Source organism: Bradyrhizobium sp. SZCCHNRI1009 (assembly GCF_032487575.1).
Classification (GTDB): Bacteria; Pseudomonadota; Alphaproteobacteria; order Rhizobiales; family Xanthobacteraceae; genus Bradyrhizobium.
In genome coordinates this window covers 1-57671 of sequence record NZ_JAUEUL010000031.1, presented here as the reverse complement: position 1 = coordinate 57671, position 57671 = coordinate 1, and the positions used below count along the sequence as shown (strand labels likewise).

Annotated in this window: 47 protein-coding genes (1 of these 47 running past the window's edge); 24 read left to right on the top strand and 23 right to left on the bottom strand. The window is 65.8% G+C overall.

Features of this window, described 5'->3' with window-relative positions; translation table 11 throughout:
* The 4 genes from hpnE to QX010_RS30645 all read right to left on the bottom strand — a co-directional run.
* On the bottom strand, positions 1 to 147 hold the beginning of the coding sequence (gene hpnE / locus QX010_RS30660) for a hydroxysqualene dehydroxylase HpnE (RefSeq protein WP_316183367.1). It extends 1104 nt beyond the left edge of the window; only the first 147 of its 1251 coding nucleotides appear in the window; the start codon lies at positions 145 to 147; the stop codon falls past the left edge of the window.
* Positions 147 to 986 (bottom strand): presqualene diphosphate synthase HpnD, encoded by an 840-nt coding sequence (gene hpnD, locus QX010_RS30655; protein WP_315801263.1) that lies wholly within the window; start codon positions 984 to 986, stop codon positions 147 to 149. Before hpnD ends, hpnE begins: the two co-directional genes overlap by 1 nt.
* Positions 983 to 1861: a squalene synthase HpnC gene (gene hpnC / locus QX010_RS30650; RefSeq protein WP_315801264.1), complete on the bottom strand. Its 879-nt coding sequence runs from the start codon at positions 1859 to 1861 to the stop codon at positions 983 to 985. Before hpnC ends, hpnD begins: the two co-directional genes overlap by 4 nt.
* 225 nt (positions 1862 to 2086) lie before the next feature.
* Positions 2087 to 2323 carry a hypothetical protein gene (locus QX010_RS30645; RefSeq protein ID WP_315801265.1) on the bottom strand — a complete coding sequence of 79 codons (237 nt, stop codon included), beginning with the start codon at positions 2321 to 2323 and terminating at the stop codon, positions 2087 to 2089.
* A gap of 477 nt (positions 2324 to 2800) precedes the next feature.
* Here QX010_RS30645 and QX010_RS30640 point away from each other — a divergent pair, with 477 nt between their 5' ends.
* The gene (locus tag QX010_RS30640; RefSeq protein WP_316183366.1) at positions 2801 to 3295 is read left to right on the top strand and encodes a hypothetical protein; all 495 of its coding nucleotides are present in this window, start codon (positions 2801 to 2803) and stop codon (positions 3293 to 3295) included.
* Between the two features lie 319 nt (positions 3296 to 3614).
* On the opposite strand, the gene QX010_RS30635 is transcribed toward QX010_RS30640, so the two are convergent.
* Together QX010_RS30635 and QX010_RS30630 are read right to left on the bottom strand one after the other, a co-directional pair.
* Positions 3615 to 5972 carry an efflux RND transporter permease subunit gene (locus tag QX010_RS30635; RefSeq protein ID WP_316183365.1) on the bottom strand — a complete coding sequence of 786 codons (2358 nt, stop codon included), beginning with the start codon at positions 5970 to 5972 and terminating at the stop codon, positions 3615 to 3617.
* A gap of 380 nt (positions 5973 to 6352) precedes the next feature.
* Positions 6353 to 7939, bottom strand: a complete 1587-nt coding sequence (locus QX010_RS30630) for a B12-binding domain-containing radical SAM protein (protein ID WP_316183364.1) — start codon at positions 7937 to 7939, stop codon at positions 6353 to 6355.
* 583 nt (positions 7940 to 8522) lie between these two features.
* Here QX010_RS30630 and QX010_RS30625 point away from each other — a divergent pair.
* The 9 genes from QX010_RS30625 to QX010_RS30585 all read left to right on the top strand — a co-directional run bounded on the left by QX010_RS30625 (position 8523) and on the right by QX010_RS30585 (position 19236).
* Positions 8523 to 10259, top strand: a complete 1737-nt coding sequence (locus QX010_RS30625; RefSeq protein WP_316183363.1) for a methyl-accepting chemotaxis protein — start codon at positions 8523 to 8525, stop codon at positions 10257 to 10259.
* Between the two features lie 91 nt (positions 10260 to 10350).
* Entirely contained in the window at positions 10351 to 10971 is a 621-nt protein-coding gene (gene folE / locus QX010_RS30620) for a GTP cyclohydrolase I FolE (protein WP_315714899.1), read from the top strand.
* A 205-nt stretch (positions 10972 to 11176) separates the two neighbouring features.
* A complete protein-coding gene (locus QX010_RS30615; protein WP_315772520.1) occupies positions 11177 to 11722 on the top strand; it encodes a sigma-70 family RNA polymerase sigma factor in 546 nt (181 codons plus the stop codon).
* Complete coding sequence (locus QX010_RS30610; RefSeq protein ID WP_316183362.1) at positions 11719 to 12369, top strand: ChrR family anti-sigma-E factor; 651 nt, start codon at positions 11719 to 11721, stop codon at positions 12367 to 12369. The genes QX010_RS30615 and QX010_RS30610 overlap by 4 nt, the downstream gene beginning before the upstream one ends.
* A gap of 163 nt (positions 12370 to 12532) precedes the next feature.
* On the top strand, positions 12533 to 13123 hold the full coding sequence (locus QX010_RS30605; RefSeq protein ID WP_316183361.1) for an RNA polymerase sigma factor: 591 nt from the start codon (positions 12533 to 12535) through the stop codon (positions 13121 to 13123).
* A 30-nt stretch (positions 13124 to 13153) separates the two neighbouring features.
* Positions 13154 to 14680, top strand: a complete 1527-nt coding sequence (locus tag QX010_RS30600) for a cryptochrome/photolyase family protein (protein WP_316183360.1) — start codon at positions 13154 to 13156, stop codon at positions 14678 to 14680.
* Between the two features lie 115 nt (positions 14681 to 14795).
* Positions 14796 to 16079, top strand: coding sequence for a sodium:proton antiporter NhaD (gene nhaD / locus QX010_RS30595; RefSeq protein WP_316183359.1), 1284 nt, complete (start codon positions 14796 to 14798; stop codon positions 16077 to 16079).
* Positions 16080 to 16088: 9 nt separating this feature from the next.
* Entirely contained in the window at positions 16089 to 18134 is a 2046-nt protein-coding gene (locus QX010_RS30590) for a PQQ-dependent sugar dehydrogenase (RefSeq protein WP_316183358.1), read from the top strand.
* Between the two features lie 199 nt (positions 18135 to 18333).
* Entirely contained in the window at positions 18334 to 19236 is a 903-nt protein-coding gene (locus QX010_RS30585) for an SMP-30/gluconolactonase/LRE family protein (protein ID WP_315801274.1), read from the top strand.
* 342 nt (positions 19237 to 19578) lie between these two features.
* Here QX010_RS30585 and QX010_RS30580 read toward each other — a convergent pair whose 3' ends face one another.
* The 4 genes from QX010_RS30580 to QX010_RS30565 all read right to left on the bottom strand — a co-directional run bounded on the left by QX010_RS30580 (position 19579) and on the right by QX010_RS30565 (position 26810).
* Complete coding sequence (locus QX010_RS30580) at positions 19579 to 19959, bottom strand: hypothetical protein (RefSeq protein ID WP_316183357.1); 381 nt, start codon at positions 19957 to 19959, stop codon at positions 19579 to 19581.
* Positions 19960 to 20058: 99 nt separating this feature from the next.
* Positions 20059 to 20937 (bottom strand): transglutaminase family protein, encoded by an 879-nt coding sequence (locus tag QX010_RS30575; RefSeq protein ID WP_316183356.1) that lies wholly within the window; start codon positions 20935 to 20937, stop codon positions 20059 to 20061.
* Positions 20934 to 23468, bottom strand: a complete 2535-nt coding sequence (locus QX010_RS30570; RefSeq protein WP_316183355.1) for a circularly permuted type 2 ATP-grasp protein — start codon at positions 23466 to 23468, stop codon at positions 20934 to 20936. The genes QX010_RS30575 and QX010_RS30570 overlap by 4 nt, the downstream gene beginning before the upstream one ends.
* Before the next feature lie 30 nt (positions 23469 to 23498).
* Positions 23499 to 26810, bottom strand: coding sequence for a transglutaminase family protein (locus tag QX010_RS30565; protein WP_316183354.1), 3312 nt, complete (start codon positions 26808 to 26810; stop codon positions 23499 to 23501).
* Positions 26811 to 27244: 434 nt separating this feature from the next.
* On the opposite strand from QX010_RS30565, the gene QX010_RS30560 reads away from it, so the two are divergent.
* Entirely contained in the window at positions 27245 to 27442 is a 198-nt protein-coding gene (locus QX010_RS30560) for a hypothetical protein (RefSeq protein ID WP_008964013.1), read from the top strand.
* Between the two features lie 236 nt (positions 27443 to 27678).
* Here QX010_RS30560 and QX010_RS30555 read toward each other — a convergent pair whose 3' ends face one another.
* The 4 genes from QX010_RS30555 to hpaR form a co-directional block, all read right to left on the bottom strand.
* Positions 27679 to 29202 (bottom strand): altronate dehydratase family protein, encoded by a 1524-nt coding sequence (locus QX010_RS30555; protein ID WP_316183353.1) that lies wholly within the window; start codon positions 29200 to 29202, stop codon positions 27679 to 27681.
* Between the two features lie 117 nt (positions 29203 to 29319).
* Positions 29320 to 30099 carry an HpcH/HpaI aldolase family protein gene (locus QX010_RS30550; RefSeq protein ID WP_316183352.1) on the bottom strand — a complete coding sequence of 260 codons (780 nt, stop codon included), beginning with the start codon at positions 30097 to 30099 and terminating at the stop codon, positions 29320 to 29322.
* A gap of 131 nt (positions 30100 to 30230) precedes the next feature.
* The gene (locus tag QX010_RS30545) at positions 30231 to 31316 is read right to left on the bottom strand and encodes a malate/lactate/ureidoglycolate dehydrogenase (RefSeq protein WP_316183351.1); all 1086 of its coding nucleotides are present in this window, start codon (positions 31314 to 31316) and stop codon (positions 30231 to 30233) included.
* A 157-nt stretch (positions 31317 to 31473) separates the two neighbouring features.
* The gene (gene hpaR, locus QX010_RS30540) at positions 31474 to 31929 is read right to left on the bottom strand and encodes a homoprotocatechuate degradation operon regulator HpaR (RefSeq protein ID WP_409997893.1); all 456 of its coding nucleotides are present in this window, start codon (positions 31927 to 31929) and stop codon (positions 31474 to 31476) included.
* A gap of 176 nt (positions 31930 to 32105) precedes the next feature.
* On the opposite strand from hpaR, the gene hpaH reads away from it, so the two are divergent.
* Genes hpaH through QX010_RS30515 form a run of 5 tightly spaced genes read left to right on the top strand, consistent with a single transcriptional unit; the run spans position 32106 to position 37398 of the window.
* Entirely contained in the window at positions 32106 to 32912 is an 807-nt protein-coding gene (gene hpaH, locus QX010_RS30535; RefSeq protein WP_315801283.1) for a 2-oxo-hept-4-ene-1,7-dioate hydratase, read from the top strand.
* 24 nt (positions 32913 to 32936) lie between these two features.
* Complete coding sequence (locus QX010_RS30530; RefSeq protein WP_315801284.1) at positions 32937 to 33335, top strand: 5-carboxymethyl-2-hydroxymuconate Delta-isomerase; 399 nt, start codon at positions 32937 to 32939, stop codon at positions 33333 to 33335.
* Positions 33328 to 34866: a 5-carboxymethyl-2-hydroxymuconate semialdehyde dehydrogenase gene (gene hpaE, locus QX010_RS30525; RefSeq protein WP_315801285.1), complete on the top strand. Its 1539-nt coding sequence runs from the start codon at positions 33328 to 33330 to the stop codon at positions 34864 to 34866. The genes QX010_RS30530 and hpaE overlap by 8 nt, the downstream gene beginning before the upstream one ends.
* Positions 34867 to 34878: 12 nt before the next feature.
* Positions 34879 to 35751, top strand: a complete 873-nt coding sequence (locus tag QX010_RS30520) for a fumarylacetoacetate hydrolase family protein (RefSeq protein ID WP_316183350.1) — start codon at positions 34879 to 34881, stop codon at positions 35749 to 35751.
* Between the two features lie 21 nt (positions 35752 to 35772).
* A complete protein-coding gene (locus QX010_RS30515; RefSeq protein ID WP_316183349.1) occupies positions 35773 to 37398 on the top strand; it encodes a thiamine pyrophosphate-dependent enzyme in 1626 nt (541 codons plus the stop codon).
* Positions 37399 to 37432: 34 nt separating this feature from the next.
* Here the strand turns inward: QX010_RS30515 and QX010_RS30510 are convergent, their stop codons facing one another.
* The 3 genes from QX010_RS30510 to QX010_RS30500 all read right to left on the bottom strand — a co-directional run bounded on the left by QX010_RS30510 (position 37433) and on the right by QX010_RS30500 (position 40125).
* Positions 37433 to 38653, bottom strand: coding sequence for an MFS transporter (locus QX010_RS30510; protein WP_316183348.1), 1221 nt, complete (start codon positions 38651 to 38653; stop codon positions 37433 to 37435).
* Between the two features lie 74 nt (positions 38654 to 38727).
* A complete protein-coding gene (gene alkB / locus QX010_RS30505) occupies positions 38728 to 39378 on the bottom strand; it encodes a DNA oxidative demethylase AlkB (protein WP_316183347.1) in 651 nt (216 codons plus the stop codon).
* Between the two features lie 3 nt (positions 39379 to 39381).
* On the bottom strand, positions 39382 to 40125 hold the full coding sequence (locus QX010_RS30500; RefSeq protein ID WP_316183346.1) for a 2OG-Fe(II) oxygenase: 744 nt from the start codon (positions 40123 to 40125) through the stop codon (positions 39382 to 39384).
* A gap of 230 nt (positions 40126 to 40355) precedes the next feature.
* Between QX010_RS30500 and QX010_RS30495 the strand changes: the two genes are divergently transcribed.
* Positions 40356 to 41114: a transglycosylase domain-containing protein gene (locus tag QX010_RS30495; RefSeq protein WP_316183345.1), complete on the top strand. Its 759-nt coding sequence runs from the start codon at positions 40356 to 40358 to the stop codon at positions 41112 to 41114.
* Positions 41115 to 41129: 15 nt separating this feature from the next.
* Here QX010_RS30495 and QX010_RS30490 read toward each other — a convergent pair whose 3' ends face one another.
* Together QX010_RS30490 and QX010_RS30485 are read right to left on the bottom strand one after the other, a co-directional pair.
* Entirely contained in the window at positions 41130 to 42482 is a 1353-nt protein-coding gene (locus QX010_RS30490; RefSeq protein ID WP_316183344.1) for an amidase, read from the bottom strand.
* 6 nt (positions 42483 to 42488) lie between these two features.
* On the bottom strand, positions 42489 to 42812 hold the full coding sequence (locus tag QX010_RS30485; RefSeq protein ID WP_316183343.1) for a hypothetical protein: 324 nt from the start codon (positions 42810 to 42812) through the stop codon (positions 42489 to 42491).
* A 191-nt stretch (positions 42813 to 43003) separates the two neighbouring features.
* Between QX010_RS30485 and QX010_RS30480 the strand changes: the two genes are divergently transcribed.
* The 4 genes from QX010_RS30480 (at position 43004) to QX010_RS30465 (ending at position 46881) form a co-directional block, all read left to right on the top strand.
* Entirely contained in the window at positions 43004 to 43417 is a 414-nt protein-coding gene (locus tag QX010_RS30480; RefSeq protein WP_315801294.1) for a Zn-ribbon domain-containing OB-fold protein, read from the top strand.
* Between the two features lie 4 nt (positions 43418 to 43421).
* Positions 43422 to 44561 (top strand): thiolase C-terminal domain-containing protein, encoded by a 1140-nt coding sequence (locus QX010_RS30475; RefSeq protein ID WP_316183342.1) that lies wholly within the window; start codon positions 43422 to 43424, stop codon positions 44559 to 44561.
* 110 nt (positions 44562 to 44671) lie between these two features.
* Complete coding sequence (locus QX010_RS30470) at positions 44672 to 45586, top strand: SDR family oxidoreductase (RefSeq protein WP_316183341.1); 915 nt, start codon at positions 44672 to 44674, stop codon at positions 45584 to 45586.
* 416 nt (positions 45587 to 46002) lie between these two features.
* Entirely contained in the window at positions 46003 to 46881 is an 879-nt protein-coding gene (locus QX010_RS30465; RefSeq protein WP_315801386.1) for an SMP-30/gluconolactonase/LRE family protein, read from the top strand.
* A gap of 67 nt (positions 46882 to 46948) precedes the next feature.
* Here the strand turns inward: QX010_RS30465 and ppc are convergent, their stop codons facing one another.
* The 3 genes from ppc to QX010_RS30450 form a co-directional block, all read right to left on the bottom strand.
* Positions 46949 to 49732: a phosphoenolpyruvate carboxylase gene (gene ppc / locus QX010_RS30460; protein WP_316183340.1), complete on the bottom strand. Its 2784-nt coding sequence runs from the start codon at positions 49730 to 49732 to the stop codon at positions 46949 to 46951.
* Positions 49733 to 49849: 117 nt separating this feature from the next.
* Positions 49850 to 51394, bottom strand: coding sequence for an acyl-CoA synthetase (locus QX010_RS30455; protein WP_316183339.1), 1545 nt, complete (start codon positions 51392 to 51394; stop codon positions 49850 to 49852).
* Positions 51395 to 51552: 158 nt separating this feature from the next.
* Positions 51553 to 52362 (bottom strand): crotonase/enoyl-CoA hydratase family protein, encoded by an 810-nt coding sequence (locus tag QX010_RS30450; RefSeq protein ID WP_316183338.1) that lies wholly within the window; start codon positions 52360 to 52362, stop codon positions 51553 to 51555.
* Positions 52363 to 52466: 104 nt separating this feature from the next.
* Here QX010_RS30450 and QX010_RS30445 point away from each other — a divergent pair, with 104 nt between their 5' ends.
* Together QX010_RS30445 and QX010_RS30440 are read left to right on the top strand one after the other, a co-directional pair.
* Positions 52467 to 53342 (top strand): SDR family oxidoreductase, encoded by an 876-nt coding sequence (locus QX010_RS30445; RefSeq protein WP_006613814.1) that lies wholly within the window; start codon positions 52467 to 52469, stop codon positions 53340 to 53342.
* Between the two features lie 132 nt (positions 53343 to 53474).
* Positions 53475 to 55055, top strand: coding sequence for a fatty acid--CoA ligase (locus tag QX010_RS30440; protein WP_316183337.1), 1581 nt, complete (start codon positions 53475 to 53477; stop codon positions 55053 to 55055).
* A gap of 189 nt (positions 55056 to 55244) precedes the next feature.
* Here the strand turns inward: QX010_RS30440 and QX010_RS30435 are convergent, their stop codons facing one another.
* Positions 55245 to 56519 carry an acyl-CoA dehydrogenase family protein gene (locus tag QX010_RS30435; protein WP_316183336.1) on the bottom strand — a complete coding sequence of 425 codons (1275 nt, stop codon included), beginning with the start codon at positions 56517 to 56519 and terminating at the stop codon, positions 55245 to 55247.
* Between the two features lie 166 nt (positions 56520 to 56685).
* Here QX010_RS30435 and QX010_RS30430 point away from each other — a divergent pair, with 166 nt between their 5' ends.
* Entirely contained in the window at positions 56686 to 57465 is a 780-nt protein-coding gene (locus QX010_RS30430; RefSeq protein ID WP_316183335.1) for an enoyl-CoA hydratase-related protein, read from the top strand.
* The last annotated feature ends 206 nt before the right edge of the window (positions 57466 to 57671 follow it).

Here is a 57671-nt window from a genome sequence, read left to right as displayed (position 1 = left end):
GGTCGCGGCGTCGTAATAGGACCGGCAGCGGCCGCCGAGCTGCTGCGTGGCCTCGTGGACGTGCACGATGTAGCCCGCGTTGGCGAGCCGCACGCCGGCGGAAAGGCCGGACACGCCGGCGCCGATGATGTGAGCTGTCTTCTGCATCAGATGATTGCGTAACGGAGGATGATGCCGATCTTCGTGAGCTTGCTCACGCGGACGGGCTCGCGCGGCAGCGCGAAGCCGCGTTCGAGCAGGAGGTCGAACACGGCGCGATAATATTTCGACATGATCCGCGGCGCCCGCACGGCGCGCCGACGATTTCGCCGCATGATCTCGTCGGCCTTCTCGAAATGCGTCTTGGCCCTGACCGCTACCGAGTTGCAGACCTTGGGCAGCGCCCGCTCCTGCATCACCTTGACCGGATCGTCGCTGGTGATGCCGGCGAACAGCAGCGCCTCGCGCGGCAGGTAGAGCCGGCCGATGCCGGCATCCTCGTCGATGTCGCGCAGGATGTTGGTGAGCTGCAGCGCGCGGCCGAGATGGTGCGCGAGCAGGATGCCGTCCTCCTCGGGCATGCCGAAGATGCGCACCGAGAGGCGGCCGACCGCGCTCGCCACGCGGTCGCAATAAAGGTCGAGCGTGGCGAGATCGGGCGCGCGGATCTCCGCCGGCACGTCCATCTCCATGCCGTCGATGATGGCGAGGAAGTCCTCGCGCTTCAGTCCGAAGGTCTTCACCGACGCGACATAGTCGCGCAGCCGCGGCGGCGGGTTGCCCTGGTACAGCGCGTCGATGTCGTCGCGCCATTTCTGCAGCGCTGCCAGCCGCTCGGGCCGCGGGCCGTCGGAATCGGCGATGTCGTCGACCTCGCGGCAGAAGCTGTAGACCTGGAACATCGCATCGCGCTGGGCGCGCGGCAGGATGCGCATGGCGGCATAGAACGAGCTGCCGGAGGCCGCCGTGCCGTGATCGACGTTATCCGCGGTCGCCTCGAGGGTCATGCGCCGGCTGCCGATTTGGTCTGGGGATGACGCCCGGCCACGCGGCGGCCGATCTCGCCCATCACCGAGGTGAAGGTGAGACCGAGCATGCCGATGGGCGACAGGTGCACGCGCTCGCTCAGCGGATCGCGCACCTTCAGCAACGCCACGATGCGGTCGGCGAAGGCCTGGATCACGGCGATCTCCAGTCCGAAGCGGAAATCCTTGACGCCGCTGTTGAGGTCCCTGCCCTCCTCGAGCAGCGCCGCATTGCGGACGGCGAGCTTCTGCAGGCAGCTCAAGAGCTGCGGCGACGATTTGGCTGCGCCGAGCATCTCGACCGTGGCGCCGGCTTCGGCCAGCGCGTCACGCGGCAGATAGACGCGGTTGAGCGCCTTGTAGTCCTTGCCGCAGTCCTGCAGGTGGTTGTTGATCTGAAGGCCGGCGCAGATCGCGTCCGAGGCCGGCCAGGTCGCGGTGGACTCGCCGTGCACATCGAGCATGAAGCGGCCGACCGGCATCGCCGAATAGCGGCAGTAGTGGATGACCTCGTCCCAGTTCTCGTAGCGCAGCTTGGTCACGTCCATCCGGAAGGCAACCAGCAGATCGAGCGCGTGCCGGGGCGACATGCCGCGCCCGGCGAGCGCCCGGCGCAGGCTGACGGCGACGTCCTGGGTCTCGCCCGTTCCCGTCAGCTCAGCCTCGAGCAGGTCGAGCAGCCGCAGCTTCTCGTCGCCCGGCAGGCTCGGATGGTCGGCGATGTCGTCGGCGGTGCGCACGAAATTGTAGAAGGCGAGGATCAGCGCCCGATGCTCAGGACGGATGATCCACGACGCCACCGGAAAGTTCTCGTCCCGGTGTGTCTTGCCGGATCGCAAATCGCTCGCGGTGGTCATGGACGAAACAGCTATCAGGTTGAAGGGGCGCTACCGAAAACAATGCCCGCCGCTTCGCTCATGCGAACGGATTGCTCGCCCCCCATATAGGCGAAGATCCCGCCAAAACCAATGCAATCGATGTCGGGCAGCCCATAGAAGCGAACCGCCGTCCTGCCCCGAGGGGGCGGGCCGGCGGTCGTTAACCAAGAGAGTTCGGAAACAACCGTTCCGAACGGCAACCGCTTACTGGTTGTGGGTCTTCAGCACCTGATCGCAGGCCGAGCTGATCTTGGGGCGGTTCTCCTTGAGGCACGCCAGAATCGTGAAGTCACCCTGATCGATGACCGCACGGCAGAACTTCTGAACGTCACGCGTGCAGGCCGCCTGCTCTTCGGGCGTGCCGCCGCGGCCTTGCGCGAACGCACCGGTGGAAACGGACACCGACGACAGCAGGGAAAGTGCCAGGAAAATCTTACGCATCGTGTTCCTTCATTTTGACAGCAGAGGAGACCTCCCGGATCGCCGATGCTGCCCGGGAAACACCTGTTTGGTTTGGCAAGGACCGCAAGCCCCCCAGCGCCGGAGGTACGCTGCCAAATGCGGCCAAATTTGCGCCCTATGATCCCGAGCGGATCAAGCTCGGAGATCACAGCTTTGGCACAAACAAGGCGTTGATACTAGGGCGTTATTCTCGGAACACGTTTTTCGCATTTGGCTGTTGCAAGCATGCCGCGCGGACCGTTAGATGCGGGCGCCGTCGAGGCGGCTTGCGTGCAGCCGTCTTGCGAGGACGACCATTCGGCGCCGACCGGTCGCACGGTATCGGCGGGCATCATGGCATCCGGTCGCAGCGCCCGACCGGCCGTCATTTGAACCTAACCTTCGGCGAGAACACCAAGTGTTCGAAGCGGCGGCATACGCCGACACAGCGGTGTCATTTTGGATGGGAAACTCGATATGAAACTGTTCGGCTCACCTTTCTCTGGGCACGTCGTCAAGGCCGCCGGTCTCGGAGCGGCACTGTTCGTGGCGGCGACCGCAGTTCACGCTCAGTCGGGCCCGTTCGCCGGCTTCGACGGCTCGTGGTCGGGCAACGGCACGGTCGCGCTGTCGGACGGCACCACCGAGCGCATCCGCTGCAAGGCCAGCTACAAGGTGGCCGGCGCCAATCTGAAGCAGAGCCTGCAATGCGCCAGCGACAGCTACAAGTTCCTCCTGTCCAGTGACGTCACCAGCCAGGGCGACCGCATCTCCGGCAACTGGAGCGAATCCAGCCGCAACGTGAACGGCGAGCTGCAGGGCACCGCCGGCAACGGCCAGATCGACGTGTTCGTGCAGGCCGCCGGCTTCGCCGCCAGCATCACCCTGCGGACCAGCGGCAACAAGCAGGTCGTGCAGATCTCCTCCAAGGGCGAGATTCGCGGCGTCAACATCACGATGTCGAAGACCTGATCTTTGGACCGGAGCGCGTCGCGCGCTCACGGGCAGTCGAATGCGCAAACGGCCCTGACAATGTCAGGGCCGTTTTGTTTTGCGGTGCTTCCGCAGCCGTCGGATACGAATGAGACCCACCGTCGTCGTCGCCCGGCTTGCCGCCTTCGCTCACGCTTCGGCACGCCCCCGAGGTGTTTAGCCGCGTCGAAGCCGAAGGCGCAGACAGGACCGGGCGCCCAGTGTTCCAGAGGCTGTCGTAGTTGAACCGATAGGCCACGGCGTACTGGATCACCCGCTTTCGCGGGTATAACGGCCCTGGTTTACGCAACAGCCTGGGCTAGAGCGGCTTGCGCTTGAGCTTCTGCGACAGGTTGATCAGGAACATCGCGGTCGGGCGGAGGATGAAGAGATCGGCGAACAGCGCCGCCACCATCGAGAACGCGCTGAGCCAACCGAACAGCCGCAGCGACGGCAGATCCGAGAACACGGTGACGACCAGGCCGCAGGCCAGCACCACGGTGGTGAGGATCAGCGCCGGTCCGACCAGCACGGTGGCCCGCTCCACAGCGACTGCGGCACTGACGCCGGGCGCGCTCTCCATCCGCAGCCGGTTCAGGAAGTGGATGGTGGCCGACAGGCCGAGGCCAAAGGAGACCGTGAGCGCGACCACGCTGGCGAATTGCAGCCCCTCCCCCATGGCCCACAGCACGGTGCCTGACATCACGACAGGGAAAATGCCGGGCAGGATGCAGGCGAGCATGACGACCCAGGACCGGAAGGCCAGCCCGATGAACATGGCCACCAGCGCGAACTCGATCGTCAGCCCATGGTTGAGCTTTTCGATCATGCCGGCCGAGTTGCGCGCGGCGATGGCGGCGAGACCGGTGACGGCGATTTCATAGCCGGGATGCTTCTTTCTCACCGCGTCGAGCTCGTGGTCGAGCTTGTCGACCACCGGCAGCAGCTGGCTGGAGTCGACATCCGGCACACGGCCGGCGACCACCACCGCATCCTGCTCCTTGTCGATGAAGCGGCGCACCAGATGCTCGGGGATCAGATTGACGTATTCCTGCAGGGTCGCGGTATCCGACGAGCCGGCCTTCTCGGCCAGCCAGCGCCGGAGCGTCTCGACCGACCAGACGTTGCCGACACCCGCGGTCTTCTCGACCGTGGCATGGACGTCGGCGATGGTCTGCAGGGTCTCCGGGGCATAGAGCGAGGCGCCCTTCGGAAACTGGATGAGCACGTTGACCGGATTGGCGCCGGTCAGCTTGGCATCGAGCCGGTTGCTCGCCGCAACCGCCTGCTGCTTGTCCGGCACCTGGTCGGCGAGGCGATAGCGCGGCTCCAGGGTCGAATACACCACCGCGAGCGAGCCGACGAACAGCACCGCGATCAGGCTGAACAGGCCGGGACGGCCGACCATGCGCACCGCGATCCAGTAGCAGAAATTGCGCAGCGCCTGGACGCCGGCGTCGGCGCCCTGGAATTTGACCGCGAACGTCTTCTCGTTGCGGACCAGCAGCACGCCGAACACCGGCACCAGCGACAGCACCGCGACCAGCGCGATGATGGTGGCGGCGAGCCCCGCCTCGCCGAACTTGCGGATCAGGTCGCTGTCGGAGAACTGCAGGGCGATGAAGGAAATGCCGGCGGTGGCGTGGGTCAGGACGCAAGCCGGGCCGACGACCAGCACGGCGTTCTTGAACGCCGTCACCTTGTCCTGCCCCGCGATCAGGCGGTCGCGAGCGGCGAAGGTGAGCTGCATCGAATCGGAGAAGCTGATGACCATGATGAGCGGCGTCATCACGTTCAGGAACATGTTGAGATTGAAATTGGCCCACCCGAGCGCGCCGAGCGCGAGCATGATCGCGATCAGCGGCGGAAACGCCGCCGCGATCATGAACGAGACCTTGCGGAAGAAGATGATGGCGATGACGCAGCCGGCGAGAATGCCGAGAATGTTGTAGGTCAGCCCGTCACGCTCCACCGCGTTGCGGATCTCGAGCTGCATGACCGGCACGCCGGAAAGCTGGACATTCAGGCCGGTGTCGCCGAGGTCCTCCGCCATCAGCTTCCGGATGTCGCCCACCACCTTCCCGAGATCGTTCGAGGCGACCACCTTGGGCTCGAGCGACAGCACGATCAGGGCCAGCGTGCCGTCCTCCGACAACAGCTTGCCACGGATGATCTCGTTGGACTTCACCGTTTCGATGAACTTGTCGTAGGCCTCGCCCTCCGGCAGATCCGACGGAAACAGCGCGGCCGGCAGCTTGCCGGGCGCCGGCGCCTGACGGGCCGAGAACAGCGACACCAGGCCCCGGGTGCCCTCGACCAGTTGCAGGTCGGTCACGAAGTCACGAAGCTTCTCGAGGTTTTGGCGGGCCAGCAGGGTCTTGCCCTCGACCACGACGAGGACGTCGAATTCCTCGGCCGGGAACTTCTTCGTCACCTCCTCGTACTGGTGGAATTCCTTGCTGTCGGAGCGAAACAGCTGGCTGAGCGAATCGTCGATCTGGATGCGCTTGATGCCGAACACCGCCGCCACGATGAGAACGAGCAGGACGACGCAGGAGAAGATCGGCGCCTTGACCGCGAGGAGGCCGAGCCGCTCGATGCCAAAGGCGATGCTGTCGGCCGGCCGGTGCTCGACCTTCTCGACATGGACTTCGTTGTCGTGCCTGACTTCCAGCATGCGGTGTCCAGTGGTTGGGGCGCGGCCCAATTCGGAAGGCCTGAGCGCATAGGGCAGAAATAAGGCCGCTCAGCGAAGCAGAGATGACCGCATTGTGGCCCGCAGCCGAAGCTAATCCTTGAAAACACGTGAAAATTCGTCGAGGCGGTCTAGCAGGGTTCACTCCCCGGCCGCAACCATGCGCGGCCACACAAGACGGCGAGCCGCGACGGCTTCCGATCACGCCACGATTCTGCCGTGCTTGAAAAGAGGTGGACGGCCCCGACGGACGCGGGGCTCGAAACCTGAACGACTCAAGGACCGGTATCCGACTGAGCCGTCCTTGCCGGAGCAGGCCGCGGCGCCGGCGAGCGCCCCGCTGCCCTGCCCCGGCGAGGCCATCACCCCGCAGGAAGGGCGGCCTCGCGCAGCCGGATCGAGTAGTTCGACGCGTTCTGATGCCCGCGCGAGGCGGCGCGCGCAAACATGATGAGGTGATGCGCGATCAGCGTCACGGCGATGAAATTCTCGATCTCGCCGCGCTTGAGCTGGCTCCAGGCAAAGCGCCAGAACGGCCGCTTGTAGTCGCCGAGCACGCCCACCTTCCAGAAGATCTTGCCCATCATGACCAGGCCGCGCCTGACGTTCGGCCAGCTCTTCATCTCGTCGCTGACCGGCACCTCGATGCGGTTGGCGTAGGTGGTGTCGCATTGGTGCTTGTAGCGCGCGAACAGCCGCTCCGGCTCATAGGCCACCTCCATGCAGCGCCGCCACGCCGTGACCACCTCGTCATAGGGCATCAGGAATTTCACGTTGGAGTCGCGACCGTCGTCGTGGACCAGCCTGCCCTCGCGCTCGAGGCGATCCCACAGGGGCGTCTTCGGGAGCGCCTGCAGCAGATTGATCGTGAGCAGCGGGATCCGGCTCTCCTCGACGAACTGCAGCAGCGCGTCCGCGGTCTGCGGCGTGTCGGTGTCCAGCCCCATGATGATACCGGAGACGACCTCCATGCCGTAGCTGTTGATGGTCCTGATCCCCTCCAGGATCGGCACCATCATGTTGTGATCCTTCTGCATGGCCGTCAGCGCATCCGGATCGGGCGTCTCGATGCCGCAGAAGATGGTGATGAAATAGGCCTCGCGCATCTTCTCCAGGATCTCGGGCCGCTTGGCGATGTTGAGCGTGGCCTCGCAGGCGAGCCGCATCACATAGCCGGTGCGCTTCTGCCATTCGATCAGATGCGGCAGCAGCTCCGTCGCGGCTTTGCGGTTGCCGATGAAATTGTCGTCGACGAAATAGACCGAGCCGGTGACGCCGCATTCCCTGAGCTTGTCGAGCTCGGCGATGATCTGCTGCGGCGACTTGATGCGCGGGTTGCGCCCATAGAGGCCGGGGATGTCGCAGAACTCGCATTGATAGGGACAGCCGCTGGAATACTGGATACTGCCGAGAAAGTACTTCTTCACCTCGGCGAGCTCATAGGCCGGCACCGGGAAATCGGTCATCGCCACCCGCTCGCTGGTCCGCAGCACGACCTGCTGCGCAGGCCGTGACGGATCCCGCGCCAGCCGCGCGATCAGCTCGTCGGTCGCATCGCCAAGCTCGCCGACATGCAGATAGTCGAAGCTCGGATAGTAGTCCGGGCAGGCGCTGACCGAAGGGCCGCCGAGCGCGACCGGCAGGTCGAACGCGTGCGCCCGCTGGCAGATGTCGTTCATCTGCTGACGCTGGATGTGCATGCCGCTGACGAACACCGCTTCGGCCCAGGAGAAATCCTCGTCCCGCGCCGGGCGGATGTTCTCGTCGATGAAGCGCACCTGCCAGGAGCTTGGAAGATAGGCCGCGATCAGCAGCAGCCCCTGCGGCGGCATGAAGGCCTGGATGCCGTCGGTGAGCGGATAGGCATGCTCGAAGGTTCCGAACGACGAGGTGTAGCGCGGAAACACACAGAGAATGCGACGTACCGTTTCGATGCCCTCGAATCTCATCGACTGCCCCTCGCGACAACCCGCTAACTGGTTACCTTACGGCCGAAGACAAGGCTTCGCCACCCCTTCCGGAAAAGTTGAGGTGCGATCGAGTTTTCCGCTCCTGTCGCAAGGCGCGACGTCCCCGCCGCGTGCCCGATGCTCACGCTGCCAGGCATGATCAGACGCGACCTGATGAGGCGACCTGATCCAATGTATCGCAATACGGATGGCGGAATGCGACGGGCGATCCAAGGTTCCAATCAGATGGATCATCGATCGGTCGAGCGCGACGACCGCTCCCGCCTGTCTCCGATCGGCGACCAATTGCTGAGCGCGCGTGCGCGCGGTCACTGGTTTGCAATGCATTTGCAAGGGAACGAGGGGCCTCGAAAGGGCGCATGCCCTCCGTAGTCAACCGGACGCCCCGGCGCGCGCCCCTGCTGCGGAGCACCAACTAATCGATTGAAACGCCAAGCAAAGTACGCTGTGGTTGTATAATACTGACGGTGTCCACTTAACGCTTTCTCCATGAAGGTTTTGCATAACTATTAACAATCAAGCGCCTCCTCCGTCGCAGCAAAAACTCGCGGTGTCTCACCTCATGACCTCACGCCCGACGTCAACGAAGACGGCCACGCGCCGATCCATCGCAGTCAAGCTCTATGCAATCTTCGCGTTGTTTGCGCTATTGACCGCCGCAATCACCTGGCTGTCCGACTACAACTCGCGGCGGGCCACGGAGCTCATCAAAGCCATCGAGACGGCCAATCTCGCCGCTCACAACGTTCAGCTGGTCAACGGCCTCGTCTATGCCGTCGTGATGGAGTCGCGTGGCGTCTACATGTCGACAGATCCGGCCGTCGTGAAGCAATACGGCAACGGCTTGCTCAAATTCAACGCCGAGATTCTGAAGGTCGTCGACAAGTGGCAGGCGATCGTACAGGCCGACGACGCCCAGCAATTCGCAACGTTCAAGAAGCGGATCGAGCAATTCGTCGAATTCCGCGCCGAACTGGTCCGCCGCGCCAATGAAATCAGCCCGGCTGCGGGACGCGAGTGGGGCGACAACGACGCCAATCGCTCCGTGCGCAAGGCGCTCAACACGGACCTCGAAGCGCTGTCCAAAGTCTATGTCGAGCGCGGAGGAAAGATCGCCGAGAAAGCGGCGCTGAACAACAAGCTCTCGCTCATGCTGACAGGCCTTGGCGGCTTGATGTTGGTTCTGGTCGCAGCCGGCGTGGTGATCATCGCTCGCTCGATCGCTCGGCCGCTGTCTCAGATCACCGAGACGATCCGCCAGGTCGCCACCGGCGCCGAGAACGTCGAGGTGCCGTATGCCGGGCGCGCCGACGAGGTCGGCGAGCTGGCCCGCGCCATCGGCGTGTTCCAGCAGGCGATGGCCCACAACCGCGACCTCAATGTCCAGGTCTCGCAGGACTCCGAAATCCGCGAAGCCCGGGCCCGCCACATCGAAACCGCGGTCGAGGAATTTCGCACCGCAATCGGCAGCGTGATGCGGACCGTCACCGAGAACGCCGCCGCGATGCGCGCCACCGCCGAGGCGATCACACGGCTGACGGCGGACGCCAACGAGCGCGCGGTCACCGCAGCCGGCGCGACGTCGCAGGCCTCGACCAACGTTTCCGCCGTCGCGAGCGCCGCCGAGGAGTTGTCGACGTCCGTCGAGGAGATCGGCCGGCAGATCCGGCAGTCGGCCGGCGCCGTCGAGCAGACCGGCCAACGCACCGAGAAGTCGGTCACGGAGATCGAGGGCCTTGCCGCCGCCACCCAGCGCATCGACGGCGTATTGACCCTGATCCAGACCATCGCCGAGCAGACCAACCTCCTCGCTCTGAATGCGACCATCGAGGCCGCCCGCGCCGGCGAGGCCGGCCGCGGCTTTGCCGTCGTCGCTCACGAGGTCAAGGCGCTGGCCGGGCAGACGGCCAAGGCGACCGAGGAGATCAGCCAGAACGTCGGCCTGATCCAGGCCTCGACCAAGACCGCGGTCGACGCGGTCCGCGAGATCGGCCAGGCGGTCCGCGGCATCAACGAGATCACCTCGAACATCTCCAATGCCATCCAGCAGCAGGACCAGGCGACGCGGGAGATCTCGACCAACGCGCAGTCGACCGCCCAGGGCAACCAGACGCTGGTCATGAACATCGGCTCGCTCCGCGACGCCATCAGTGAGACCTCGACGGCCGCCGCCTCCGTCCTGTCGGCGTCCGGCGACCTCAACGCGACCGCGCAGACGCTCGCCAACGAGGTCGAGAAGTTCTTTCAGAACCTGCGCTCGGGTCCGTCCGCGGAGATGCGGCTGCGCAAGGCGAGCTGACCGGGGCGAGCCCTCGGTTGCGGAAATCGCCCCCCGCAAGACGTGATCCGTTCCGACACCGGAACCGTTTCTTGGTTTTTGGAGAGCCGTCGTGCGCCAGACAGCCAAGAAACTTCCGTTCGCCTGCGACCCGGTCGCGGTCACCCAGGATGACGTCGAGGACGCCATCCGCACCATCCTGACCTGGATCGGCGAGGATCCGTCACGCGAGGGTCTCTCCGAGACCCCGGCCCGCGTGGCGCGGGCCTACAAGAGCTATTTTTCCGGCTATGAGCAGAACCCCGAGGAGTATCTGCGCAAGACGTTCGAGGAGACGGCCGGCTACGACGAGATGGTGCTGTTGCGGAACATCCCGTTCCAGAGCCATTGCGAGCACCACATGGCGCCCATCATCGGCCGCGCCTGGGTCGGCTACGTGCCGCGCAACCGCGTGGTCGGGATTTCCAAGCTCGCCCGGGTCGTCGAGGCCTATGCCAGCCGGCTGCAGATCCAGGAGCGCATGACCGCCGAGATCGCCAACATCATCGACGAGGTGCTGCAGCCGCAGGGCGTGGCGGTCGTGATCAAGGCAGCCCATCACTGCATCAGCTCGCGCGGCGTCAAGAAGCACGGCGTCGATCTCACCACCAGCCGCATGCTCGGCTGCTTCCGCACCGACCCGATGAGCCGCCAGGAGTTCCTGGCGATGGTCAATTCCGACCTGAAGGATTGAAGGGGCCGGAAAATCCTCCGCCCGCTGTGATCCAGCCGTCCATGTTCCACGTTATCCAGGGTCAAGCAGCGTGCCGGGGACCATGACCACGCGACTGAGAGCGACTGGATTAGCGCAATGGAACGTGGCATCGTCCCGGCATCGATTTGCACGGGCCTTCAGTGCCCGTACCAGGGTGAATGTGAGCAGAGGGCCGAAGGCGACTGTGGACTGGGCTGAATTGATCGGACGCGTCGCCGCGCGCGGCGATCGCGAGGCATTCAAGGCCCTGTTTGCGCATTTTGCGCCCCGCATCAAAGGTTTCCTCATCAAGACCGGCTGCAACGCCGACGACGCTGAGGAAATCGCCCAATCCACCATGGTGGCGGTGTGGACGAAGGCGGGGCAATTCGATCCGTCGACGGCCGGCGCGGCCGCCTGGATCTTCACGATCGCGCGCAACCAGCGGATCGACGCCGCGCGCAAGGCTGCCCGCGACAGCCGGCTGAGCAGAGAAGTGGGGCGGGACGAGGAAGCCGATCCGACGCCCGCGGCCGACCAGATCGTCTCGCGTGTCGAAGATGCCACACGGGTGGCGGCCGCGATCGAAAGATTGTCGGTGGAGCAATCCACCGTGATCCGCCTGTCGTTCGTTGAAGAACGACCGCATTCGGAAATCGCGGCGGTGCTCGGCCTGCCGCTGGGTACGGTAAAGTCACGAATCAGATTGGCGATGAATCGCCTGAGAGACCTGTTGGACGACGCGACATGACGATCAGCCACCACCCGCCGGAAGACCTGCTGGCCGACTTCGCCACTGGTGCGCTCGACGAGGCCGAGCGGCTGGTCGTCGGTGTCCATGTCGCCGATTGCGGCCGATGCCAGCGCTTCGTCCGCGCCATCGAGCAGCTCGCCGGCGCCTCGCTGGATGCGGCCGAGCCGATCGCGACGGGCGCGGATGCGTTCGATGCCGTGATGGCACGCATCGATCGACGCCCGCAGGCGGCGCCACAGGTGAGCGAGGTCGCCGAGCACGATCCCGAGCTCGCCGACCTCCCCGAGATGGTCAGGCGCTGCAAGATCGGCAAGCGCCGGCGCGTGGCACCCGGCATCAGCATGCGCCCGATCCTGCTGCCTGGCACCGGAAAATCCCGCGCCTTTCTTCTGCGCTCGGAGCCCGGCGCACGGATGCTGGAGCATACGCATTCCGGCAATGAGCTGACCTGCGTGCTGAAGGGTAGCTTCAGCCATCTCGGCGGCTATTACGGACCCGGCGACTTCGACTATGGCGACGACGAGGTCGACCATCGTCCGGTGGTCGGTGACGAGGGCCCCTGCCTCTGCCTCGTCGCCATGACCGGCGACCTGCGCATGCACGGCCTGCTCGGCCGCCTGATCAGCCCGTTCGTCCGGCTCTGAGTCTTGCGACGCATCGTTAGCGAGCCGGCGTGACGCGCTCCGGAGGAGCGTGATCGCCTGGATGATTCGCCAGTTGCCTCCACGCGACCTCGGCTGCACGCTGGCGGTGATCCGCATCAGGCTCTGACCCGTTTTCTCTGGAGGAAGCGCATGGAGGAGACAGATGCGATCAGCGAGCGCGGATCAGAAGGCTTACGTCGCGCATCTCAGCGGGCTTCTCGCCCGTGCCGGACGCAACGACGAGCAGGCCTTTGCCGAGCTGCATGCTGCAACGATCGTGAAGATGCGGAAGACCGTGCGCGCTTTGCTGCCGTCCGCGGCAGATATCGACGACATCCTGCAGGACGGCTACCTGAAGGTCTGGCGGCATGCCGCGAGCTTCGACCCGGCGCGCGCCTCGCCCATCACCTGGATGTGCACCATCATGCGCAACACCGCGATCGATGCGCTGCGCGCCACCGGCGTGCCGACCTCGGAGCTCGATGAGGCGCTGGCGATCCCTGATCCCGCCGACAGCGACGACAAGTTCGACTACGCGCTGGCGGAACCGATCGCCCGCGAGGCGCTCGAGCGGCTGCCGGAGGAGCGCCGACGGCTGCTGGCGCTCGCCTATCTCGAGGGCGAAAGCCGGACGCGGCTGTCGGAACGGTTCGGCGTGCCGGTCGGCACCATCAAGACCTGGCTGCATCGCAGCCTGCTCACGGTGCGCAAGGATTGTCTCGGCCAGGCCCACGCGGTTACCGTGGCGGCCTGATCGTCGGCATGGCGCGATGACCAACGTATCATGATCAGGACACGTCCCGTCAGACATCTCGTCGTCGTGCTGGGCGACCAGCTCGATGCGGACTCGGCGGCCTTCGACGGCTTCGACCCGGAGCAGGATGCCGTGCTGCAGATGGAGGTCACCGACGAGGCGAGCTACGTGCCGCAGCACAAGATGCGCATCGCCTATTTCTTCGCGGCGATGCGCTACTTCCGCGCCGATCTCGAGGGCCGCGGCCGTACCGTCCACTATGTCCGGCTCGATGATCCCGCCAACACCGGCACGCTCGACAGCGAGATTGCGCGGCATCAGGCCGCGCTGCAGCCGGCGGCGACGATCGTGCTGGAGCCCGGCGACTTTCGCGTGCGCGAGGGCTTGCGCAAGCTGCCGCAGCGGATCGACATCCGCGCCGACCGCCACTTCCTGTGCACGGCGGACGAGTTCGACGCCTTCACCGAGCGCCATCCCCGGCCGATCATGGAGACGTTCTATCGCGCGATGCGGCGCAAGACCGGCATCCTGATCGACGACAGCGGCCGCCCGGTCGGCGGCAGCTGGAATTTCGACGCTGAGAACCGCAAGGGTTTCGGCAGGAGCCGCCCGCCCATTCCCGTGCCCCGATCCTATGCGCCCGACCCGATCACGCGCGACGTGCTCAAGCTGGTCGCGGCGCGCTTCTCCAACAGTCCCGGCAAGCTCGACCGCTTCGACCTGCCGGTGTCGCGCGTCGACGCGCTGACGGAGCTGTCGGACTTCGTCACCTGGCGCCTGTCTTTGTTCGGCACCTATCAGGACGCGATGCTGAGCGACGAGCCGTTCCTGTATCACTCGCGGCTGTCGGGCGCGCTGAACCTGCACATGCTGAACCCGCGCGAGGTGGTCGCGGCCGCGCTCGAAAGCCGCAACGCGCCGCTGAACGCACTCGAAGGCTTCGTCCGCCAGATCATCGGCTGGCGGGAATTCGTGCGCGGCATCTATTGGCAGCGCATGCCTCACTACGCCGATGAGAACGCGCTCGACGCCAGCCTTCCGATGCCGCGCTTCTACTGGACCGGCGAGACCGAGATGCGCTGCCTGGCGCAGGCGATCGGCCACACCATCGACCATGCCTATGCACATCACATCGAGCGGCTGATGGTGCTCGGCCTGTTCGCGATGCTGCTCGGCGTCCGGCCCTACGACGTGCACCTCTGGCACATGTCGATGTTCCACGACGCCATCGACTGGGTGTCGCTGCCCAACACGCTCGGCATGAGCCAGCATGGCGACGGCGGCGTGGTCGGCACCAAGCCCTATGCGGCCTCGGGCCACTACATCGACCGCATGAGCGACCATTGCCGCAACTGCCGCTACGATCCGAAGCAGGCGACCGGCGACAGGGCCTGCCCGTTCACGACGCTGTATTGGAGCTTCCTCGCCAAGCACCGCCGCCGCTTCGCCAATAATGGTCGCATGCGCAACCAGTACGTCAATCTCGAGCGCCGCAGCGCGGCGGAGATCCGCGCCATTCGCAGCCACGCCGACGCGATCGCGTCAGCCCTGGTGTAATCCGGCGTTCGCCGGTCTGAACAGCGCTCACGGCTTGCTGGCCGGACGCCGATCGGTCATATCTTGGGCAGTTCCATCCCGCCCCTCCGCCGATCAAGCCCGGAATGCCTCACTCATGACCGCTGCCATCGTCGCCGTCTTCACGCTCGCCTATGCCGTGGTGGCGCTGGAGCACCCGTTCCGGATCAACAAGGCGGCCACCGCCCTGGTCGGCGCCGGCCTGATGTGGACCGTCTATGCTGTCATGGGCGGCACGGCTCCGGCGGTCGCGACCGAGCTCAACGAGTCCGTGGCCTCGACCGCCCAGATCATCTTCTTCCTGATCGGCGCGATGACCATCGTCGAGGTGATCGACGCCCATAACGGCTTCGAGGTCGTGACCTCGCTGATCGGCACCCGCAACCAGGTCACGCTGGTCTGGCTGGTCGGCTTCGTCACCTTCTTCCTCAGCGCCATGCTCGACAACCTCACCACCGCGATCGTGATGGTGTCGCTGATGAAGAAGCTGTCCGGCCGCGACGAGGACCGCCTGGTCTTCGCATCGATCATCGTCATCGCCGCCAATGCCGGCGGCGCCTGGTCGGCGATCGGCGACGTCACCACCACCATGCTGTGGATCGGCGGTCAGATCACGCCGCTCGCGATCATGAAGTCGGTCTTCATCCCCTCGCTCCTGAACCTGCTGGTCCCGCTTGCCGTCATCAGCTTCACCCTGCGCGGCAAGCAGCTCGTGCCGCCGGCGAGCGCCGGCCTCGCCTCGATCAGCCCGATCCTGCCGTTCGAGCGCAATTTGATGTTCTTCATGGGCCTCGGCATCCTGGTCGCCGTGCCGGTGTTCAAGGCGGCGACGCACCTGCCGCCGTTCATGGGCATCCTGTTCGGCCTCGGCCTGTTGTGGATGGTCGGCGAGATCGTCCATCGCGAGAAGGCCTTCGAGCAGAAGCAGCGCCTGACCCTGGTGCATGCGCTGACTCGGATCGACATGCCCTCGATCGTGTTCTTCATCGGCATCCTGCTGGCGGTGGCCGCGCTCGAGCACACCCACATCCTGGAGGCGCTGGCGCAATGGCTCGACCGCAGCGTCGGCCGGCTCGACCTGATCGTGATCGTGCTGGGGCTCGCCAGCGCCGTGATCGACAACGTGCCGCTGGTCGCGGCATCGATGGGCATGTACAGCCTGAGCCAGTTTCCGCCGGACAGTTTTCTCTGGGAGTTCGTCGCCTACTGCGCCGGCACCGGGGGCTCGATCCTGATCATCGGCTCGGCGGCCGGCGTCGCCGCGATGGGGCTCGAGAACATCCACTTCTTCTGGTACGTCCGCCGCATCAGCCTGCTCGCGCTGCTCGGCTATTTTGCCGGTGCCGCGGCCTACATCGTCCAGTACAATCTGCTGCACTGAGCGGATCGCATGAGCTGGTCGTGGCGCATTCTGGCAGTCGTCGCGACCCTGCTGCTCGGCGCGGCCGACGGCCGCGCCGACGACGTGACGCTCAAGAGCGGCTACGCGCTTAGCGACAAGAGCTGCGGCGAAGCCCCCCTCGCCTTTCCACGGCTGCGCATCGACATGAAGGCCGGCTTCTGCGCCGGCCTCGTCGCCAGCCGCGACGACGGCCTGAGATTTCCCCGCGGCATCGTGCAGATCCCCGGCCATCGGCAGTTCGTGATCGCGGACATGGGCGGCTGGGGCCATGATGACGGCCGGCTGCTGATCCTCGATCCCGCGGCGCCGGCCGGCCAGCGCCTCCGCGAAGTGATCACGCGGCTATCCTATCCGTTCGGACTTGCGGCCGGCCCTGGCGGCCGCATCTACGCCTCCACCGACACGTCGATCTTCCGCTTCGATCCGCTCGCGGCCGATCCGAGAGCAACGATCGAGACCATCATCCGCGACCTGCCGGGACGCCGCCTCACGCTGCCCGACGGCACCCGCCTGTCGGAAAGTGCGCATCCGCTGAAGGCATTCGCCTTCGACCGTACCGGACGGCTGTTCGTCAATATCGGCGCGCCGAGCGACAACTGCCTGTCGCCGGCGCCGATCACGCAGCCCTGCGCCGCGGGCGAAGGCACTTCTGCGCTGGCCGCGATCTGGCTGTTCACGCCACCGGCCGGCGGCGTCTTTGCGGCGCTGAAGCCCGGCGATCCCTCGCCGCCGCACCAGGTCTACGCGCGCGGCCTGCGCAACTCGATGGCGCTGGCATTGCATCCGCGCTTTCCCGATCCCGGCACCGCCTTCCTGCAGGGCGAGAACGCGCGCGACCTGCAGGACGTGTTCGCACCGAACGAGGAGATCAACGCGATCGAGCAAGGGCGCCACTATGGCTGGCCCTATTGCTACGACCTCGCCACGCCGAGCCCGGAGTTCAGGCGCGTGCTGCAATCCGGAACGCTCAAGAGCTTCTGCACGACAGCCTCGCACTATCAGCAGCCGTGGTCGCTGCTGCCGCCGCATGGTGCACCGCTCGGCATGCTCTACTACACGGGCGATCGTTTCGAGGAGCTGAAAGGCAGGCTGCTGGTCGGCCTGCACGGCTATCGCCCGACCGGCAGCCGCCTGCTCGCCTATGAAGTCGACGAGCACGGCTTTCCCAAGCTGAGCCCGGCGCCGGTGCGCTATCACGTGAGCTGTGCCGCCGAGCCGACGCGCGCCTTCCAGACCGCGTCCGGTCCGGCGCGCGCGGCCGCGTTCGACGAGATCATCGTTGGCTGGCATCGCGTCAACGGCATCCGGCCGCAGGGCGCACCGGTCGGCATGACCGTGGCCGACGACGGCGCGCTCTGGCTGGTCGAGGACAAGAACCAGACCGTGATCCGCATCGACCGCACCGGCGAGGCCGCGCCCGAGCCGCTGCCCTGCGATGTCAGAAGCGATCAGCTGATCGACCGGCTGGCCGCCTTGGTGATGGACAATGGCGCCAGCCGCGCGCGGCTGGCGACGGTGCGCAAGACGCTCGTCGAGAGACATTGCAGCGGCTGCCATTCGGATTTCGGCCTCAAGGCCGGACAATCCGAGCGAGACAAGGACCTCGCGGTGCTGCGCTTCATGCTGGCCCAGGACGGCTGGATCTATCCCGGCGATCCCGAGTCCGGCCGGCTGCGTCAGCGGCTGCGCGGACTGGGCGCCGAGCGGCAGATGCCGCCCGGTGCAGATCTGATCAAGACGGAACCAGGCTATGCGAAGCTGCTTGATGTTGCCGACGACCTCGTCGCGCGCATGGTTCCCGGCACGCGGATGCGCGTCAAGCCCGGCGGACCGCCGCACCGCAAGTTCTTCGCCGCTGATGGCCGCGAATGCGGCGACATTCCGTTCGGCAAGATCGTCGTGGTGACCGAGAGGTCTGCCGTCAATAAGCCCGGCTTCAGCCGTTTCTTCCGGCCGGCCGACACCTATCTCAACGGCGCCTGCACGGACGATGATGGCTATTACATCCAACAGCAGCTTCTGGTGCCGCTCTGACGATGCCGCGATGAATCGTAGGGTGGGCAAAGGCGCAGGGCGACGCTTCCTCCGCCAAAACGCAATCTCGCGCGCGCCGTGCCCGCCGGCCGCGGGCACCTGTCTCCGTGATGGCGGGCACGGCGCGCACGAGAGCGCGTTGTGGCGCGCGCAGTGGCGTATCGCGCCTTTGCCCACCCTACGCATCTCGTGTTGGGCGATGCTCGTCACGCTCGCCCTCGCGACCGTCCCTGCCCTGGCCACCTCGAAACTGTTCGAGAGCGCGCAGCTCACACCTTCCGGCGAATACACCTTCGGCATCGAAGGCCCCGCCGTCGATCGCGACGGCAATCTCTACGTCGTCAATCTCGGCAAGCCCGGCACGATCGGCCGGCTCGCACCTGAGGCGACCACGTCAGAGAAATTCACCGAGCTGCCCGACGGCAGCGTCGGCAATGCGATCCGCATCGACGCCGCCGGCACGATGTTCATCGCCGACTACAAGAAGCACAACATCTTCGCCATCGCACCGGGCGAGACCGCGCCGCATCTCGTCTTCCATGCCGACGACATGAGCCAGCCCAACGACATCACGCTGTCGCGCCACGGCACGATCTATGCGAGCGATCCGAACTGGAAGGCGCGCAGCGGCCGCATCTGGCGGATCGCGAGGGGGCCCAACGGCGCGCTGCAGGGCGAGGCGATGGCGGCACCGCGGGCGATGGGCACCGCCAACGGCATCGATCTGAGCCCTGACGGCCGCACGCTCTATGTTGGCGAATCCAGCAGCGGCGAGATCTGGTCGTATGCGGTCGATGGCGACGCGCTCGCCACGCCCAGACTGATCAGAAGGTTCGAGCCCAACACGATCGACGGCCTGCGTACCGATGCCAGCGGCCGGCTGTTCGTCGCACGCATCCTGAAGGGCAGCATCGCCGTGCTGACGCCCGACGGCCGCGCCATCAGGGAGATCACGCTGCGAGCCAAGGAGCCGACCAACCTCGCCTTCGGCGGCAGCGACGGCAAGACCGTGTTCGTCACCCAGCGTCAGGGCGGCTTCGTCGAGTCCTTTCGCACCGATGTCGAAGGGCGCGAGCATTGCTTGCAGATGCAGACGTGCTGACTGCTCAGCCGGGTGGGACACGACCAGCATCACTCGGACACGCGACACTACTGCAGCATATTCAATGTCTGGCGCTCATGAGAGACCGTGCAACAGATTGGCTGTCGTCCCGGGCAAGCCGTGCCAGCGCGACAGCGTTGGCACGGCGCCGACCCGGGACCCATACTCCGCAGCAGGAGTGATGAGCACGATGTTGCGAGCTGCGTGCCGCCCAATAAAACAGTTGGGGTTATGAGTCCCGGCGTTCGCCGGGACGACACTGGTTGTTGCGCAAGCGCATTCCAACTCACTGGAAACGGAAAGCCCCGCATGCGCGAGGGCCTTCCTGACAACAGCGATCGCTTACCGCCCGTACACCACCGGCGCGCGTTGGACGATCAGCGGCGGCGGCAGGTCGCGCTGCCAGACGCGGCCGTCGTCGAACTGGATGCGCATGCCGTCGGGCGAATAGACCGCGCTTTCGTCACGTGCATCGATCCAGAGCCTGCTGTTCGGCGCATTCCAGTCCGGCCAGGCCTGGAGGGACTCGCCGGTCTCGGTGGTCAGGTTCACGGCATCGCCGTTCTGCGTCACGAAGGCAGGCGCGCCGATCATGCCGTCACGGCACATCTGGATGCAGCGGTAGGTGCCGGTGAGGTTGGCGCTCGGCTGGGCCGAGGCGCTGCCGGCGACGCAGGCGCCGACCAGGCCAATGACGATTGCAGCACGTTTCATGTCGATCACTCCATCGCTCGAAAGGGTCAGCCAGCCCCCATTCGGGCCCCTCGGGCGGATCAAGTGCGATGCGGGAAAAATGTTCCGGCCGTTCCCGGCCAGGGAACCCTACTCGACCCTCACGACATCGACGGCGACGCCAAGCTTCTGCTTGCGCGAGCCGACGATGATGCCGTCGACCGGCGAGACGTCGGAGAAGTCCCGTCCCATGCCGAGGATGATGTGATCATTGCCGACCAGGAGATCATTGGTCGGATCGAAGCCGATCCAGCCGAGTTTGTCGCCGCACCACAGCGACACCCAGGCATGGGTGGCGTCGGCGCCCTGCAGCCGCGGCTGACCCTCGGGCGGGATGGTGCGCAGATAGCCGCTGACATAGGCCGCGGGCAGGCCGAGGCCACGCAGGCCGGCGATCATGACATGCGCAAAATCCTGGCAGACGCCATGGCGATTGTCGAACACCTCGCGCAGCGGGGTCGAGATCACGGTCGCCTTCGGATCGTATCTGAACTCCTTGCGGATGCGCCGCATCAGATCGGCGGCGCCGGTGACGATGCCGGTGCCGGCGCGAAAGCTTGCCGCAGCATAGTCCGTCACCAGCTCCAGCACGGGCACCAGGGCGCTTTCGAAGACGTAGCCGATCGGCGACGACGGGCCGAGGCTCGTCGCCTCGAACGCTGCATCGCGCACCTGCTCCCAGTCCGCACTCGGCGCATCGCGCTCGGGCGGCGTGCGCGACAGCCTCACCCGCGAGCGCGAGTCGATGCGCAGGTGGCGGTGCTGGGTGTCGATCACGACGCTCTCGGTCAACGTGCCGAAGAAATCGCGCCGCGCGGTCCGCTCCGAGGGCCGCGGCCGGATGTCGACGCTGTGCGAGATCAGCTCCTGGCCGTCGCCGCTGAGCGGCTCCAGCCGCAGCGAGCAGCGCGCGAAGCTGACGGCGCTCTCATACTCATAGGTCGTGACGTGCCGGATGTCGTAGATCACGCGAGGCCCGTCAGCTTTTCCGGCCGCGTCGCGTTCGGACCGTGCGGGAAATAATGCTGGCCGATCGCCTCCGCCAGGTTGAGCAGGTCCTGCTCCAGCGCAAACAGGGCGCGGCCGTCGAGATGCGCCGCCTCCGCCGCGGTCAGCCGCGCGCCCAGCGAGATCGCGAGGCGCTGCGGCCGCTCAATCAGCCCGTTCTCCTTCAGCACCGGCAGGCTCGCGATGTGCTCGTTGAGCAGCTCGACCTGGAACGCGACCGAGCGCGGATTGTAGAGGTCGAGCACGACGAGATCGCGGATCGGCGCCAGCGACGGGCCGATCAGATAGCGCGAGCGATAGGTGATCTGACAATCGACCAGCGTGAGCAGGACGTCGAGGTCCTCGGGCGTCGCCTCGTCATAGCCGAACTGGCGCGCGAAGCGCGCGGTGTTGATGGCGCGTTCGGCGCGACGCCCCATGTCGAGGAAGCGCCAGCCGGCGGCACGATTCATGTTCTCCTGGGCGAGGCCGGCGAAGCTCGCGAGCCGGTCCAGCGTGAGCTCGGCGATGCTGACGACGGCGTCCTCATCCTCGGCCTCCTGCGCCAGCCGGTTCGGCATCTCGGTGATGACCTGCCAGGCGTCGGGCGAGAGGCGCTCGCGCAGCGAGGTCGCGGTGCGCTGGGCCGATCTGAGCAGCGACAGCGCCGAGCCGAACTGCGCCTCGGCCTGCAGCGCCTCGGCCGCCACCTGGAATCCCTTGCTGCGCGAGGTCTGCCCGACCGCGCCCCACGCCAGCAACAGCCGTTGGATGCGCTCGGCGGTGTTGAGCTGCGCCAGCGAGCCCTTGCCGGGATCGCGATGCTGGGCGGCGAGCGCGCGGATCAGCCGCACGGTGGCCTCGGCGCGCTCCAGATAGCGTCCCAGCCAGAACAGATTGTCGGCGGCACGGCTCGGCAGCACGCCGGCGATGCGGCGGATCCGCACATTGTCGGAGCCCGGCAGCAAGGTGCGCGCCGCGACCGCCTTGTCGGACACCACCCAGACGTCGGCGGCGCGCGCGCCGTCGCCCATCGACACCGCGCGCGCATCGGGCTTGTCGGCGATGCGACAGAAGCCCCCGGGCATGACGGTCCAGCCGTCGGGCGTGGCGGCCGCGAACACCCGCAGGACGAACGGCCGCGGTGCGATCCGGCCCCCCTCCCACACCGGCGTGGTCGACAGCCGCACCACCTCCTGGCCGACATAGTCGATGCCGCGCTGGCTGATCGCCGCGCGCAGCCGCTCGCGCTCCGCGGCCGAGAGCTCGCCGGCCAGCACCGGACCGCTGCTGGCGAAGCCGGGCACGGCGCGGCCATAGGCGCCTTCGATCGCGAACTCTTCGAGCCGCGACAGCACCTCGTCGCGCGCGGACTTCTGGCCGCACCACCAGGTCGCGATGTGCGGGATCTTGAGATCCTCCCCGAGCACGCGCCGCGCGAGGCTCGGCAGGAAGCCAAGCAGCGCACGCGCCTCCAGCACGCCGGAGCCCGGCATGTTGGCGATCACCACGCCGCCCTTGCGCACGACGTCCATCAGGCCGGCGACGCCGAGCCGCGAGCCGGCATCGAGCTCGAGCGGATCGAGCGAGTTGGAATCGAGCCGCCGCAGCAGCACGTCGACGCGCTTGAGGCCCGCGACGGTGCGGATGTGCACGCGGTCGCCGCTGACGGCGAGATCGTCGCCCTCGACCAGCAGGAAGCCGAGATAGCGCGCCAAGGTCGCGTGCTCGAAATAGGTCTCGCTGAACATGCCCGGCGTGAGCACGGCGATGCGCGGCTCGTCACGATCGGCGCTGGCGCGCAGCGCATCGCGGAATGCTTCGAAGAACGGCGCGAGCCGCTCCACGTTCATGGACTTGTAGATCGAGGAGAAGGCGCGCGACTGCACCAGGCGGTTTTCCAGCGCGTAGCCCATGCCGGACGGCGCCTGGGTGCGATCATTGAGCACCCACCAGCGCCCGTCGGGGCCGCGGCCGATGTCGGCGGCATAGATGCTGAGGAAGCGCCCGCCCGGCGGTTTGACGCCGCAGACCGGACGCAGATATTCGCTGGAGCCGGCGACGGCGGCCGCCGGCAGCGCGCCGCTCGTCACCAGCCGGCCCTCGCCATAGATGTCCCGCAGCACACGTTCGAACAGCTCGGCGCGCTGGACGATGCCCTGGGACAGTTGCGCCCATTCGGACTCGTCGATCAGCAGCGGCAGATGGCTGAGCGGCCACGATCGCTCGGCGTTGTCGCCCGGCGAGCGGTAGGTGACGCCGGCCTCGCGCAGATGGCGATCGGCGGATGCGAAGCGGCGGTCGATATCGGTCGGCGCGAGCGCGGCAAAGGTGTCGGCAAAGCGGGTCCAGACCGGTCGCGGCTGGCCGTCGGCGCCGATGAACTCATCGGGGATGCCGGGCAGCCGGGCATAGTCGCGGGCCCAATGCTCGGCACGGCGCAGCGGAGAACGTGCCGCCGGCCGACCGGCGGCGGGGCTCGCTCCCTGGTCCTGGCCGCTCGAGCCGTCCATACCCTGGTCCTCCGCACAAACTCCGTGTCATCAATGCAGGAGCGGCCTGCGCAAGTCGAGGGTCATCGGGAATTCATTTGTGCGTTCTTCCGGCGGCAGCGCGATTCGTCCGGGAGTGTGGCCGTGGTCCTGGAAGCGGGCGAGCCGCCGCGCCTCAGCCTCGTAGGAGTTGATCGGCTTGGTGTCGTAGTTGCGGCCGCCGGGATGGGCGACGTGATAGACGCAGCCGCCGAGCGAACGGCCGTTCCAGGTGTCGATCAGGTCGAAGGTCAGCGGCGCATGCACGGGAATCGTCGGGTGCAGGCCGGAGGCCGGCTGCCACGCCTTGAAGCGCACCGCCGCGACCGCCTCGGCGGATCGCCCGGTCAAGGTCATCGGCATCCTCCTACCATTGCAGGTGATGAGGTGGCGGCCCTCGACAAACCCTTCGGCTTTCACTTGAAGCCGCTCGACCGAGGAATCCACGTAGCGCACGGTGCCGCCCGCGGCGCCCTCCTCGCCCAGCACATGCCAGGGCTCCAGCGCCTGCCGCAGCTCCAGGGTCACGCCGCCATGCTGCACGCGGCCGAAGGTCGGAAAGCGAAATTCGAGCTGCGCCTGGTACCATTCCGGCGAGAAGTCGTAGCCGGACGACCGCAGCTCATCCAGCACATCAAGAAAATCTTCCCAGATGAAGTGAGGCAGCATGAAGCGGTCGTGCAGCGCCGTGCCCCAGCGCACGAACCGGCCATCCTGCGGCTCGCGCCACAATTTGGCGATCAGCGCCCGGATGAGAAGCTGCTGCGCCAGCGACATGCGGGGATCCGGCGGCATTTCCAGCGCGCGGAACTCCACCAGTCCGAGCCGGCCCGTCGGTCCCTCCGGCGAGTACAGCTTGTCGATGCAAATCTCCGAGCGATGGGTGTTGCCGGTGATGTCGACCAGCAGATGCCGGAACAGCCGGTCGACCAGCCACAGCGGCACGCTCTGCCCGACGTGGGGCACGTTGGCGAGCGCGATCTCGAGCTCATAGAGGCTGTCGTGGCGCGCCTCGTCGATTCGCGGAGCCTGGCTGGTCGGCCCGATGAACATGCCGGAGAACAAATAAGACAGCGACGGGTGCCGTTGCCAATACAGGACCAGGCTCTTCAGCAGATCCGGGCGCCGCAGGAACGGCGAATCCGGCGGCGAGCTGCCGCCGACGACGACATGATTGCCGCCGCCGGTGCCGGTGTGGCGGCCGTCGATCAGGAAGCGATTGGCGCCGAGCCTCACCTTCGCCGCGTCCTCATAGAGCCCGAAAGTGATTTCGACCGATTGCCGCCAGCTCGCGGCCGGCTGGATGTTGACCTCGATGACGCCGGGATCGGGTGTCACCTTGATCACCTCGATGCGCGGATCGAACGGCGGGGCATACCCCTCGACGTGAACCTTGATCTGCATCGCCTCGGCCGTCGCTTCGACCGTTGCGACCAGTTCCAGGTAGTCCTCGATGGTTTCGACCGGCGGCATGAACACGCAGAGAATGCCGTCGCGGATCTCGACCGACATCGCGGTGCGGACGCCGAGCCCTCCCCAGTACTGATACTGCACGTCCTGCGGCGACTGTGCACGATCGAGCTTCGGCAGCGGCGGCACCTGCGGCACGATCACCGGGCGTCCCTGCGCGTAGGTCGGCAGCGGCCCGCGCTCCTCCATCGGGTCCTGCTCGTGGATGTAAGGGAAATCCTCCGGCGGAATGTGGGCCAGCGAGCCGATCGGCAGCCGCAGGCCGAGCGGCGAGTCGCCGGGAATCAGGAAAAGCCGCTTGCGCCGCAGGCCCCAGCGCTCGCTGCGCCAGCGCCTGGGCTGTGCATTCCAGCGCTGGATCGGCAGCACGAAGCCGCGCGGAATGTGCAGCCCTTCGTCGAATACACGAGCCATGCGCGCGCGCTCCTCGGGATCGGCGAGCTTGGAATCGAGCGCATCGACGTTCTCGGGCAGCGCGGCTTCCTTCTGCAGCCAATGCGCGGGATCTTCGAACGCAGGCAGCACGTAGTCCGGCTCGAGCCCGAGCGTCTCGGCGGCCGTATCGAGGAAACGCTCTGCGTCCTGGATCGTCGCCATGCGCGGGCCATCGACGCTGGCGATCAGATCCGGATTGCGCCAGATCGGCTCGCCATCCTTGCGCCAATACAGTCCGAACGCCCAGCGCGGCAGGCTTTCGCCGGGATACCACTTGCCCTGGCCGTAGTGCAGCAGGCCGCCGGGCGCGAACCGCGCGCGCAGACGTCGGATCAGGCTGTCGGCGAGCCCGCGCTTGGCTGGACCGACCGCCGCCGTATTCCACTCCGCCGACTCCATGTCGTCGATCGATACGAAGGTCGGCTCGCCGCCCATCGTGAGGCGCACGTCGTGCGCGGCGAGATCGACATCGACCGCTTCGCCGAGGCGGTCGAGCCGGTCCCACGCCTCATCCGAAAATGGCCGGGTGATCCGCGGCGCTTCGCGGATGCGCCTCACATTCATCTCGAAGTTGAAATCGACCTCGGCAACGCCGGCACTGCCGCTGATCGGCGCGGCCGAGTGATAGTGCGGCGTAGCCGCGACCGGAATGTGCCCCTCGCCCGCGAGCATGCCCGAGGTGACGTCGAAGCCGATCCATCCAGCGCCGGGCAGATAGACCTCGGCCCAGGCATGCAGATCGGTGAAATCATTCTCGACCTCGACCGGTCCCTCGACCGGATCGATGTCGGGACGGAGCTGGATCAAATAGCCGGAGACGAAGCGGGCGGCGAGGCCGAGATGTCGCAGCGTCTGGATCAGCAGCCATGCCGAGTCGCGGCAGGATCCGGCGGCCTGCGACAGCGTCTCCTCCGGCGTTTGAACGCCGGGCTCCATCCGGATGATATAACGAATCTTTTTCTGCAACTGCGCATTGAGTTCGACGAGATAGTTGACCGTGTTGTCCGCGTCACGGGGAATCGACTTCAAGTATTCCGCGAACAACGGCCCTGGCTCGATCGTCTCGAGATAGGGCGCGAGTTCCACCTTGAGGCCCTCCGGATAGGCGAAGGGAAAACTGTCGGCATAAGGCTCGACGAAGAAGTCGAACGGATTGATCACGGTCATCTGCGCCGTGAAGTCGACCTCGATTTTGAGTTCGTTCACCTTTTCAGGAAAAACGTAGCGGGCCAGCCAATTGCCCTGCGGGTCCTGCTGCCAGTTCACGAAATGGTTGGGCGGCGTGACCTTGAGCGAATAGCTCAGCACGGGGGTCCTGGTATGGGGTGCAGGACGCAGGCGGATGGTCTGCGGGCCCAGTTCGACCGGACGATCGTATTTGTAATGGGTGACGTGATGTAACGCGACGTAGATTGACACGAGGTTTCGGCGCTCCAGCAACTTTTTTGAGCAGAACATTGCTGTGCTTAGGGATCAAGCACTAACAAAGGGCAAGAGCTGCCTATTGAACTATCCTAAGCCCGAAAGGCGGCATTTGGCGCCGCGACGTTGGAATGTCTTCCCCCTATCAGGTGCCTCCGCTGCACGTACCGGTCGCTTTTCCGGCCGCTGCGCGCCCCAATCGGGGCCGGAACGAAGAACGAGAGAAGAACAAACAACCTATCAGCCGCTCCACGCAGAGTTGTCCACAGGAAGCCGCGGAAGCGCTCACGGAAGATTGACCAGTTCGTCAAAGCAGGGATTAACCCCGAATGATGAACTAACAAGAACTAATAGCGTTGCATTTGCCGCAATCGCTTGATAGCTCGACTACACATGCTATTTAGGACCACCATTGCCAAAAGGAGAATCAAGTGGCGAAGACAGCTAAGAAGGCAGCTACCAAGAAGTTGGCGCGGAAACCCTACACGCCCGCCGACATCAAGCTGCTGAAGCAGCACTCGAAGTCCAAGACCCCGGTTGCCAAGATCGCCAAGGCGATGAAGCGGACCGAAGGCTCGCTCCGCCAGAAGGCTCTGGCGCTCGGCATCGGCCTGGGTCACCAGCGGTAAATTGCTCGGCGCCGCTGTCGCGCGAGCGTCGGCAGGGCCAGCCCATGACGGACTGCCCATAACAGGCTGACCACGACAGCCAGCACATGGCGACGCCCTCACCTGTCATCTGATCTCAGTTGCGATCAAATCTCAGCTAACTTGCGATCTCAGCTGCGATCAGATGCCGGGACATCCGAACCACAGCCCCGATAGGGGCCGTCGAATAGCTGAGTGATCCAGCTACGCTGATCCAGCTACATCGTCGCGCCGAGCACCCAGGGCGCGAACTCGGCCCCGCCGAAATCGAAGCTCTCGCTCTTGGTCGGCTGCCCCGAGGCGGTCTTCAGCATCAGTTCGAAGATGCGCTGGCCGCAGTCCTGAACCGTCTCCTCGCCGTCGAGGATGGTGCCGCAATTGACGTCCATGTCGTCTTCCATCCGCTTGTACATCGGCGTGTTGGTCGCAAGCTTGATCGACGGCGCCGGCTTGCAGCCGAACACGCTGCCGCGGCCGGTGGTGAAGCAGACGAGATTGGCGCCGCCGGCCACCTGCCCCGTCGCCGCGACCGGGTCGTAGCCGGGCGTGTCCATGAACACGAAGCCCTTCTTGGTGACGGCTTCCGCATAATGCAGCACATCGACCAGATTGGTGCTGCCGGCCTTGGCCATCGCGCCGAGCGACTTCTCGAGAATCGTCGTCAGGCCGCCGGCCTTGTTGCCCGGGCTGGGATTGGCGTTCATCTCCGCACCCTCGCGCGCCGTATACTCCTCCCACCAGCGCATCAGGGAAACGAGCTTCTCGCCGACGTCGCGGCTGACCGCGCGGCGCGTCAGCAGATGCTCGGCACCATAGGTCTCCGGTGTCTCCGACAGGATTACTGTGCCACCATGTCGCACGAGCAGATCGCTTGCCGCACCGAGCGCCGGATTGGCCGAGATGCCGGAATAGCCGTCGGATCCACCACATTGAAGGGCGACTGTCAGTTCGCTGGCCGGAACCGTCTCGCGCTTGACCCTGTTGGCGTCGGCGAGCGCTTCCTTCACGAAGCCGATGCCGGCCTCGACGGTCTTGCGGGTGCCGCCGACCTCCTGGATGTCCATGGCGCGCAGGCGGCCGGCGAGCTTCTGCTCCTCCATCAATCCGCCGATCTGATTGGCCTCGCAGCCAAGGCCGAGCACGATCACAGCGGAGAAATTCGCGTGCCGCGCGTAGCCACCCAGGGTTCGCCGCAACAGCTTCAGCGGTTCGTCCAGCGTCATGCCGCAGCCGGTCTTGTGCGTCAGCGCCACCACGCCGTCGACGTTGGGGTAGTCGGCGAGCGGATCGTCGCCAGTGAACGGATTGCGCTTGAACACATCGGCGACCAGGCCCGCGACATGGGCGCTGCAGTTCACCGAGGTCAGAATGCCGATGTAGTTGCGGGTCGCAACCCGGCCATCGGGCCGGCGAATGCCCTCGAACGTCGCCGGAAGATCGAAATTCGGTGTCGGCTTCACGTCGACCCCATAGGCGTAGTCCTTGGCGAAATCGCCCATGCCGCAGTTCTGTGTATGAACATGCTGGCCCGGCGCGATCGGCGCGGTGGCGAAGCCGATGATCTGGCCGTAGCGGCGGATCGGCTCGCCCTGCGCGATCGGACGCACCGCGACCTTGTGACCGGCCGGAATCCGGTCGGTCGTCGTGACCCCCTCGGCGATCGGCAGCCCCGGAGGCAGGCTCGCGCGCGCGATCAGGACGCTGTCCTCGGGATGCAGACGAATGACGGGGGTCGGAGCCATGGCTGTCTCTCTCGTATCAGGACGTCGATCGCGAACAAACATGCGAATGGCGAGCGGCGCATAGCGAAAGGAAACGAATCCTCTTCGCTACGCCCTCCTCGCCATTCGTCTTTCTCGTTACGCCTTGCCGCCGGAGTCCTTGCGGGTCTGCGCGACCTGCTGGCGGGCATAGACCTGCATCAGGCCGACCTCGTTCGACAAGGTCACGAGCTTGAAGCCCATGTTGATGGCGCGGACCGCACCCTCGGCGCCGCTGCAATGAATGCCGGGATTGAGCCCGCGTTTGCCGCATTCCTTCACGATCTTCTCATAGATCTTGAGGATCTCCGGCTCGTCGCGATCGAGCTTCGGCACCAGACCATAGGAAAAGCCGAGATCGGAGGGCCCGATATAGACGCCGTCGATGCCTTCGACATCGAGGATGGCCTCCATGTTCTCGACCGCGGTCCTGGTCTCCATCATCGGCAGCAGCACGATCTCGTCGTTGGCCGTCTTCTGATACTCGCCCGCACTGCCATACATGCCCGAACGAATCGGACCGTTGGAGCGCACGCCCTTCGGCGGATATTTTGAGTAGGAAACGAGGTTGCGGGCTTCCTGCGCTGTGTTGACCATCGGGCAGATGACGCCATAGGCGCCGCCATCGAGCACCTTGCCGATGATGCCGGGCTCGTTCCACGGCACGCGCACCATCGGCGTGACCGGATGGCCATGCATCGCCTGGAAGCATTGGACCATCGACAGATAGTCCTGCACCCCGTGCTGCATGTCCACGGTGACGCTGTCGAAGCCGCACTGAGCCACGACCTCCGCGGAAAACCCCGAGGGGATCGCGAGCCAGGCATTCACCACCGCCTTGCCTTCGGCCCAGAGCTGCTTGACCTTATTGTTCGCCACGACTGCGTTTCCTTCCCTTGTTGTTCAACCGTTCTGTCTCGTTCAAATTCGTTCTCGCCGATGGCGCAACGCAATGCAATCCCGCTCAATCTGCGCGTGGATCGCTCGCGCCACCGGCGATCACACTGATATCACGATGTCGCCCGCTGAATGCTCGCTTCGCTGACACCCACGTCGCGCGCCGTGTTCACTATTGCCGCCCAGGTGTCGTCGGGCAATGGCACGCCATTGGCCGTACGCTCGGCCCGCATCTTGCGCTCGGGGTCGCCCGGCACCAGCACCTGATCGACGCCGGAGACCGGCTTGGTCGCCCGGATGAAATCCGTATAGCGGGTGATCTCACCGTCGAAGAAGCTCGCCGGATCGACCACCTTCGGGTCGATGTAGATCGCGAGCATGCCGTTGGCGAAGCGCCGGTTTGCCGACGTCGCCCCGGTGCCGGTCAAGGCGCCGCCGAGCAGCTCACAGATAAAGGCGAGCCCGGAGCCCTTGTGCTCGCCGAAAGCGCGGATCGCTCCCGTCCCCTTGGTGTGGTCGCGCGTCCCCTCGGTCTCATAGGGTCCATAGAGCACCGCCGGATCCTCGCTGAGCGTCCCGTCGGCATCGATCAAAGCGCCCTTGGGCAGCTTCTTGCCGCCGCGGCTCGCCACCAGGACCTTGCCCTCGGCCACGATCGAGGTCGCGAAATCGAGCACGATGGGATCCTGTCCTTGGCGCGGGATGCCGACACAATAGGGCGCGGTCGAGAACCGCTTCTCGACGCCGCCATAGGGCGCCACCAGCAGGGAGCCCGCGGCCGTGACGAAATGAATGGACACGAGTCCTTCGGCGGCGGCCATTTCTGCCCAGTCGCCGACGCGGCCGAGATGGCCGGAATTGCGCAGCGCCAGCGCAGCCAAGCCGCTCTTCTTGCAGCGCTCGATGCCGATCCTCACGGCCTGCGGCGTCACCGTCTGGCCGTAGCCGAACTTGCCGTCCACGACCACCAGCGACGGCGTATCGACCACGATGTCCGCCGTCTGGTTGGGCACGATCGATCCCATCTTCTTCCAGCGGATATAGACGGGCACCCGGATCACACCGTGACTGTCATGCCCGGTGAGATTTGCCGTCGTGAGATAGGTGGCGATCCGCCGCGCCTCCTCAGCAGAGGACTCGGCATGTTCGAAGACGTCGGCGACGAAATCGATGAGGCGGGCAACCTTGATTGTGACCATGACAACTCGCGGGTTCGATCAGCATGCAGACAGAGTTAGCATGGAATGCCATGCCTGCGACGCACGCCATCTCCGCTCGACTGCATCGCTTCTTATCAAAACGCCGAACGGCCTGCCAAGTACGAGACCCCTTCCGTTGCGCCTCGTCCGCGGCATATCAGCCGTCACCGCTGTCGTCGGGGGCGAGATCGCCGCCGATGCTCAGCTCGAGCTCGCCAAGCATCTTGTGCAATGCGGCAAGCTTGCGTGTACCGTACCGGCTGGCAATCGATGCGTAGATCGCCTCCGAGCTCGGCGCGACCTGCGCGATCAGCTTCATGCCCTTGCTCGAAATCGACAGCACGCCCCTGCGCATGTCACGACTATCGACTTCGCGCTGAATCAAGCCACGCGCCTCGAGATCGCGCAGGATGCGGGACAGGCTGGGCCCGAGCAGGAACGCGACCCGCGCCAGCTCGGTCACCTCGATCACGTCGACCGCCGCCAGCGCGCGCAGGATGCGCCATTGCTGCTCGGTCAGGCCGTGCTGCCGCAGATTGGGACGAAACTGCCGCATCACGGCCTCGCGCGCCCGCAACAAGGCCATCGGCAGCGACTGCGAGAAGTCGCGCATCGGCACCTTGCGGGCGTCCTTCGCCGCCGGCCTCGCGACCTTCGCCCTGGTCTCGCTCACATCAATCTCCTGGGGGTCGCCCCGAATATTTGCACTGCAGCAAACGTCCTTTCGGTTTGCCGGCAGAAACTTAACATGTTAATCATCTGCGGCCACCTCTTTTCTGAGCGACAACCATGCCTCTTTCGAGCGACCAGATACATAGCTGCGCGTTACGCCTGGATCAGGCTGAAAAGAGCCGCCACCAGATCAGGCAGTTTTCGCAGGAGTTTCCCGATATCACCATCGCAGATGCCTATGCCATCCAGGAGGCCTGGATCGGCATCAAGGTGGCCGCGGGCCGCGTCATCAAGGGGCACAAGATCGGGTTGACATCGAAGGCGATGCAGAGCGCGCTGAACATCGATGAGCCGGATTCGGGCGTGCTGCTCGACGACATGTTCTTTGCCGATGGCGGGCTGGTGCCGTCCGACCGCTTCATCGCGACGCGGATCGAGGCGGAACTTGCCTTCGTCATGAAGCACCGTCTGTCGGGGCCGGACTGCACGGTGTTCGACGTGCTCAACGCGACCGATTTCGTGGTACCGGCACTGGAAATCCTGGATACGCGGATCGAGCGGGTGGATCCCGCGACCAAGGCGACCCGCAAGATCTTCGATACGATCGCCGACAACGCGGCAAATGCCGGAATCGTGCTCGGCGGCCGGCCGCTGCGGCCGCTCGATACCGACCTGCGCTGGATCGGCGCACTCTGTTATAAGAACGGTCAACTGGAAGAGACCGGCTTGGCCGCCGGCGTGCTGAACAACCCGGCGACGGCCGTTGCCTGGCTCGCCAACAAGATCGCAGCGCGCGGGCTTGCCCTCGAACCAGGCCAGGTCGTTCTGGCCGGCTCCTTCATCCGGCCGATCGAGGCCCGCAAGGGCGACACCATCCAGGCCGACTACGGCCCGTATGGAACGGTGAGCTGTTACTTCACCTGACGCCTGCACCGGAGCGACCGCATCATGCCGCATTTCAGCATCGAATACTCCGCCAATCTCGACGCCTTTGTCGTGATGGCCAACGTCTGCGAGGTGGTCCGTAAGGCCGCCAGTGAGACCGGGATCTTTCCGATCGGCGGCATCCGCGTGCGCGCGATCCGCTGCGAGCATTACGCGATCGCCGACGGCAAGCCCGATGCCGCCTTCCTCGCCATGCTGCTGCGGCTCGGCGAAGGCCGCGACCTCCCGGCACGGCAGAAGGCCGGCGAATACGTCTTCAAGGCGCTCTCGGATTACCTCGATCCCGTCTTCGCCAGCAGCAAGTTCGCGCTGTCCTTCGACATGCAGATCAACGACGCCGCGACCAGCTGGAAACGCAACAACATCCACGACGCCCTGAAAGCGAAGGCATCCCATGGATAAGGCCAATCCCAAAACCGACATTTACAAGTCCAACCTCGACCGCGCGGCTCCCCTGCTCGCGAAGCTGAAGCACGAGGGCATCGGCCATTTCATCGACGGCAAGGTGGTGCCGGCCATCTCGGGCGCAACGTTCGAGACCAAGTCTCCGATCGACAACACCGTGCTCGCGACCGTCGCACGCGGCAATGCCGAGGACATCGACCGCGCGGCGACATCGGCCGCACTTGCCTTCAAATCCTGGCGCGACATGGCGCCGGCGATGCGGCGCAAGCTGCTGCATCGCGTGGCCGATGCGATCGAGGATCATGCCGACGACATCGCGGTGCTCGAATGTATCGATACCGGGCAGGCCTATCGCTTCATGGCCAAGGCCGCGATCCGCGCCGCGGAAAACTTCCGCTTCTTCGCCGACAAATGCACCGAGGCCCGCGACGGCCAGAGCACGCCGAGCGACGAGCACTGGAACATTTCGACCCGGGTGCCGATTGGCCCCGTGGGCGTGATCACCCCGTGGAACACGCCGTTCATGCTGTCGACCTGGAAGATCGCGCCCGCGCTCGCGGCCGGCTGCACGGTCGTGCACAAGCCGGCGGAATGGTCGCCGATCACGGCGCAATGGCTCGCCAAGCTCGCCAAGGACGCCGGCATTCCCGACGGCGTGCTCAACACGGTGCATGGCTTTGGCGAAGAGGCCGGCAAGGCGCTGACCGAGCATCCCGCGATCAAGGCGATCGGCTTCGTCGGCGAGAGCTCGACGGGGTCTGCGATCATGGCGCAGGGAGCACCGACCTTGAAGCGGGTGCATTTCGAGCTCGGCGGCAAGAACCCGGTGATCGTGTTCGACGATGCCGATCTCGACCGCGCGCTCGACGCCGTCGTGTTCATGATCTACTCGCTCAACGGCGAGCGCTGCACGTCGTCCAGCCGCCTGCTGGTGCAGCAGAGCATCGCCGAGACTTTTACGGCCAAGCTCGCCGCGCGCGTGCGTGCGCTGAAAGTGGGTCATCCGCTCGATCCCGCCACCGAGATCGGACCGCTGATCCATGAGCGGCACCTCGCGAAGGTCTGCTCCTATGTCGACGTTGCGCGCGAGGATGGCGCGATCATCGCCGTCGGCGGCAAGCGGTTCGACGGCCCGGGCGGCGGCCATTACGTCGAGCCGACGCTGGTGACCGGCGCGCGCCAGACCATGCGCGTGGCGCAGGAAGAAGTGTTCGGGCCGTTCCTCACCGTGATCCCGTTCCGCGACGAGGCCGACGCGATCGCGATCGCCAACGACGTGCAATATGGCCTCACCGGCTATGTCTGGACCGGCGACATGGGCCGCGCGCTGCGCGTCGCCGACGCGCTGGAGGCCGGCATGATCTGGCTGAACTCGGAGAACGTCCGCCACCTGCCGACGCCGTTCGGCGGCATGAAGGCGTCGGGCATCGGCCGCGACGGCGGCGACTATTCGTTCGACTTCTACATGGAGACCAAGCACGTCTCGCTCGCGCGCGGCACCCACAAGATCCAGCGGCTCGGCGTGTAAGGAGAGATGCCCATGACCTCCCCTCGCCTCGCGACCTACTCCGTCAACGGCTCCGTCCGCTATGGACTTGTCACGGAACAAGGTCTTGTCGATCTCTCGGCGCGCTTCGCCGAGGACTATCCGACCTTGCGCGAAGCCATCGCGGCGGGCGCCCTGCCGCGGCTGATCGAGACCGCCGCCGGCCTCTCGCCCGATCACGGCCTCGATGCCATCACCTGGCTGCCGCCCATCCCCTCGCCCGAGAAGATCATCTGCATCGGCGTCAACTATCCCGATCGCAACGCCGAATACAAGGATGGCCAGGACGCGCCGAAATATCCGTCGATGTTCATGCGCACGCCGCGCTCCTTCGTCGGCCACGAGACGCCGCTGGTGCGCCCGCGCGCCTCGCCGCAACTGGACTACGAAGGCGAGCTCGTGCTGATCATCGGCAAGGCGGGCCGTCACATTCCCGAGGCCCAGGCGCTGGATCACATCGCCGCGTTGACGCTGTGCAACGAGGGCACCATCCGCGACTGGGTGCGGCATGCCAAGTTCAACGTCACCCAGGGCAAGAACTTCGACTCCACCGGCAGCCTCGGGCCCTGGATCGTGCGCTACACCGACGAAAGCCAGATTGCCGACATCCGGCTGACGACGCGCGTCAATGGCGAATTGCGCCAGGACGATCGCACGTCGCGGCTGATGTTCGGCTTCCGCTACCTCATCAACTACATCTCGACCTTCACCACGCTCATGCCCGGTGACGTGATCGTGACGGGGACGCCGACCGGCGCCGGTGCACGGTTCGACCCGCCGCGCTATCTGAAGCCCGGCGACGTCATCGAGATCGAAGCCGAGGGCGTCGGTACCTTGCGCAATGGCGTCGTCGACGAAGCTCTATAAAATCAGCAACGGAATGTCAGCATGACCACCATGACCGGCGGCGAAGCCATCGTCAGCGGGCTCGTCGCCCACGGCGTCGACACCGTGTTCGGCCTGCCCGGCGCGCAGGTCTATGGCCTGTTCGATGCCTTCCACCAGGCGCAGCTCAAGGTCGTCGGCGCCCGCCACGAACAGGCCTGCGGCTACATGGCGTTCGGCTATGCCCGCGCCAGCGGCAGGCCCGGCGTGTTCAGCGTGGTGCCGGGTCCCGGCGTGCTCAACGCGGGCGCGGCACTGCTCACCGCCTTCGGCTGCAACGAGCCGGTGCTGTGCCTGACGGGCCAGGTGCCGACGGATTATCTCGGACGCGGCCGCGGCCATCTGCACGAGATGCCCGACCAGCTCGCCACCTTGCGCACCTTCGTCAAATGGGCGGAGCGGATCGAATATCCTGATAGCGCGCCGACGCTGGTCGCGCGCGCGTTCCAGGAAATGCTGTCGGGGCGACGCGGTCCCACGGCCCTCGAGATGCCGTGGGACGTGTTCACGCAGAAGGCCGAGACGGCCGCTGCCAAGCCGCTGCCGCAGTTCGCGCCGCCGCAGCCCGATCCCGACCGCATCGCCAAGGCCGCCGGACTGATTACCTCTGCGAAAACGCCGATGATCTTCGTCGGCGCCGGCGCGATCGAGGCCCGCGAGGAGATCCTCGAGCTGGCCGAGATGATCGACGCGCCGGTCGTGGCGTTCCGGTCCGGACGCGGCATCGTCTCCAACGCGCATGAGCTCGGGCTCACCATGGCCGCCGCCTACAAGCTCTGGCCGACCATCGACCTGATGATCGGAATCGGCACCCGCATGGAGCTGCCGACCACGTTCCGCTGGCCGTTCAAGCCCGATGGTTTGAAGTCGATCCGCATCGACATCGACCCCGCCGAAATGCGGCGCCTGGTCGTCGATGCCGGCATCGTCGCCGATGCCAAGGCCGGGACGGCCGCGCTCTCGGCGGCCGTCGGCAAGGCGGGCTACCGCAAGACCTCCGGCCGCCGCGCGACCATTCGCGAGGCCAGCGCCGCGACCTTGCAGGAGATCCAGAAGGTGCAGCCGCAGATGGCCTATCTGAACGTGCTGCGCGAGGTGCTGCCGCCGGACGCCATCGTCACCGACGAATTATCGCAGGTCGGCTTCGCCTCCTGGTACGGCTTTCCGGTGTACGAGCCGCGCACCTTCATCACCTCGGGCTATCAGGGCACGCTCGGCGCGGGCTTCCCGACCGCGCTCGGCGCCAAGGTCGCGCATCCCGACAGACCGGTGGTGGCGATCACAGGCGACGGCGGCTTCATGTTCGCGGTGCAGGAGCTGGCGACGGCCGTGCAGTACAACATCGGCGTGGTCACGCTGGTGTTCAACAACAACTCGTATGGCAATGTCCGGCGCGACCAGCGCGAGCGCTTCGATGGCCGCGTCGTGGCCTCCGACCTCGTCAACCCGGATTTCGTCAAGCTCGCGGAGTCCTTCGGCGTGGCCGCGAGCCGCGTCACGGCGCCGGATCAGTTCAAATCAGCGCTGCAGAAGGCGCTCGCGCATGGCGGGCCCTATTTGATCGACGTCGAAGTGCCCCGGGATTCCGAGGTCTCGCCCTGGGCTTTCATTCATCCGGCAAAACCATAGGCCGATCGCGGTGGACGACTGGGCGGTTGCAGGGTCAGGCAGATGCCTGCCGTCCCTGCAACGCTGCCGCGGCCATCACCAGCAGGCCGGCGCCGGCCACGAACCAGCAGGCGACCGGTGCCCATTGCACCAGGGGCGCGTAGTCGGGCAGCTTCTGCAGGCCGCCGGCGACGGCGGCGATCCGCGCGAAGGTTGCCAGCGCCAGCGCCGAGAACACGAGCCCGGTCACCTTGCCCTCGGCGCCGGTCGTCCCGATCGCGAGCGCCGCGGAAATGGCGCTCATCATCATGCAGCCCCAGGCGGCCCCGGCGATGAACTGCGCCACGATCAGCACGGTCAGTGCGCCCGCGAGCTCGGCGATCACGATCGCGAGCGCGCCGAGTAGACCGGCGATTCCCATCACCATGAGCCCGCCGCGATGCTTGACGACCACGCTGGCCGGGAACAGCACAAGGTTGAAGCCGATCCAGAACACCGGCATCAGCCAGGACAAGTCCTCCGGCCTGGCGAAGCGGAGATAGAAAGCCGAGCTGTTGATGCTGAAATGCAGCTGGTAGCCGAGCGCAAGGATTACCATGGCGCCGATGAACAGCAGCGGCAATCCCCGCAACGGCTTGGGCTCAGGCTTGGCCACTGCTTGCGCTGCCGGACCGCTATCCTGCGGAATGCGCGAGAGACCGAGCGCCGTCAGCAGCAGCACAGCCGATGAGATGACGAACGGCAGGCGCGGATCGTAGTCGCGCAGGATCACGCCGAGATAGGGCGACACGGCGCCGGCCACGCCGTAGCCGAGCATGACCAGCGCTGCCAGGAACGGAATGGCCGGCCGGGCCGCATGACGCCCGAGCAGCGTCAAGGGCGGCGCGCGCAACACTGACGAGGTCAGCGCCCAGATCGCGATCAGTCCGATAAAGACCGCAGGACCCGCCGACGCTGCCGCGAAAGGCAGCGCCACGAACGCGGCGCAGGATATCGCAGTCAGCAGGCCGATGAAGAGACCGAATCGCGAGGCGATGGGCCCGAGCCGATCCGCGGCGATTCCCATGGCCGTGTCCGACAGCGTGAAGATCGCCTGGTCCAGCATCAGGATCAGAACGACGGCCGAGGGCGCGATGCCGGCCTGGGCCGCAAGCTTGGGCAGATAGATCACATAGGTCGTCCACAGCAGCGTGAACACCAGCTGCAGCAGCGCAAGGTGGAGTCCGAGCCGCGTCGCCGCCGGCGCCCGCTCGTCCGCAAGTTCGACAGTGCTCATGGCCCCTCTCCCGGAGGGCAGCATAGAGCGGGTGGCGGCCGATGCAAAATGACGAAGAGCACACAGCGGCTGGACTACTGCGCGCGGCGGAACGTCAGGTTGATGCGCCGGCGCCCGAGCCGAGCATGCTCGCCGCCGGCGAGCGGCCCGACGCCGTGAAAGGCGAGGCGCGCCGGGCCGCCCCAGACGACGACGTCGCCATGGGCCAGCCGATAGCGTTGCGTCTTGTCGGAGCGCTTGAGGCCGCCGAACAGGAACGTCGCCGGCAGCCCCAGCGACACCGAGACGATCGGCGCGCCGATGTCGCGCTCGTCGCGGTCCTGATGCAGCGACATCTTGGCGCCGGGCTCGTAGCAATTGATCAGGCAGGCATCGGGCGCGAAGGCGGCAAAGCCTGCCTCATTCGCCGCCTGCTCGGCGAGTTGTCGCAACAGCGGCGGCATCGCCGGCCATGGCCGACCGGTGTCCGGATCACATGCATCATAGCGATAGCCGCTGCGGTCCGTCACCCAGCCGACCGACCCGCAATTCGTCATCGCCACCGACATCTGGTGGCCGCCGGGCGTGATCATCCGGCGGAACGGCGCCTGCGCGGTGATCGCCTCGATCGCGGCCAGAAGTTCCGTCTCATGCGGCTGCGCAAAACCACGCAGCAGCACCGCGCCGGGCGCGAGCGGCTCGCGCGCCGGTCCGGCGATCTCAAATCCATCGAACAGATCCGTCATTTGCTACTTCGCATCGTGAAAGATCACCCCGAGCGTATGCCGCCGACCGGAACGCAGCCGGCTCACGCCATGGCGCATGTTGACGCGGTAGCTGCCGCGGGTGCCCTGGACCGGGCGATTGCGGACCGCGAACACCACGGCGTCGCCCTGCCGGAGCGGCACCACCTCGGCGCGCGACTGCATGCGCGGCCGCTGTTCGGTCAGCACGAACTCGCCGCCGTCGAAATCACGCCCCGGCTCGGATAGGAGAATCGCAACCTGCAGCGGAAACACATGCTCGCCATAGAGATCCTGGTGCAGGCAGTTGTAGTCGCCGTCGACATATTGCAGCAAGAGCGGCGTCGGCCTGACCTGGCCGGCCTGATGACAGCGCGCCAGGAAGTCGTCGTGCTCGGCGGGATAGCGGACGTCGATCCCCATGGTCGCATTCCACCGGTTGGCGATCGCGACGAGATGGGAATAGATCCGCGGCCGCAACTCCGCGATCGGATCCGGCAGCGGATAGCTGAAATATTTGTACTCGCCGCGCCCGAACCCATGCCGCGCCATCACCACGCGGCTGCGGAAATGCCGGTCGTCCGGATAGAGAGAGGCCAGCATGCGGCAGGTGTCGGGCGACACGAGTTGCTTTAACACCGCGGAGCCGCTGACGTCGAGGTCGCGGTCAACCATCGCCCAATCGATCGCATCGACGCCAGTCGCGGCGATGGAATTGAGGTCGGGCACTGCGTGCTCAAGTCTGGCCATGCAATTCATCCCAGCTGTCATTCCGGGGCGGCGCGAAGCGACGAGCCCGGAATCCATACTCACGATCGTGGTTATGGATTCCGCGCCTGCGCGCAAGGGCGCGCATCCCGGAATGACGAGGATGCGACAGAATGATGAGCGACGGCCACCCGTTTCCTGGCGCTCTGCTGTGATCGTGCTGGAACGCCCTGATGAACCGAAATGCTTCGGGTGGAACTAATGATCTGACGATGCAACGTCTCGGCACCCAACGCGTCTTCATCATCCTGCTCGGCAAGTCGATCCTGGCCGTTCTCTCGCTTGCCGTCGTCCTGCTGCTCTACGCCGAAGCCTACGCGATATGGTACGCCGAATATCATCTTGGCGTCCCTACTGAAGCCGAGATCGCAGCGCTTCCTGCCGCCGGCCATCTTTGTCCGCTCGAAGCGGGATCGCCGTACGTCGCGCTGGCAGACATGCCCCTGCTGCTGCGGCAGGCCGTCATCGCGTCGGCTGGCGCCGACTTTCAGACACGGCCCAATCTCGTTCTGCCGGCGACAATGGCGGCCATCATCGACGGCCGACGGCCCGATACGAGGATCACGTTTACGGTCACCCGCCATTGCCTGCAAGCTTTGGCTCCAGACTGTTGTCGCGGCCTGGATTGGCACGTCGGAAACACGGTCTTCATGGGCCGTCTGGAACGAACCCTGTCGCGCGAGCGAATTCTCGATTCCTACCTGAACGACAGCTATCTCGGCCGCAACGCCTATGGTGTCGCAGCGGCGGCGACCGCGCATTTCGGCAAGCCCCTGGCAGACCTCAACATCGACGAGATCGCCCTGCTCCTCGCGCGTTTCCAGATGCCGAGGCCCTCTGAGCGCGACGGCGAGCGGCGCAACTACATGCTCGACAAAATGCTGTCAGCCGGCCTCATCGACGAGGCCCAGGCGACCGCCGCCAGGGCCGCCCCACTCCCCGCCGTCGACACAACGCCGCGCAGTCCCTGACCGCTCGCGTCCGCCTCAGCCCCGCACCACGCCCTCGATGCCCGCCGCGATCTCCAGCAGCTTGCGGTCCTGGCCGCCCGACTGCGCCAGCATCAGGCCGACGGGGACCTCGCCATGCCGATGCGCCGGGAGCGAGATGGCGCAGCCGTCGATCATGTTGATGAAGGTGCAGTTGCGCAGCGCACGGACGTTCTCGCGGGCGAAGGCCTGGTCGTCGGCGAGATCGGCGATTTTCGGCGGCGCGTTGGCGGTGGTCGGCATCACCAGCGCGTCGTAGGGCGCGATCCGCGCGGCGGCGCGCGTCACCAGCGAGCGGCGGGCGTTGAGCATCTCGATGTAGTCGGGCACGGTGATCGCCTCGCCGCGCATGATGCGCACCGAGACGCGCGGATCGTAGACGTCGCCCTTGGCCGCCAGCAGGAAGCGGTGCCAGGCATAGCTCTCGGCGGCGGCGAAGCCGCCCTTTGCGCCGATGATGCCGACGTCGAGGAACTCCGGGAATTCGATGCGCGCGATCAGCGCGCCCTGCTTCGCCAGGCTCTCCAGCGCGCGTTCGAACGTAGCGGCCACCTCGGCATCGAGCTCGTCCAGCACGATGGTGGTGGGCACGGCGAGCCGCAGGCCCTTCACCGGGCGTGATGCCAGCGGCCGGATCGGCTCGTCGGCCAGCACGGAATCGAGCACGGCGCAGCACGCCACGGTGTTGGCGAGCGGGCCGAAGCTGTCGAGCGTGGTCGACAGCGGCACGCCGCCGTCGAGTGGCACGCGGGCCTGCGTCGGCTTGTAGCCGACGATGCCGTTGAACGCCGCCGGGATGCGGCAGGAGCCGCCGGTGTCGGTGCCGAGCGCACCATAGGCCATGCGATCGACGATGGAGACCGCGGCGCCCGACGACGAGCCGCCGGGCACGTAGCCAACGTCGCGCTTCCAGGCGCTCTTCGGCGTGCCGTAATGCGGGTTGATGCCGATGCCGGAATAGGCGAACTCGGTCATGTTGGTGCGGCCGATCACGACGAAGCCGGCCCGGCGCAGCCGCGCCACCGCCGGCGCATCGGCCTCGGCCGGCGCGGAATCCTCCAGCGCCCGCGAGCCGGCGCGGGTGACCTGGCCCTTGATGTCGAACAGATCCTTGATCGACACCGGAATGCCGGCGAAGGGCGACGGCGCGGCATTGGCCTTGCGCAGCGCGTCCATGCCATCAGCGGCAGCGAGCGCCGCCTCCTTGTCGACATGGATGAAGGCGCGCTCCCCCTCACCCGCAGGATCGGCAATGCGGGCGAGGCACCCCTCCACCAGCTTGCGCGCGGTGGTGCGGCCGGCGGCGAGATCGTCGGCCAGCGCGGCCAGGGTCGGAATTGAAACGGTCATGGCATCCTATCGCATGTCTGCGGCATCGGCCGCGATGTCCAGATCGAGCAGCGCGGAACTCAGCGACTTGCCGTGCGCATCCAGCGCGAGCGAACGGGTGACCCCGCCGCCGAGCGCCCGGCTCATCACGAAGTTCAGCGCCGCAATGTTGGGCAGCTCATAGCGGACCACCTCGCCCTGGACAATGCCGGCGAAGTGCGCCTTCACCCGCTCCGCCGTGACTTGTGCGAGCAGCAGCGGGTAATCCTTGGGGTCGTAGGCGATGACCGAGATGTTCGAGGTGTCACCCTTGTCGCCGGTCCTGGAATGGGCGATGTCACGCAGCTTCATCTCGGCTCCGATCCTACTCTCCGCATCAAAGACCAATTTTCATCAGGCGGCAATTGCCGTCCAAACACCTCTGCGCCCCCCGGAGGGCCGCATGCGCGGCGTGATGGACCGTTGACGCGTCTGCGTCAAATGGCGCATCACGGATGCAAAGGAGCGGGCGACGGAGCCCGCCGCAGGGAGGATCAACCCGGATGGCCGAGCCGATGCGCGCACGTCCCAAACCGACGCCGGAGACGCAGCATTTCTGGGACGGCACCCGGGCCGGTGAGTTGCGGCTGCAGCGCTGCGACGCCTGCGCCCACGTCTACTTCCCGCCGCGCCCGTTCTGTCCGGCCTGCGCCAGCCGCAAGGTCAGCGTCTTCAAGGCCACGGGCAAAGGCACGCTCTACAGCTACGTCATCAACCATCGTCCCCCTGCGCCCGGCTTCACGCCGCCTTACGCCATTGCCGTCGTGGCGCTCGAAGAGGGCCCGCGCATGATGAGCAACATCACGGGCTGCCCGCAGACGCCGGAGGCGTTGGAGCTCGACATGGCCCTCGAAGTCACATTCGAGACGTTGGACGAGCAGATCACCCTGCCCCTGTTCCGGCCGGCGAAAGGATAACGCCATGCGTCGAAACCAGGTTGCCGTGGTCGGCGCGGCCGAGACCACCGAGCTCGGTGTCATCCCGACGATGTCGCAGATCCAGCTGCATGCGGACGCGGCACTGAATGCGATCGCCGATGCCGGGCTGAAGCTGTCGGACATCGACGGCTTCGCCACCGCCGTCGAGACGCCGCAGCAGATCTGCCATTACCTCGGCATCACACCGACCTGGGTCGATGGCACCTCGGTCGGCGGCTGCTCCTTCATGCTGCATGTCCGCCACGCCGCGGCTGCGATCGAAGCCGGCCTGTGCAAGACCGTGCTGATCACCCATGCCGAGAGCGGCAAATCGATGATCGGCAAGCTGCCGCGCTCGATCCCGCCGGACAGCCTGCAGGGCCAGTTCGAGGCGCCGTTCGGCGTCTACGGGCCGCCCAGCATGTTCCCGATCCCCGTGCTGCGCTACATGAAGACCTACGGCATCACCCATGAGCAGTTGGCGATGGTTGCGGTCGTACAGCGCGAATGGGCGGCAAAGAATCCGCGCGCGATGATGAAGGACCCGATCACCGTCGACGACGTCCTGAACTCGCGCATGATCGCCTACCCGTTCCGCCTGCTGCAGTGCTGCCTCGTCACCGATGGCGGCGGCGCGCTGATCCTGACCTCGGCCGATCGCGCCAAGGATTTTCCGCGCAAGCCGGTGTACATTCTCGGCACAGGCGAAAGCGTGGAGACGCCGATGGTCAGCCAGATGGAGACGTTCAATTCGTCGCGTGCCTTCAAGGTCGCGGGCCCCCTCGCCTTCAAGGAAGCCGGCATCGGCCATGCCGACGTCGATCATCTGATGATCTACGACGCGTTCGCGCATCTGCCGCTGTTCGGTCTCGGCGATCTCGGCTTCATGCCGCATGAGGAGACCGGGCCGTTCATCGCCGCCGGACACACGCGGCCGGGCGGCAAGCTGCCGCTCAACACCAATGGCGGCGGCCTGTCCTACATGCATTCGGGCATGTACGGCATGTATGCGCTGCAGGAGAGCGTGCGCCAGATGCGGGGCATCGCGCCGGCGCAGGTGCCGGGAGCCAAGATCTCGGTGTGTCACGGCGTCGGCGGCATGTTCGCCGCATCGGGCACGATCATCTTCACGAACGAGAGATAGCAGCCTCCGTCATTCCGGGGCGCGCGGCACGTGCGAACCCGGAATCTCGAGATTCCGGGTCTGGTGCTTCGCACCATCCCGGAATGACGGAGCAAAACAGGAGAAGACTCATGACCAAATCGCTCCAGGACAAAGTCGTCATCGTCACCGGCGCCGGCCGCGGCATCGGCCGCGAGATCGCGCTGCTGTGCGCCGCCGAAGGCGCCAAGGTCGTCGTCAACGATCCCGGCGTCGCCTCCGACGGCTCGGGCACCAGCGCCGCGCCGGCGGAGGAAGTGGTCGAGGAGATCAGGAAGCGCGGCGGCACGGCGGTGGCGAATTTCGAGAGCGTGTCCGAAGCGATCCCGGCCAGCAAGATCGTGAAGGCCGCGACCGACCACTTCGGCAAGCTCGACGGCGTGGTCAACAATGCCGGCATCCTGCGCGACATGATCTTCCACAAGATGAGCATCGAGGCGTTCGAAGCCGTCATCAAGGTCCACCTGATGGGCTCGTTCTACGTCGCGCACTCCGCCGCGCGGCTGTTCCGCGAGCAGGAGAGCGGCTCCTTCGTCCACTTCACCTCGACCTCGGGGCTGATCGGCAATTATGGCCAGGCCAACTACGCCGCGGCGAAGCTCGGCATCGTCGGCCTGTCGAAGTCGATCGCGCTCGACATGGGCCGCTTCAACGTGCGCTCCAATTGCGTCTCGCCGTTCGCCTGGAGCCGCATGATCGGCACCATCCCGGCGGAGACCGAGGCCGAGAAGGAGCGCGTCGAGCGCATGAAGCGGATGGGGCCCGAGAAGATCGCGCCCGTCGTCGCCTATCTGCTAGGCGATGCCTCGAAGGACGTCACCGGCCAGATCTTTGCCGTCCGCATGAACGAGATCTTCCTGATGGGCCAGTCGCGCCCGCTGCGCTCGGTGCACCGCGGCGAGGGCTGGACGCCGCAGACCATTGCGGAGCATGGCATGCCGGCGCTGAAGCCGTCGTTCTACAAGCTCGATCGTTCCGCCGACGTGTTCGGCTGGGACCCGATCTGAGATTGCAGCGCCGAAATTCCGCTTGCGGCGCACACCATCTCAAGTTGTTTTTTATCCAAACGACCCGCGCGCCGCCATGATTTCGTCGTATGGTCGCCTCCCAACAAAAAGTCGGGAGGACACAGATGACGAATTCACGACACGACGGCGCACCGGACTTGTCGGTCGCAGCTCACGGCTTCAACCGGCGCAGACTGCTGAAAGGAGCCGCGGCTTTCGCCGCTGCTTCAGCAGTCACGACTGCGTCGGCCGCAACCGTCACGCCGCCGGGCCAGACGGGGGCGCCGACAATCTCGACGGACCCGCTGCCGCTCGGTCCCTTGCCGGGCAGCCGCTATCCGGACTCTCATCTGGAGTCGGCGAAGAAGCCCAAGCTGTCATTCGGGCCGGCGGAATTTCCGGCCTTCGCAGGCACTATGGCCGTCGAGCGCGTCGCCACCGGAATGCGCTGGGCCGAAGGCCCGGTCTATTTTGCTGCTGGCCGCTATGTGCTGTTCAGCGACATCCCGAACAATCGCATCATGCGCTTCTCCGAGGACGATGGTCATCTCAGCGTCTATCGACAACCGTCGATGAATTCGAACGGCAACACCATCGATCGGGAAGGACGGCTGATCACCTGCGAGCACAGCGGCCGACGGGTCACCCGCACCGAGCTTGACGGCTCGATCACGATCATCGCCGACAGCTACAATGGCAAGCGCTTGAACTCGCCCAACGATGCGGTGGTCGCGGCCGACGGCGCAATATGGTTCACCGATCCGGTCTACGGCATCGGTGGTTTCTATGAGGGCCTCAAGGCGCAGCCCGAGCAGGACAAGCACAATGTCTATCGGGTCGATCCGAAATCGGGAGAGGTGAAGGTTGTGGTCGACGACTTCGTCGAACCCAACGGGCTGGCCTTCTCCCCCGACGAGAAGAAACTCTACATCATCGACACCGGCTTCACCGACGGGCCGGACAATCCCGCACACATCCGCGTATTCGACGTCGATCACGCGGCCGGCAAGCTGGCCAACAGCAAGGTGTTCGCCGAAATGCCGAAGCCAAGCATCTCCGACGGTGTCCGATGCGACCGCGACGGACGGGTCTGGTGCTCCGTGGGTTGGGGTGATCCGAACGAGGACGGCGTGCGCTGCTATGCCCCGGACGGAACGTTGCTGGGCAAGATTCATATACCTGAAACGGTCGCCAACCTTTGCTTCGGCGGCCAGCAGCGCAATCGACTCTACATCTGCGGCTCAACATCGCTCTATGCGGTGTATACGAGTGCACAAGGCGCTCTGAAGCCCTGATCCGCAGACAGCTGATGTGTCGGGCTGGCGAGGAGCTCATTGTCCTCGCCAGTCCGCGTTCGTCGCGTCAGCCCGTATTCCTCAGCCCCGCCGAGATGCCGTTGATAGTCAGCTGAATCCCGCGCAGCACCTGCTCGTCCGGGTTCTGGGCGCGGTGCGCCTTCAAGAGCTCGACCTGCACGTGGTTGAGCGGATCGAGATAGGGAAAGCGGTTGCGCACCGAGCGCTCGAGCAGCGGGTTGCCCTGCAACAGACGCTCCTGCCCGGTGATGTCGAGCAAGGTCTCGATCACCAGATTCCATTCACGGCGGATGCGGCCGAAGATCTTTTCCCGCAGGGCCTCGTCGGGGACCAGCTCCGCATAGCGCGAGGCGATCGCGATCGAGCTCTTGGCGAGCACCATGTCCATGTTCGACAACAGCATGCGGAAGAACGGCCATTCCCGGTAGAGCTCGCGCAGGAACGGCATGCCCTGCTCCGGATTCTCCGCGATCCAGGTCTCGACCGCGCTGCCGAAGCCGTACCAACCCGGCAGCATCAACCGGCACTGCGCCCAGGAGAACACCCAGGGGATGGCGCGCAGATCCTCGATCGCGCGGGTCTTCTTGCGCGAGGCTGGGCGGCTGCCGATGTTCAAGGTCGCGATCTCGTTGATGACGGTCGAGGCCCAGAAATAGTCGACGAAGCCGTCGGTCTCGTAGACCAAGCTGCGATAGGCCTTGAACGCGAGCTCCGAGAGCCGGTCCATCGCGGTGAGATATTCGCGCTTTGGCGCCGGCTGGCGCGGATGCAGCAGGCTGGCCTCGAGCGTCGCCGCGGCGAGGATCTCCAGATTGTTGCGACCGACCTCGGCATTGGAATATTTGCTGGAGATGATCTCGCCCTGCTCGGTGATCCGGATCTGGCCGTTCACGGCGCCGCCGGGCTGCGCGATGATGGCATCGTAGCTCGGGCCGCCGCCGCGGCCGACCGAGCCGCCGCGGCCGTGGAACAGCCTGAGCCGGATGCCATGGCGTTCGAAGATATCGACCAGGCCGATCTCGGCCTTGTAGAGCTCCCAGCCCGAGGTGACGAAGCCGCCATCCTTGTTGCTGTCGGAATAGCCGAGCATCACCTCCTGCACGGCTCCGCGGCTGTCGACCAGGCGGCGGTAATCGTGCAGCGCCAGCATGCGGTCCATGATGCCGCTGGACGCCTGCAGGTCCTCGATGGTCTCGAACAGCGGCACGATATTGACGGCGCAGCGGCCCGATGGATCGATCAGGCCGACCTCCTTGAGCAGCAACGCCACCTCGAGCATGTCCGACATGCCCTTGCACATCGAGATGATGCACTGGGAGATCACGTCGGCGCCGAACGTCGCATGCGCCTCGGCGGCGGCGCGGAACAGATCGAGCTCGCCGACGGTCTCGTCGCTGTACTTCACGAACTGCGAGACCAGTGGCCTGGCATTGCGCAGCTCGCTGACCAGCAGGCCGACGCGGGCATCCTCGCTGAGCGCCATGTAGGACATGCCGGGCATCGCGGTGTCGATCAGCTCGGCGACGGTGCGCTCGTGCACCGCCGAATTCTGGCGGATGTCGAGCCGGGCCAGATGGAAGCCGAAACAGTCGACCGCGCGCCGGAGCATCCGCAGCCGGCCGCGCGCAATGACCTCGGCATTGTTGGCGATCAGCGAGCGATGCAGCACGTCGAGATCGTCCTGCAGCTCCTTGACGCTGTCGTAAGGCGCGACCGCCGCCACCGGCAGGCGGCTGATCTGGATGCCGAGCTTCTTCGCGGTGGCCGCCAGCCGCGCATAGATGCCGGACACCGCGAGACGATACGGCTCGCCACGACGATGCGGCGACGTGTCCGGCGAGCGCTCGGCCAGCGCGCGCAGCTCCTCGGAGACATCGGCGAGATGCGCCGCAATGGACAGCTCGCTGCCGAGCAGATGCAGCTCCTCCAGATAGTAATGCAGCGCCAGGCTGGATTGCAGCTTGAGCGTTCCACGCATGACCTCGGCGGTCACGAACGGATTGCCGTCGCGGTCGCCGCCGATCCAGCTCCCCATCCGCAGGAACGAGGCGAGATCGCCCGCCACCTCCGCGCCGTCGTTGAGCCGATCTTCCAGCGTGCACAGCAGCCGCGGCACCTCGCGCAGGAAGGTGTAGTCGTAGAACGACAGACCGTTGGTGACCTCGTCGAGCACCGTCAGCTTGGTCCGGCGCAGCAGGTTGGTCTGCCACAAGGTCAGCACGGCGCGGCGCAGCGCCTCGTCATTGGCCGCGCGCTCATCCGGCGTCAATTGCATCCGCTCGCGGCGGTCGAGCAGCATCGCGATCTCCATCTCGCGATCCATCGTGCTCTTGCGCCGCACCTCGGTGGGGTGCGCGGTCAGGACCGGGCTGACCAACGCGGTGGAGAAGAACTTGCGCAGCTCCGCCGCCTCGAAGCCGGCCGACTTGGCGTGGGCGAGCGTCGCCGCCAGCATGCCATTGCCGCCGTTGGCGTCGCTCTTGGCGCGCATGCGGCGGATGTTGTTCTGGTCCTCGGCGATGTTGGCGAGATGGGAGAAATAGCTGAAGGCGCGGACGATGCGGACGGTCTCCGCGGTCGACATGCCGTCGAGGATCTGCTCCAGCTCGCGCCGCGCCTGGCGGTCCTCGTCGCGATGGAAGCGCACCGAGGTCTGGCGTATCAGCTCGACGAGGTCGAAGACGTCGGCGCCCTCCTGGTCGCGAACGGTGTCGCCGAGGATGCGGCCGAGCAGCCGGATGTCGTCCCGAAGCCGCGCATCCTCCTCCATGGCCTGCGCCTCGGCGGCGCGGTTGGGACGGATTTCCTCTGGTATGGCTTGCGGCGACATGGATGCGCTCTCCAGCAGCTGCCCATTTACGGGTCAGTCTGCCGTATCCGCATTGCAGCGCAAGATCAAGAAAGAGGCGTCGCCTGCCCTATTCCAAGCTATCGTTCCTCCCCTCGGTCAGATTTGCCTTCCGGCTCGCTCCCAATACGGATCGCGCAGCCGCCGCTTGAAGATCTTGCCGGAATCCTCGCGCGGCAATTTATCCTGGATTTTGATGTGCCTGGGCACCTTATAGTCGGCCAGCGAGGCCTTCAGCCGCGCCTTGATAGCGCCGACATCCAGCACGACGCCGGGCTGCGGTTCGACAACGGCCATCAGCGCCTCGCCGAACTCCGTGTCGGGGATGCCGAACACAGCGCAATCGTGCACGCCCGGCACGGCATGCAGCACCGCCTCGATCTCGGCCGGATAGATGTTGACCCCGCCGGAGATCACCATGTCGCGCTTGCGGTCGCACAGGAACACATAGCCATCGAGGTCCATGTAGCCGACATCACCCGAGGTGATGAAGCCGTCGCGGTCGATCTCGGCACGCTTCTCCGGCTTGTTGTGATAGGTGAAATCCGGATTGCCCGCGATGCGCGAATAGATCTCGCCGATCTCGCCCTGCGGCAGGATGCGCTCGTCCTCACCGAGGAAGCGCAACTCGGCGCCCGGCGAGACCTTGCCGACGGTGCCGGGCTTCTTCAGCGCGTCCTCGGAGCTCGCGAAGGTGACTGCGCCCGATTCGGTCGAGCCGTAGAATTCGTAGATGACCGGCCCCCACCATTCGATCATCGCGCGCTTGACGTCGGCCGGGCACGGCGCCGCGGCGTGGATGATGTGACGCAGCGACGACATGTCGTAGCGGCTGCGCACCTCCTCGGGCAGCTTCATCAGGCGGATGAACATGGTCGGCACCATGAAGATGGTGTCGATCCGCTCCGCCTGGATGATACGGAGAAACTCCTCCGGCTCGAACCGCGGCATCAGCACCAGCGCGCCACCGAGCCGTCCGGCACGCAGGCCGAAGGCGTTCGGCGCCGAATGATACAGCGGTCCGGGCAGCAGCGCGCGCGAGCCCGGCTTGAGTCCATAGATCAGCGCCCGCATCCGTTCGGCCGAGGCCGCCTGCTCCACCGTCGGCGCATTGCGCCGGACGCCCTTGGGATGACCAGTCGTGCCGGAGGTGTAGATCATGTTCTGCGGCTGCGGCACCTGCGGTCCTTCGTAACGACCCTGTTGCATGAGCCAGCTTTCCAGGTCGGTCGCGAACTCCGGTGTTGCGAGCAGATCCACGCCGATCTTGTAGTTGGACAGGATCTCCGGCGGCGTCGGGACGCTGAGCACGGTGATGCCGGAGGGAATCATGCCGCGAAGCTGATGCAGCAGATCGGCGTGACCGATCAGCACCCGCGTCGCGGAGTCCTTGAGGATGTAATCGATCTCCTCCGGCTTGAAGTGCCAGTTCACCGGCACACCATAGGCGCCCAGTCGCATCGCGCCGTAGGCGGCCTCGATGAAGGCGATGTCGTTGCGCATGAGCATGCAGACGCAGTCGCCCTGGCGCACGCCGAGCTGCGCGAGACCGCTCGCGATCCGCGCGGCGCGGTCGGCGATGTCAGCGTGGCTGCGCCGGCGTTCGCCGGAGATGATGCCGCAAAACAGGGAGGACGTTTCCATTGTTATTGCCTTGTCCGATCTGGCGTCGGTTCGAGTTTCCGCCGTCATTCCGGGGCGATGCGACGCGACAAAACGGCGAAGCCGCTTTGCGCGGAGCATCGAACCCGGAATCTCGAGATTCCGGGTCTGCTCCTTCGGAGCATCCCGGAATGACCGTGCTAATCTACAAACTTGGGCGCACGCTTTTCGATGTTCGCCCGCACCGACTCCAGCTGGTTCGGGCTGCCGATCAGCTTCTGCTGCTCGACCGATTCCGCGAGCAGCGCTGGGCCCGGATCGACCGAGAGGTTGTTCAGCATGCGCTTGGCGGCGCGGATCGCATCCGGATTCTTGCCGGCGATCTCACGCGCCGTCTCCAGCGCGGCGGCGCGCGGATCGGCGCAGATGCGCGTAACGAGGCCGTAAGCCTGCCCCTCTTCCGGCGAAAACACGCGGCCGGTATAGGTCAGCTCGCGCAGGATGTCGTCGCGCATCAGGGTCGCCAGGATCGGCGTGCCCGCCATGTCCGGCACCAGACCCCATTTGATCTCCATGATCGACATCTTGGTGTCCGGTGCGACGTAGCGCATGTCGGCGCCGAGCGCGAGCTGGAAGCCGCCGCCATAGGCCACGCCATGCACTGCAGCAATCACCGGCACCGGCAACTGCCGCCAGCCCCACACCGCCTGCTGGGCGAAGTTCGCCTTGCCGTGGGTGCGAACGGTGAGGTCGCGCTTCTCGCCGCCGGGTATGCCGTTGCCGCCGGAGTCCTTCATCGCCGCGAAGCGGCCCATGTCGAGCCCGGCGCAGAAGGCGCGGCCCTCGCCGGACAGCACCACGGCGCGCAGCCCCTTCTCCTTCGCCAGCCGCTCGGTGGCCGCCACCAGCGCCTCGAACATCTCCATGTCCAGCGCATTCATCTTGTCGGCACGGACCAGGCGAACGTCGGCGACGCCGTCCTTGATCTCGATCGCGATGCGGTTGTCCATCGAGCGGTCTCCTCACGAATGTCTTTGTGACTTTACAGAAGGCTGTCGGAGCGATTTAGTCAATCGACCAATTAACTCACAACATGTCAGGCGGAAACTCTCCCATGTTCAAGGACAATCTCCTCGAAGGTCGGCGCATTCTGGTGACCGGCGGCGGCACCGGCCTTGGCAAAGCGATGGCCGCACGCTTCCTGCAGCTTGGCGCCGAAGTGCATATTTGCGGCCGGCGGAAAATCGTCTGCGACGAGACCGCGACCGAACTGATGGACCTCTATGGCGGGCGCGTCACCAGCCACGGCGTCGACATCCGCAATGCGATGGCGGTCGAGGAAATGATCGAGGCGATCTTCCAGGAAGGCGGCCTCACCGATCTCATCAACAACGCCGCCGGCAATTTCATTTCCCGCACCGAGGAATTGAGCCCGCGCGGTTTCGACGCGGTTGCCAACATCGTGATGCACGGCACGTTCTATGTGACGCATGCCGTCGGCAAGCGCTGGATCGCAGCGAAGCAGCCGGGCAACGTCGTGTCGATCACGGTCACCTGGGTGCGCAACGGCTCGCCCTATGTGGTGCCCTCGGCAATGAGCAAGTCGGCGATCCACGCGATGACGATGTCGCTCGCCACCGAATGGGGCCGCTACGGCATCCGCCTCAACACCATCGCACCCGGCGAGATCCCGACCGAAGGCATGAGCAAGCGCATCAAGCCCGGCGACGAGGCCGGCGCGCGGACCAAGGCGATGAACCCGATGGGCCGGGTCGGTACCATGGAGGAGTTGCAGAACCTCGCGGTGTTCCTGATCTCCGGCGGCTGCAACTGGATCAACGGCGAGACCATCGCGATGGACGGCGCCCAGGCGCTGGCGATGGGCGGCAACTTCTATCAGCTGCGCGACTGGAGCGACGACGACTGGACCAAGGCCAAGGAGTCGATCAAGGCGCAGAACGAAAAGGACCGCGCGACGCGCACGAGCTGATGGCCCAATCGCCCGGTTGATCGGCGACGTGCTCCCTGTAGACTGATCGAGAGATGCTTGCTCCGGCGCAATCCGGGGCGAGGACCACCACAAGACATCGAACAAAGAAAAAGACGTAATCGGAGGGGAAACATGTCCGTCTCGACGGTAACGTCGACGCTCGTCGACGTCGTGCGCGACAGAGCGCAAACGCTGGGCTCCGCCACCGCATATGAGTTCGAAGGCCGCGTCACCAGCTTCGCCGAATTCGACCGCAAGACCAACCAGGTCGCCAACGCGCTGAAGGCGCTCGGCATCAAACAGCACGAGCGGATCGCCTATTTCGGCAAGAACAGCGACATCTATTTCGAGCTGCTGGTCGGCGCCATGAAGGCCAACGTCGTGATGGCGCCGGTGAACTGGCGCCTCGCCGGTCCCGAGGTCGCCTTCATCGTCGAGGACTGCAAGGCGCCTGCCCTGTTCGTCGGTCCCGAGTTCATCACGATGATCCGCAACATCCGCGGCCAGATTCCGAGCGTGCGGCACATCATCACGACCGAAGGCGGCGCGCCGGAATGGCAGGACTACACGGCCTGGCGCGACGCGCAGAGTGCCGACGATCCTGGCGTGGCGATCACGCCGCGGGACATCGCGCTGCAGCTCTACACGTCCGGCACCACCGGCAAGCCGAAAGGCGCGATGCTGTCGCACGCGAACTTCCTCAACCTGGTGAATACCGGCAATCCCGAGGAGAAACCGGACTGGAACAAATGGTCGACCGACGACGTCTCGCTGATCGCGATGCCGATCTTCCACATCGGCGGCTCCGGCTGGGGCCTGATGAGCCTCTACCACGGCGCCCGTGGCGTCATCACGCGCGAGTTCGATCCCACGAAGATCCTCGACTTCTTCGAGCAGTCCGGCATCACCAAGCTGTTCATGGTGCCCGCGGCGATGCAGTTCGTGGTGCGGCAGCCGCGCGCGCGGCAGGTCGATTTCTCGCGGCTCAAATACATGCTCTACGGCGCCTCGCCGATCCCCGCGGCGCTGCTGAAGGAATGCATCGAGGTGTTCAAATGCGGCTTCGTGCAGATGTATGGCATGACCGAGACCACGGGCACCATCATCGCGCTGCCGCCCGAGGATCACGTTGAAGGGCTGGAGCGGATGCGCTCGGCCGGCAAGCCGCTGCCGGGCGTCGAAGTCGCGATCATCGATCCCTTGGGCAATCCGCTGCCGCCGCGGCAGGTCGGCGAAATCGCCACCCGCTCCGGCTCCAACATGACCGGCTACTGGAACCTGCCGGAGGCGACCGCACGCACGCTTGGCAGGGACGGCTGGCTGCGCACCGGTGATGCCGGCTACATGGACGAGGACGGCTACGTCTACATCCACGACCGCATCAAGGACATGATCATCTCCGGCGGCGAGAACATCTATCCGGCCGAGGTGGAGAGTGCGATCTGCGATCATCCTGACGTCGCCGAAGCCGCCGTGATCGGCATTCCCGACGAGAAATGGGGCGAGGCTGTCAAGGCGATCGTCGTGATGAAGCCGGGCAAGCAGGCGACCGCGACCGACATCATCAACTTCACCCGCACCCGCATCGCCGGCTTCAAGACGCCGAAGACCGTCGACTTCCTCGACGCCCTGCCGCGCAATCCCTCCGGCAAGATCCTGCGGCGGAATCTGCGCGACCCATATTGGGCGGGCAAGGACCGGCAGGTGAATTGACAACCGGCGGTCTTCTCGTTGCGACAGCTTGGATCGCGTCGCTGGCGCTCGCGATGACGTGGAGAGAGCGCGCACTCTCTCCACACCGTCATTGCGAGGCGCCCTTGCGCCGAAGCAATCCAGGGGCCAAGTGACAGGTCTGGATTGCCGTGCTGACGCTCGCGATGCCGCCACGCGATCAGGCCGCGCTCACCGCTTGTTCGCCCCCATATAGCCAAACAGGAACCCCGCCACCTTGCGCATCTGGATCTCCTCACTGCCCTCGGTGATGCGATAGCGGCGGTGGTGGCGGTAGATGTGCTCGAACGGCTTGTGGCGCGAATAGCCCATGCCGCCATGCACCTGGATGGCGCGATCGGCCGCCTCGCAGCACAGCCGGTTAGCCCAGTAGTTGCACATCGACACCTTGTCGGAGAGCGTGTGCTCCACCTGCGCCTGGGTCAGCAGGTCCATCTCCCAAGCGGTCTTGCGGATCAGCAGCCGCAGCATCTCCGCCTGCGTGGCGAGCTCGACCAGCGGCCACTGGATCGCCTGGTTCTCCGCCAGCGCCTTGCCGAACGGCTTGCGCTCACGCGCGTAATTGACGCTCTCGTTGATACAGTAGACGGCCGCACCGAGCGAGCTCGCCGCCTGGCGGATGCGGTTCTCGTGCACGAAGCATTGGGCCAGCGACAGCCCGCGCCCGACCTCGCCGAACAGCGCGTCCTCCGGCACGAACACGTCGGTGAAGCTGACGCGCGGATGGTCGGTCGGCATGTTGAAGGTCCACAGATACTCCTCGACCTTCACACCCTCGCTCTTCGCCGGCACCAGGAAGCAGGTGATGCCGCGGGCATCGCCGTCATTGCCCGAGGTGCGCGCGAACAATGCGCAATGCGTGGCGACGTGCATGCCCGTGGTCCACATCTTCTCGCCGTTGATCAGCCAGCCCTTGACGTTGTCGCGGGTCGCCGGCACCGCCTTCGTCTCCATGTGGGTCGCGTCCGAGCCGTGATGCGGCTCGGTCAGGCCGAAGGTGATGCGGTACTTGCCGGTGATCGAGCCGTCGATCATCGCCTTCTGATCGTCACGGCCGTAGCGGTCGAGCATGGTCACGATTGGCAGATTGCCGACGATCGAGTGCTCGTTCTGCAGGTCGTTGTGCAGGCCGAGGCCCTTCGACGCGAAATGCTCGCGGATCACCGCCATCCAGAGGTTCGAGCCGTCCTTGCCGCCATAGCGTTTCGGGATCGCGAAGCGCAGATGGCCGGCCGCGTCGGCGCGGTCCTTGGCCTTGCGCAGCAGCTGCTCCCAGTCATGCCGCGGCAGGCCGCCATTCTCGAAATCGGTGCGCGCCCATTCGCGGCGATGATCGAAGAAGCGGATGTTGTCGTCCGCCTGCTCCAGCGGCTTGATCTCGGCGGCGATGAAGCGGTCGAGCTCGTCGAGATAGGCGATCAGTTCCTTGGGCAAGGAAAAATCCATGGCGCGTCTCCCTGTGCGTGTCGTTGTTGTTCTTGATCTTGGTCAGGCCAGCCCGCCGCCGCGTGCTTGTGGCGCGCAGCGCGGTTGCGTATTTGGATGACCGCGCACGCGGCGCAGGCGCTAAGCTCGCGCACGGCAGCCAATCAGAAACCAGGAGGACCGGTCGATGCAGCTGAAATTCTCGAAGGTCACGCGCAAGGGGCCGATCACAATCGTCACCCTTGCCCGTCCCGAGGTCTACAACGCGCTGCATACCGACGCACATTACGAGCTGGAGGCGGTGTTCGACGGGTTCGCTGCCGATCCCGAGCAATGGGTTGCGATTGTCACCGGCGAGGGTGACAAGGCGTTCTGCGCCGGCAACGACCTGAAATGGCAGGCGGCCGGCGGCAAGCGCGGCTGGGGCCGAAGCGGCTTCGGCGGACTGACGTCGCGCTTCGATTGCGACAAGCCGCTGATCGCCGCCGTCAACGGTGTCGCCATGGGCGGCGGTTTCGAAATCGCGCTGGCTTGCGACCTGATCATCGCCTCTGAGAATGCCACCTTCGCCTTGCCCGAGCCGCGCGTCGGTCTCGCCGCACTCGCTGGCGGCCTGCAGCGGCTGCCGCGTCAGATCGGCATGAAGCGCGCGATGGGCATGATCCTCACGGGCCGCCATGTCGGCGCGCGCGAGGGCCACGAGCTCGGCTTCGTCAACGAGGTGGTGCCGCAGGGCGAGGCGCTGGCGGCCGCCGTGCGCTGGGCCGAGACCATTGCCAGGAACTCGCCGATGTCGATCCGCGCCTCCAAGCAGGCGATCGAGAAGGGCCTGGCGGTGTCGCTGGAGCAGGCGATCACCGAGCAGCGCGACTATCCGGCGGTGCAGGCGATGATTCATTCGCAGGACTACATCGAAGGGCCTAAAGCGTTCTCGGAGAAGCGGCCGCCGAAATGGCTTGGGCGGTAGAGCCTCACCGAGCTCGTCATTCCGGCGCGCGCGCAGCGCGAGCCCGGAATCCATAGCCGCGATCGTGCCTATGGATTCTGGGCTCGCGACTGCGTCGCGCGCCGGAATGACAGTGCGGGTCTGCCTCCACTCCGTCATGGCCGGGCTTGACCCACGGCTGTCCGGTTCAGCTTCCGCATATTGCGAGGCTCAACTGTTGTGGGTTT

Bases quoted from the DNA above. Each gene is read 5' to 3' on its own strand.
- hpnC (WP_315801264.1), bottom strand. From the start codon at position 1,861: ATGACCACCGCGAGCGATTTGCGATCCGGCAAGACACACCGGGACGAG.
- QX010_RS30635 (WP_316183365.1), bottom strand. From the start codon at position 5,972: ATGCTGGAAGTCAGGCACGACAACGAAGTCCATGTCGAGAAGGTCGAG.
- QX010_RS30515 (WP_316183349.1), top strand. From the start codon at position 35,773: ATGACCACCATGACCGGCGGCGAAGCCATCGTCAGCGGGCTCGTCGCC.
- nhaD (WP_316183359.1), top strand. From the start codon at position 14,796: ATGACCGCTGCCATCGTCGCCGTCTTCACGCTCGCCTATGCCGTGGTG.
- QX010_RS30530 (WP_315801284.1), top strand. From the start codon at position 32,937: ATGCCGCATTTCAGCATCGAATACTCCGCCAATCTCGACGCCTTTGTC.
- QX010_RS30645 (WP_315801265.1), bottom strand. From the start codon at position 2,323: ATGCGTAAGATTTTCCTGGCACTTTCCCTGCTGTCGTCGGTGTCCGTT.
- QX010_RS30490 (WP_316183344.1), bottom strand. From the start codon at position 42,482: ATGACCGTTTCAATTCCGACCCTGGCCGCGCTGGCCGACGATCTCGCC.
- ppc (WP_316183340.1), bottom strand. From the start codon at position 49,732: ATGTCGCCGCAAGCCATACCAGAGGAAATCCGTCCCAACCGCGCCGCC.
- QX010_RS30465 (WP_315801386.1), top strand. From the start codon at position 46,003: ATGGCCGTCGAGCGCGTCGCCACCGGAATGCGCTGGGCCGAAGGCCCG.
- QX010_RS30585 (WP_315801274.1), top strand. From the start codon at position 18,334: ATGCTCGTCACGCTCGCCCTCGCGACCGTCCCTGCCCTGGCCACCTCG.
- QX010_RS30470 (WP_316183341.1), top strand. From the start codon at position 44,672: ATGACCAAATCGCTCCAGGACAAAGTCGTCATCGTCACCGGCGCCGGC.
- hpnD (WP_315801263.1), bottom strand. From the start codon at position 986: ATGACCCTCGAGGCGACCGCGGATAACGTCGATCACGGCACGGCGGCC.
- QX010_RS30475 (WP_316183342.1), top strand. From the start codon at position 43,422: ATGCGTCGAAACCAGGTTGCCGTGGTCGGCGCGGCCGAGACCACCGAG.
- QX010_RS30600 (WP_316183360.1), top strand. From the start codon at position 13,154: ATGATCAGGACACGTCCCGTCAGACATCTCGTCGTCGTGCTGGGCGAC.
- QX010_RS30485 (WP_316183343.1), bottom strand. From the start codon at position 42,812: ATGAAGCTGCGTGACATCGCCCATTCCAGGACCGGCGACAAGGGTGAC.
- QX010_RS30500 (WP_316183346.1), bottom strand. From the start codon at position 40,125: ATGGCCAGACTTGAGCACGCAGTGCCCGACCTCAATTCCATCGCCGCG.
- QX010_RS30555 (WP_316183353.1), bottom strand. From the start codon at position 29,202: ATGGCTCCGACCCCCGTCATTCGTCTGCATCCCGAGGACAGCGTCCTG.
- QX010_RS30445 (WP_006613814.1), top strand. From the start codon at position 52,467: ATGTTCAAGGACAATCTCCTCGAAGGTCGGCGCATTCTGGTGACCGGC.
- QX010_RS30610 (WP_316183362.1), top strand. From the start codon at position 11,719: ATGACGATCAGCCACCACCCGCCGGAAGACCTGCTGGCCGACTTCGCC.
- QX010_RS30455 (WP_316183339.1), bottom strand. From the start codon at position 51,394: ATGGAAACGTCCTCCCTGTTTTGCGGCATCATCTCCGGCGAACGCCGG.
- QX010_RS30605 (WP_316183361.1), top strand. From the start codon at position 12,533: ATGCGATCAGCGAGCGCGGATCAGAAGGCTTACGTCGCGCATCTCAGC.
- QX010_RS30545 (WP_316183351.1), bottom strand. From the start codon at position 31,316: ATGGTCACAATCAAGGTTGCCCGCCTCATCGATTTCGTCGCCGACGTC.
- QX010_RS30430 (WP_316183335.1), top strand. From the start codon at position 56,686: ATGCAGCTGAAATTCTCGAAGGTCACGCGCAAGGGGCCGATCACAATC.
- QX010_RS30630 (WP_316183364.1), bottom strand. From the start codon at position 7,939: ATGAGATTCGAGGGCATCGAAACGGTACGTCGCATTCTCTGTGTGTTT.
- QX010_RS30510 (WP_316183348.1), bottom strand. From the start codon at position 38,653: ATGAGCACTGTCGAACTTGCGGACGAGCGGGCGCCGGCGGCGACGCGG.
- QX010_RS30520 (WP_316183350.1), top strand. From the start codon at position 34,879: ATGACCTCCCCTCGCCTCGCGACCTACTCCGTCAACGGCTCCGTCCGC.
- QX010_RS30570 (WP_316183355.1), bottom strand. From the start codon at position 23,468: ATGGACGGCTCGAGCGGCCAGGACCAGGGAGCGAGCCCCGCCGCCGGT.
- QX010_RS30440 (WP_316183337.1), top strand. From the start codon at position 53,475: ATGTCCGTCTCGACGGTAACGTCGACGCTCGTCGACGTCGTGCGCGAC.
- hpaH (WP_315801283.1), top strand. From the start codon at position 32,106: ATGCCTCTTTCGAGCGACCAGATACATAGCTGCGCGTTACGCCTGGAT.
- QX010_RS30450 (WP_316183338.1), bottom strand. From the start codon at position 52,362: ATGGACAACCGCATCGCGATCGAGATCAAGGACGGCGTCGCCGACGTT.
- QX010_RS30625 (WP_316183363.1), top strand. From the start codon at position 8,523: ATGACCTCACGCCCGACGTCAACGAAGACGGCCACGCGCCGATCCATC.
- QX010_RS30480 (WP_315801294.1), top strand. From the start codon at position 43,004: ATGGCCGAGCCGATGCGCGCACGTCCCAAACCGACGCCGGAGACGCAG.
- alkB (WP_316183347.1), bottom strand. From the start codon at position 39,378: ATGACGGATCTGTTCGATGGATTTGAGATCGCCGGACCGGCGCGCGAG.
- QX010_RS30590 (WP_316183358.1), top strand. From the start codon at position 16,089: ATGAGCTGGTCGTGGCGCATTCTGGCAGTCGTCGCGACCCTGCTGCTC.
- hpaR (WP_409997893.1), bottom strand. From the start codon at position 31,929: ATGCGCGACTTCTCGCAGTCGCTGCCGATGGCCTTGTTGCGGGCGCGC.
- QX010_RS30640 (WP_316183366.1), top strand. From the start codon at position 2,801: ATGAAACTGTTCGGCTCACCTTTCTCTGGGCACGTCGTCAAGGCCGCC.
- QX010_RS30495 (WP_316183345.1), top strand. From the start codon at position 40,356: ATGCAACGTCTCGGCACCCAACGCGTCTTCATCATCCTGCTCGGCAAG.
- hpaE (WP_315801285.1), top strand. From the start codon at position 33,328: ATGGATAAGGCCAATCCCAAAACCGACATTTACAAGTCCAACCTCGAC.
- QX010_RS30435 (WP_316183336.1), bottom strand. From the start codon at position 56,519: ATGGATTTTTCCTTGCCCAAGGAACTGATCGCCTATCTCGACGAGCTC.